General features: G+C 61.2%; 51 protein-coding genes. 35 read left to right on the forward strand and 16 right to left on the reverse strand.

Annotated features, from left to right (window positions below; translation table 11 throughout):
- Window positions 1-537: 537 nt before the first annotated feature.
- The gene (locus HX814_RS24115; protein ID WP_003211652.1) at window positions 538-840 is read right to left on the reverse strand and encodes a DUF2288 domain-containing protein; all 303 of its coding nucleotides are present in this window, start codon (window positions 838-840) and stop codon (window positions 538-540) included.
- Between the two features lie 340 nt (window positions 841-1,180).
- Here HX814_RS24115 and HX814_RS24120 point away from each other — a divergent pair, with 340 nt between their 5' ends.
- From HX814_RS24120 to HX814_RS24165, 10 genes are all read left to right on the forward strand, one after another.
- A complete protein-coding gene (locus tag HX814_RS24120) occupies window positions 1,181-2,308 on the forward strand; it encodes a branched-chain amino acid ABC transporter substrate-binding protein (protein WP_003211654.1) in 1,128 nt (375 codons plus the stop codon).
- 45 nt (window positions 2,309-2,353) lie between these two features.
- Window positions 2,354-2,536 (forward strand): hypothetical protein, encoded by a 183-nt coding sequence (locus HX814_RS24125; protein WP_177009879.1) that lies wholly within the window; start codon window positions 2,354-2,356, stop codon window positions 2,534-2,536.
- Window positions 2,536-3,459, forward strand: a complete 924-nt coding sequence (gene livH, locus HX814_RS24130; RefSeq protein WP_017137212.1) for a high-affinity branched-chain amino acid ABC transporter permease LivH — start codon at window positions 2,536-2,538, stop codon at window positions 3,457-3,459. Before HX814_RS24125 ends, livH begins: the two co-directional genes overlap by 1 nt.
- Window positions 3,456-4,709, forward strand: a complete 1,254-nt coding sequence (locus HX814_RS24135; protein ID WP_003211661.1) for a high-affinity branched-chain amino acid ABC transporter permease LivM — start codon at window positions 3,456-3,458, stop codon at window positions 4,707-4,709. Before livH ends, HX814_RS24135 begins: the two co-directional genes overlap by 4 nt.
- Window positions 4,706-5,473 carry a high-affinity branched-chain amino acid ABC transporter ATP-binding protein LivG gene (gene livG, locus HX814_RS24140; protein ID WP_003211663.1) on the forward strand — a complete coding sequence of 256 codons (768 nt, stop codon included), beginning with the start codon at window positions 4,706-4,708 and terminating at the stop codon, window positions 5,471-5,473. The genes HX814_RS24135 and livG overlap by 4 nt, the downstream gene beginning before the upstream one ends.
- Window position 5,474: 1 nt before the next feature.
- Window positions 5,475-6,176, forward strand: a complete 702-nt coding sequence (locus tag HX814_RS24145) for an ABC transporter ATP-binding protein (protein ID WP_003211664.1) — start codon at window positions 5,475-5,477, stop codon at window positions 6,174-6,176.
- 260 nt (window positions 6,177-6,436) lie between these two features.
- Window positions 6,437-6,742, forward strand: a complete 306-nt coding sequence (locus HX814_RS24150; RefSeq protein ID WP_003211666.1) for a DUF2282 domain-containing protein — start codon at window positions 6,437-6,439, stop codon at window positions 6,740-6,742.
- A gap of 26 nt (window positions 6,743-6,768) precedes the next feature.
- Window positions 6,769-7,644 (forward strand): DUF692 domain-containing protein, encoded by an 876-nt coding sequence (locus HX814_RS24155; protein WP_003211668.1) that lies wholly within the window; start codon window positions 6,769-6,771, stop codon window positions 7,642-7,644.
- Window positions 7,641-8,417, forward strand: a complete 777-nt coding sequence (locus tag HX814_RS24160) for a DUF2063 domain-containing protein (RefSeq protein WP_003211670.1) — start codon at window positions 7,641-7,643, stop codon at window positions 8,415-8,417. The genes HX814_RS24155 and HX814_RS24160 overlap by 4 nt, the downstream gene beginning before the upstream one ends.
- Window positions 8,414-8,899, forward strand: a complete 486-nt coding sequence (locus HX814_RS24165; RefSeq protein ID WP_003211673.1) for a DoxX family protein — start codon at window positions 8,414-8,416, stop codon at window positions 8,897-8,899. Before HX814_RS24160 ends, HX814_RS24165 begins: the two co-directional genes overlap by 4 nt.
- Here HX814_RS24165 and HX814_RS24170 read toward each other — a convergent pair.
- The gene (locus HX814_RS24170; RefSeq protein ID WP_003211675.1) at window positions 8,896-9,804 is read right to left on the reverse strand and encodes a LysR family transcriptional regulator; all 909 of its coding nucleotides are present in this window, start codon (window positions 9,802-9,804) and stop codon (window positions 8,896-8,898) included. The genes HX814_RS24165 and HX814_RS24170 overlap by 4 nt on opposite strands.
- A gap of 104 nt (window positions 9,805-9,908) precedes the next feature.
- Between HX814_RS24170 and HX814_RS24175 the strand changes: the two genes are divergently transcribed.
- On the forward strand, window positions 9,909-10,508 hold the full coding sequence (locus tag HX814_RS24175) for a short chain dehydrogenase (protein ID WP_177009890.1): 600 nt from the start codon (window positions 9,909-9,911) through the stop codon (window positions 10,506-10,508).
- Between the two features lie 16 nt (window positions 10,509-10,524).
- Here HX814_RS24175 and HX814_RS24180 read toward each other — a convergent pair whose 3' ends face one another.
- A complete protein-coding gene (locus HX814_RS24180) occupies window positions 10,525-10,884 on the reverse strand; it encodes a hypothetical protein (RefSeq protein ID WP_003211679.1) in 360 nt (119 codons plus the stop codon).
- Window positions 10,885-11,056: 172 nt separating this feature from the next.
- Here HX814_RS24180 and HX814_RS24185 point away from each other — a divergent pair, with 172 nt between their 5' ends.
- Window positions 11,057-11,728, forward strand: a complete 672-nt coding sequence (locus HX814_RS24185; protein ID WP_003211681.1) for a COG3650 family protein — start codon at window positions 11,057-11,059, stop codon at window positions 11,726-11,728.
- A 107-nt stretch (window positions 11,729-11,835) separates the two neighbouring features.
- Window positions 11,836-13,449 carry an NAD(P)/FAD-dependent oxidoreductase gene (locus HX814_RS24190; protein ID WP_003211683.1) on the forward strand — a complete coding sequence of 538 codons (1,614 nt, stop codon included), beginning with the start codon at window positions 11,836-11,838 and terminating at the stop codon, window positions 13,447-13,449.
- 135 nt (window positions 13,450-13,584) lie between these two features.
- Here the strand turns inward: HX814_RS24190 and HX814_RS24195 are convergent, their stop codons facing one another.
- The gene (locus tag HX814_RS24195; RefSeq protein ID WP_173406096.1) at window positions 13,585-14,682 is read right to left on the reverse strand and encodes a PLP-dependent cysteine synthase family protein; all 1,098 of its coding nucleotides are present in this window, start codon (window positions 14,680-14,682) and stop codon (window positions 13,585-13,587) included.
- 213 nt (window positions 14,683-14,895) lie between these two features.
- Here HX814_RS24195 and nhaA point away from each other — a divergent pair, with 213 nt between their 5' ends.
- From nhaA to HX814_RS24210, 3 genes are all read left to right on the forward strand, one after another.
- Entirely contained in the window at window positions 14,896-16,083 is a 1,188-nt protein-coding gene (nhaA, locus tag HX814_RS24200) for a Na+/H+ antiporter NhaA (protein ID WP_177009889.1), read from the forward strand.
- Between the two features lie 156 nt (window positions 16,084-16,239).
- Window positions 16,240-17,469 carry an S-type pyocin domain-containing protein gene (locus HX814_RS24205; RefSeq protein WP_003211689.1) on the forward strand — a complete coding sequence of 410 codons (1,230 nt, stop codon included), beginning with the start codon at window positions 16,240-16,242 and terminating at the stop codon, window positions 17,467-17,469.
- Window positions 17,466-17,801, forward strand: coding sequence for a hypothetical protein (locus tag HX814_RS24210; RefSeq protein ID WP_102368250.1), 336 nt, complete (start codon window positions 17,466-17,468; stop codon window positions 17,799-17,801). The genes HX814_RS24205 and HX814_RS24210 overlap by 4 nt, the downstream gene beginning before the upstream one ends.
- A gap of 77 nt (window positions 17,802-17,878) precedes the next feature.
- On the opposite strand, the gene HX814_RS24215 is transcribed toward HX814_RS24210, so the two are convergent.
- The 6 genes from HX814_RS24215 to dinG all read right to left on the reverse strand — a co-directional run bounded on the left by HX814_RS24215 (window position 17,879) and on the right by dinG (window position 26,405).
- The gene (locus HX814_RS24215; RefSeq protein WP_003189251.1) at window positions 17,879-18,343 is read right to left on the reverse strand and encodes a glycine zipper 2TM domain-containing protein; all 465 of its coding nucleotides are present in this window, start codon (window positions 18,341-18,343) and stop codon (window positions 17,879-17,881) included.
- A gap of 281 nt (window positions 18,344-18,624) precedes the next feature.
- Complete coding sequence (pdxH, locus tag HX814_RS24220; protein ID WP_003211693.1) at window positions 18,625-19,272, reverse strand: pyridoxamine 5'-phosphate oxidase; 648 nt, start codon at window positions 19,270-19,272, stop codon at window positions 18,625-18,627.
- Between the two features lie 27 nt (window positions 19,273-19,299).
- A complete protein-coding gene (locus HX814_RS24225; RefSeq protein ID WP_032898895.1) occupies window positions 19,300-20,457 on the reverse strand; it encodes an OmpA family protein in 1,158 nt (385 codons plus the stop codon).
- A gap of 142 nt (window positions 20,458-20,599) precedes the next feature.
- Window positions 20,600-21,745: an EstA family serine hydrolase gene (locus HX814_RS24230; RefSeq protein WP_003211696.1), complete on the reverse strand. Its 1,146-nt coding sequence runs from the start codon at window positions 21,743-21,745 to the stop codon at window positions 20,600-20,602.
- A gap of 92 nt (window positions 21,746-21,837) precedes the next feature.
- Window positions 21,838-24,165, reverse strand: coding sequence for a beta-galactosidase (locus tag HX814_RS24235; protein ID WP_008432094.1), 2,328 nt, complete (start codon window positions 24,163-24,165; stop codon window positions 21,838-21,840).
- Window positions 24,166-24,260: 95 nt separating this feature from the next.
- Window positions 24,261-26,405, reverse strand: a complete 2,145-nt coding sequence (dinG, locus tag HX814_RS24240) for an ATP-dependent DNA helicase DinG (protein ID WP_008432096.1) — start codon at window positions 26,403-26,405, stop codon at window positions 24,261-24,263.
- A 99-nt stretch (window positions 26,406-26,504) separates the two neighbouring features.
- On the opposite strand from dinG, the gene HX814_RS24245 reads away from it, so the two are divergent.
- On the forward strand, window positions 26,505-26,969 hold the full coding sequence (locus tag HX814_RS24245) for a CopD family protein (protein ID WP_003213709.1): 465 nt from the start codon (window positions 26,505-26,507) through the stop codon (window positions 26,967-26,969).
- Window positions 26,970-27,071: 102 nt separating this feature from the next.
- On the opposite strand, the gene HX814_RS24250 is transcribed toward HX814_RS24245, so the two are convergent.
- The 3 genes from HX814_RS24250 to HX814_RS24260 all read right to left on the reverse strand — a co-directional run bounded on the left by HX814_RS24250 (window position 27,072) and on the right by HX814_RS24260 (window position 28,940).
- The gene (locus HX814_RS24250) at window positions 27,072-27,830 is read right to left on the reverse strand and encodes a hypothetical protein (RefSeq protein WP_003213707.1); all 759 of its coding nucleotides are present in this window, start codon (window positions 27,828-27,830) and stop codon (window positions 27,072-27,074) included.
- Window positions 27,823-28,116, reverse strand: coding sequence for a DUF1145 domain-containing protein (locus tag HX814_RS24255; RefSeq protein WP_087694264.1), 294 nt, complete (start codon window positions 28,114-28,116; stop codon window positions 27,823-27,825). The genes HX814_RS24250 and HX814_RS24255 overlap by 8 nt, the downstream gene beginning before the upstream one ends.
- Before the next feature lie 128 nt (window positions 28,117-28,244).
- The gene (locus HX814_RS24260) at window positions 28,245-28,940 is read right to left on the reverse strand and encodes an OmpA family protein (protein ID WP_008432103.1); all 696 of its coding nucleotides are present in this window, start codon (window positions 28,938-28,940) and stop codon (window positions 28,245-28,247) included.
- A 180-nt stretch (window positions 28,941-29,120) separates the two neighbouring features.
- Here HX814_RS24260 and HX814_RS24265 point away from each other — a divergent pair, with 180 nt between their 5' ends.
- The 4 genes from HX814_RS24265 (at window position 29,121) to HX814_RS24280 (ending at window position 30,858) form a co-directional block, all read left to right on the forward strand.
- Complete coding sequence (locus HX814_RS24265) at window positions 29,121-29,618, forward strand: DUF6231 family protein (RefSeq protein WP_003213701.1); 498 nt, start codon at window positions 29,121-29,123, stop codon at window positions 29,616-29,618.
- A gap of 4 nt (window positions 29,619-29,622) precedes the next feature.
- Complete coding sequence (locus HX814_RS24270; RefSeq protein ID WP_177009888.1) at window positions 29,623-30,093, forward strand: YchJ family protein; 471 nt, start codon at window positions 29,623-29,625, stop codon at window positions 30,091-30,093.
- Between the two features lie 61 nt (window positions 30,094-30,154).
- Entirely contained in the window at window positions 30,155-30,655 is a 501-nt protein-coding gene (locus tag HX814_RS24275; protein WP_003213697.1) for an LEA type 2 family protein, read from the forward strand.
- On the forward strand, window positions 30,652-30,858 hold the full coding sequence (locus tag HX814_RS24280) for an SEC-C metal-binding domain-containing protein (protein ID WP_177009887.1): 207 nt from the start codon (window positions 30,652-30,654) through the stop codon (window positions 30,856-30,858). Before HX814_RS24275 ends, HX814_RS24280 begins: the two co-directional genes overlap by 4 nt.
- 140 nt (window positions 30,859-30,998) lie before the next feature.
- On the opposite strand, the gene HX814_RS24285 is transcribed toward HX814_RS24280, so the two are convergent.
- Window positions 30,999-32,390 (reverse strand): ATP-binding protein, encoded by a 1,392-nt coding sequence (locus tag HX814_RS24285; RefSeq protein WP_177009886.1) that lies wholly within the window; start codon window positions 32,388-32,390, stop codon window positions 30,999-31,001.
- Window positions 32,387-33,097: a response regulator gene (locus HX814_RS24290; RefSeq protein ID WP_003213692.1), complete on the reverse strand. Its 711-nt coding sequence runs from the start codon at window positions 33,095-33,097 to the stop codon at window positions 32,387-32,389. The genes HX814_RS24285 and HX814_RS24290 overlap by 4 nt, the downstream gene beginning before the upstream one ends.
- A gap of 196 nt (window positions 33,098-33,293) precedes the next feature.
- On the opposite strand from HX814_RS24290, the gene HX814_RS24295 reads away from it, so the two are divergent.
- From HX814_RS24295 to HX814_RS24315, 5 genes are all read left to right on the forward strand, one after another.
- The gene (locus tag HX814_RS24295; protein ID WP_177009885.1) at window positions 33,294-35,675 is read left to right on the forward strand and encodes a TonB-dependent siderophore receptor; all 2,382 of its coding nucleotides are present in this window, start codon (window positions 33,294-33,296) and stop codon (window positions 35,673-35,675) included.
- Window positions 35,676-35,678: 3 nt separating this feature from the next.
- A complete protein-coding gene (locus HX814_RS24300; protein WP_177009884.1) occupies window positions 35,679-36,359 on the forward strand; it encodes a Fe2+-dependent dioxygenase in 681 nt (226 codons plus the stop codon).
- 28 nt (window positions 36,360-36,387) lie between these two features.
- Window positions 36,388-37,503: an ABC transporter substrate-binding protein gene (locus tag HX814_RS24305; RefSeq protein WP_102606220.1), complete on the forward strand. Its 1,116-nt coding sequence runs from the start codon at window positions 36,388-36,390 to the stop codon at window positions 37,501-37,503.
- Between the two features lie 161 nt (window positions 37,504-37,664).
- Window positions 37,665-38,723, forward strand: coding sequence for an iron ABC transporter permease (locus HX814_RS24310; protein ID WP_087694269.1), 1,059 nt, complete (start codon window positions 37,665-37,667; stop codon window positions 38,721-38,723).
- Entirely contained in the window at window positions 38,720-39,508 is a 789-nt protein-coding gene (locus HX814_RS24315; RefSeq protein ID WP_177009883.1) for an ABC transporter ATP-binding protein, read from the forward strand. The genes HX814_RS24310 and HX814_RS24315 overlap by 4 nt, the downstream gene beginning before the upstream one ends.
- A 5-nt stretch (window positions 39,509-39,513) precedes the next feature.
- Here the strand turns inward: HX814_RS24315 and HX814_RS24320 are convergent, their stop codons facing one another.
- Entirely contained in the window at window positions 39,514-40,065 is a 552-nt protein-coding gene (locus HX814_RS24320; RefSeq protein ID WP_177009882.1) for a cysteine hydrolase family protein, read from the reverse strand.
- 96 nt (window positions 40,066-40,161) lie between these two features.
- Here HX814_RS24320 and HX814_RS24325 point away from each other — a divergent pair, with 96 nt between their 5' ends.
- The 9 genes from HX814_RS24325 to HX814_RS24365 all read left to right on the forward strand — a co-directional run bounded on the left by HX814_RS24325 (window position 40,162) and on the right by HX814_RS24365 (window position 50,857).
- Window positions 40,162-40,806, forward strand: coding sequence for a glutathione binding-like protein (locus HX814_RS24325; protein WP_003213676.1), 645 nt, complete (start codon window positions 40,162-40,164; stop codon window positions 40,804-40,806).
- A 233-nt stretch (window positions 40,807-41,039) separates the two neighbouring features.
- Window positions 41,040-43,481 (forward strand): penicillin acylase family protein, encoded by a 2,442-nt coding sequence (locus HX814_RS24330; protein WP_177009881.1) that lies wholly within the window; start codon window positions 41,040-41,042, stop codon window positions 43,479-43,481.
- A gap of 232 nt (window positions 43,482-43,713) precedes the next feature.
- Window positions 43,714-44,718, forward strand: coding sequence for a ligase-associated DNA damage response exonuclease (locus HX814_RS24335; RefSeq protein ID WP_003213671.1), 1,005 nt, complete (start codon window positions 43,714-43,716; stop codon window positions 44,716-44,718).
- Window positions 44,715-46,349, forward strand: coding sequence for an ATP-dependent DNA ligase (locus tag HX814_RS24340; protein WP_177009880.1), 1,635 nt, complete (start codon window positions 44,715-44,717; stop codon window positions 46,347-46,349). Before HX814_RS24335 ends, HX814_RS24340 begins: the two co-directional genes overlap by 4 nt.
- A gap of 329 nt (window positions 46,350-46,678) precedes the next feature.
- The gene (locus tag HX814_RS24345; protein WP_003213667.1) at window positions 46,679-47,458 is read left to right on the forward strand and encodes a transporter substrate-binding domain-containing protein; all 780 of its coding nucleotides are present in this window, start codon (window positions 46,679-46,681) and stop codon (window positions 47,456-47,458) included.
- A 57-nt stretch (window positions 47,459-47,515) separates the two neighbouring features.
- Window positions 47,516-48,244 (forward strand): ABC transporter permease, encoded by a 729-nt coding sequence (locus HX814_RS24350; protein WP_134325837.1) that lies wholly within the window; start codon window positions 47,516-47,518, stop codon window positions 48,242-48,244.
- Entirely contained in the window at window positions 48,241-48,951 is a 711-nt protein-coding gene (locus tag HX814_RS24355; RefSeq protein WP_003209532.1) for an ABC transporter permease, read from the forward strand. Before HX814_RS24350 ends, HX814_RS24355 begins: the two co-directional genes overlap by 4 nt.
- A 9-nt stretch (window positions 48,952-48,960) precedes the next feature.
- Window positions 48,961-50,079 (forward strand): succinylglutamate desuccinylase/aspartoacylase family protein, encoded by a 1,119-nt coding sequence (locus HX814_RS24360; RefSeq protein WP_003209530.1) that lies wholly within the window; start codon window positions 48,961-48,963, stop codon window positions 50,077-50,079.
- Window positions 50,080-50,092: 13 nt separating this feature from the next.
- The gene (locus tag HX814_RS24365; RefSeq protein ID WP_008432141.1) at window positions 50,093-50,857 is read left to right on the forward strand and encodes an ABC transporter ATP-binding protein; all 765 of its coding nucleotides are present in this window, start codon (window positions 50,093-50,095) and stop codon (window positions 50,855-50,857) included.
- The last annotated feature ends 31 nt before the right edge of the window (window positions 50,858-50,888 follow it).

The following is a 50,888-nucleotide window of genomic DNA, read 5'->3' on the forward strand; positions in this document are numbered from 1 at the left end:
TTTTCGCTCTGGTCTTTGCTTTTGCTTTTAACACTCAAGCCGGCCGGGAGGCCGCTGTGCTCTTGCTTTTGATTTTGATCTGCGGGCCCCGTCAACCACGATGGCCGCAAGTAGGCACGGTGGAGCGGGTAAATCGGCAAGGATGCCGATTTAGCCGCGCCGGGCCATGGATGGCCCGTCGCGGCGGCCCGCGGAACCGGGCCGGAGTGCGGGCATGCCGAGCCTAAGCGAGGCACCGAGTGGTGGGGCAAAGACCTTTTGGTTACTTTTGGCTGGGCCGGCATTCCGGGCGTTTGCCAAAAGTGACCCGCTGTAAGAGCGGAACCATAGGTGGCCGTTACCTAAATAACGGATATGTACACATACCCAGAAACAATTCCCCCCGCACTCCGCCGCTACCAAAACTGTTCCCATGACGCGCACGTAACCCTCGCCTGTGACCTTTCTCTACGGCAAGGTGCCATCACCGCAAATGCAGTTACCCGCCTACACACTTAAACTCGGAAAAATCACGCACCTTTTTCGCGCATGCATTTCCTACACTGCCCTTTCCTGGATCAGAATCCACGGCGAAACCACCACCGCCCACAAACTCGGGTCCCGCTCAACCAGGTCCAATGCCCGCGTCGCAGACACCTCGCCAAGACTCCCCGCAGCCAGCCAGGCAGCGACTTTCTCACGGTTGTCCTCAGCCATGCCCTCGGCGGCCTCGATCAAATCCAGCCCGGCGTCGACCCACAATAGGGCACCCTTGGCAAAGAACGGCTCAAGCTCCTTCCAGGAAATTTCGGCAGTTTCACCAAGCAGCTTGGCATAGAGGGTGCTAGGTTCTTGCGTCATGGGAGTTCACCTGAAGAAAAAATCGGCGCAATCATACCGTCGAGCCCCAGGCAGAAAAACCCAGTTGCAAATGAGGCACCGAACGAAAGTGTCAGGAAAGCCAAGGATTGCCCGAAACTCTGGCATCACCCCGCCGCAATTCTGTCTTTTTCTTTCATTTAAGCGACATACCCGGGTTTTGCCCCCAGCAGCCAGCTTTTCAAGCGATCAACCGGCGCTCTACACTGTACCGGTACAGTTGCCAGGCCGCTGCCGGGGGATATCCGAGATATCTGATCCGGTTCTGCAGCTCACAAGGCCGCTAGAACTATAAAAAATACAACAGTAAGAGTGGAGCACTATGAATAAGGCTACTAAGCAGATTTCCAAACTGTTTGCCGCTATGGTCCTGGCCGGGGTTGCCAGCCATTCGTTCGCAGCTGACACCATCAAGATCGGTATTGCCGGCCCTAAAACCGGCCCTGTGACCCAGTACGGCGACATGCAGTTCATGGGTGCCAAGCAGGCCATCGCCGACATCAACGCCAAGGGCGGCGTAGATGGCAAAATGCTCGAAGCCAAGGAATACGACGACGCTTGCGATCCAAAACAAGCCGTGGCCGTAGCCAACAAAGTGGTCAACGACGGCGTCAAGTTCGTGGTCGGTCACCTTTGCTCCAGCTCCACTCAGCCAGCATCCGACATCTACGAAGACGAAGGCGTGATCATGATCACCCCAGCTGCCACCAGCCCGGAAATCACGTCCCGTGGCTACAAGCTGGTCTTCCGCACCATCGGCCTGGACAGCGCCCAGGGCCCAGCCGCCGGTAACTACATCGCCGACCACGTGAAGCCGAAAGTCGTAGCCGTTATTCACGACAAACAGCAATACGGTGAAGGCATCGCCACTGCCGTTAAACAAACCCTCGAGAAGAAAGGCGTGAAAGTTGCCCTCTTCGAAGGCATCAACGCTGGCGACAAAGACTTCGGTTCGCTGATCCAGAAGCTCAAGCAAGCCAACGTCGACTTCGTCTACTACGGCGGCTACCACCCTGAGCTGGGCCTGATCCTGCGCCAAGCCAAGGAAAAAGGCGTGAACGCCAAGTTCATGGGCCCTGAAGGCGTCGGCAACGACTCCATCTCGCAAATCGCCCAGGGCGCTTCCGAAGGCCTGCTGGTTACCCTGCCGAAATCCTTCGACACCGATCCTGCCAACAAGGCAATCGTTGAAGAGTTCACCAAGAACAAGCAGGACCCAACCGGTCCGTTCGTGTTCCCGGCCTACTCGGCAGTTGAAGTGATCGCCGGCGGTATCGCTGCCGCGAAGAGCGAAGACACCGCCAAGGTGGCAGCGGCCATCCACGCCGGTACCTTCAAGACCCCGACCGGCGACCTGAGCTTCGACGCCAAGGGCGACCTGAAGGACTTCAAGTTCGTGGTCTACGAATGGCACTTCGGCAAACCAAAAACCGAAGTTTCCCCTCAGTAAGCCAGGCGTTACTGGTCAACAAGCCCACTGTGCAAGCAGTGGGCTTTGTTTTACGAGGTTTATGGGCCTGTCACCCGCGATCCGGGAGTGGGTTCACCTGAAAATCTTAAAACCGTCACCAGCGGTTCGCTGGCAAACGCTTTGTGCAACCTGATCACAGAACAGGGCACCGAGCCGGAAATTGACTCCACCAGTGAAATGCGTATCGGGTTTTTAGGAGCGCTGTAATGCCTGAGATCTATCATTTTTTCCAAACGCTGGTTAACGGCATGACCGTTGGCAGCACCTATGCCTTGATAGCCATTGGCTACACAATGGTTTACGGCATCATTGGAATGATTAACTTCGCCCATGGCGAGGTGTACATGATTGGTTCCTACGTGGCCTTCATCGCCCTTGCCGGGCTGGCCATGCTGGGTATCCATTCCCTGCCGCTGTTGATGACCGCTGCATTCCTGGCGTCCATCGTCGTAACCAGTGCCTATGGCTACAGTATCGAACGCGTTGCGTACCGCCCCTTGCGTGGCAGCAACCGCTTGATCCCGCTGATCTCTGCGATCGGCATGTCGATTTTCCTGCAGAACACCGTATTGCTGTCCCAGGATTCCAAGGACAAATCCATTCCCAACCTGATCCCGGGGAGCTTCTCCTTCGGCCCAGGTGGCGCACAAGAAGTGCTGATTTCCTACATGCAGGTCCTGGTCTTCGTCGTCACCCTGGTGGCAATGCTCGGCCTGACCCTGTTCATCTCTCGCTCCCGTCTGGGGCGCGCCTGCCGGGCCTGCGCCGAAGACATCAAGATGGCCAACCTGTTGGGCATCAACACCAACAACATCATCGCCCTGACCTTCGTCATCGGTGCCGCACTGGCGGCCATCGCCGCTGTATTGCTGAGCATGCAGTATGGCGTGATCAACCCCAACGCCGGCTTCCTGGTGGGCCTCAAGGCCTTCACCGCGGCGGTATTGGGCGGCATCGGCAGCATTCCGGGCGCGATGCTCGGCGGGCTGGTGCTGGGGGTGGCTGAAGCCTTTGGCGCCGACGTATTCGGTGACCAGTACAAGGACGTGGTGGCATTCGGTCTATTGGTTCTGGTGCTGTTGTTCCGGCCGACCGGCATTCTGGGCCGTCCGGAGGTTGAGAAAGTATGAGCAGATATCTTAAATCGGCGTTTTTCAGCGCCTTGCTGGTCTGGGCCGTGGCCTTCCCGGTACTCGGGCTCAAGCTGAGCATTGTCGGGATCAACCTCGAAGTGCATGGCACCGGTCCCGTGACGTTGACCATCATTGCCCTGTGCTCGGTGCTGATGTTCCTGCGCGTGCTGTTCACCCAACAGGTCGGTGCGCTCCTCAAGTCCAACCGTGGCCCGTTGGTATCGCCCAAGGTCAGCCAGTTCCTGACCCTGCCGCGCACCCAGCGCTACATCATCATCGGCCTGATCGTGGCCGCGTTGATCTGGCCTTTCTTCGGTTCCCGTGGTGCGGTGGATATCGCGACGCTGATCCTGATCTACGTGTTGTTGGGCCTGGGCCTGAACATTGTGGTGGGTCTGGCCGGCCTGCTCGACCTGGGCTATGTGGGCTTCTACGCGGTGGGTGCCTACACCTACGCGCTGCTCTCGCATTACCTGGGCTGGGGCTTCTGGATCTGCCTGCCACTGGCCGGCATGGCGGCTGCCACATTTGGCTTCCTGCTGGGCTTCCCGGTACTGCGCTTGCGCGGTGACTACCTGGCGATCGTGACCCTGGGCTTCGGTGAAATCATCCGTCTGTTCCTGCGTAACCTCACCGATATCACCGGCGGCCCCAACGGCATCAGCAGCATTCCCAAGCCGACGTTCTTCGGGCTGACGTTCGACCGCACCGCGGCCGAAGGCATGCAGACGTTCCACGAGTACTTCGGGATCGACTACAACCCGGTGAGCAAAGTGGTGTTCCTGTACCTGGTGGCCCTGCTGCTGGCACTGGCGGCGCTGTTCGTGATCAACCGCCTGCTGCGCATGCCGATCGGCCGTGCGTGGGAAGCGCTGCGCGAAGATGAAATCGCCTGCCGTGCACTAGGCATGAACCCGACCGTCATCAAGCTTTCGGCATTCACCCTCGGGGCCACCTTCGCCGGTTTTGCTGGCAGCTTCTTCGCCGCTCGCCAAGGTTTGGTGACGCCGGAGTCGTTCACCTTCATCGAGTCGGCAATCATCCTCGCCATCGTGGTACTGGGCGGCATGGGCTCGCAGCTGGGCGTGATCCTCGCGGCGATCGTGATGATCCTGCTGCCGGAAATGATGCGTGAATTCAGCGAATACCGCATGTTGATGTTCGGCGCCATGATGGTGCTGATGATGATCTGGCGACCTCAAGGCCTGCTGCCCATGCAACGTCCCCACATGGAGCTGCGCAAATGAGCCGCGAGATCCTGAAAGTCGAAAACTTGAGCATGCGCTTCGGCGGTTTGCTGGCGGTCAACGGCGTGGCCCTGACCGTGCAAGAGAAACAAGTCGTGGCCCTGATCGGCCCCAACGGCGCCGGCAAGACTACGGTGTTCAACTGCCTGACCGGCTTCTACAAGCCGGCTGGCGGCACCATCCTGCTGGACGGCCAGCCGATCCAGGGCCTGGCCGGCCACGAGATCGCCCGCAAGGGCGTGGTGCGGACCTTCCAGAACGTGCGGTTGTTCAAGGACATGACGGCGGTCGAGAACCTGTTGATCGCCCAGCATCGCCACCTGAACACCAACTTCTTTGCCGGCCTGTTCAAGACGCCGTCGTTCCGCAAGAGCGAGCGCGAGGCCATGGAATATGCAGCGTACTGGCTGGACAAGGTCAACCTCACCGAGTTTGCCAACCGTCCTGCCGGCACCCTGGCCTACGGTCAGCAACGGCGCCTGGAAATCGCCCGCTGCATGATGACCCGCCCGCGGATCCTCATGCTCGACGAACCGGCCGCCGGCTTGAACCCGAAGGAAACAGAAGACCTCAAGGCGCTGATCAGTGTGCTGCGTGAAGAAAACAACGCCACCGTGCTGCTGATCGAACACGACATGAAACTGGTCATGAGCATTTCCGACCATATCGTCGTGATCAACCAGGGCACGCCACTGGCCGACGGTACGCCGGAGCAGATCCGCGACAACCCGGAAGTGATCAAAGCCTATTTGGGGGAAGCGTAAAATGCTGCAATTCGAAAACGTTTCCACTTTCTACGGCAAGATCCAGGCGCTGCACAGCGTCAACGTGGAAGTGCGCCAGGGCGAAATCGTTACCCTGATCGGCGCCAACGGTGCCGGTAAATCCACGCTGCTGATGACCCTGTGCGGTTCGCCCCAGGCTCACAGCGGCAGCATCCGCTACATGGGTGAGGAGCTGGTGGGCCAGGCCTCCTCCGAGATCATGCGCAAGAGCATTGCCGTGGTTCCGGAAGGCCGCCGGGTATTTGCCCGCCTGACCGTGGAAGAGAACCTCGCCATGGGCGGGTTCTTCACCGACAAGGGCGATTACCAGGAGCAGATGGACAAGGTGCTGCACCTGTTCCCGCGGCTCAAGGAACGCTTCAGCCAGCGCGGCGGCACCATGTCCGGCGGCGAACAGCAAATGCTCGCCATCGGCCGCGCGCTGATGAGCAAGCCCAAGCTGTTGTTGCTGGACGAACCGTCTCTGGGGTTGGCGCCGATTATCATCCAGCAGATCTTCGACATCATCGAACAGCTGCGCAAGGACGGTGTGACGGTGTTCCTGGTGGAGCAGAACGCCAACCAGGCGCTGAAGATTGCCGACCGCGCCTACGTGCTGGAAAACGGCCGCGTGGTGATGCAGGGCAGCGGCGAACAACTGCTGACCGATCCGAAAGTACGTGAGGCTTATTTGGGCGGTTGATGCCCATCTGGTCAATGTATGAGCGGGCTTTTGTGGGAGCGGGCTTGCTCGCGAAGGCGGTGGATCAGCCAACTTGTTTGGTGACTGACCCACTGCCTTCGCGAGCAAGCCCGCTCCCACATTTGTTTGGTGTGAACCAAAGACTTTGGCGAAACCTGAAATTATTTTCCCCGGCTTTGTAACGAATCCCTTCCCCCTTTCTCTAGTGGTGTAAGCAGGCGAACATGCTTGCCAACTCAACCCACTGCTGGAGATACACCATGACTACCAAAACCCGCTCGCTGTCCGCCGCCACCCTCGTCCTGGCCCTGGGTTCGGCCCTGAGCCTGTCCGCCCTGACCACCACCGCCCACGCCGCCGATGACATGCAGAAATGCTTCGGTGTAGCCGAAGCCGGCAAGAACGATTGCGCCGCAGGCGCCGGCACTTCCTGCGCGGGCACCTCGAAGGTCAAGGATCAGGCCAACGCCTGGAAACTGGTCCCGGCCGGTACCTGCCTGAAAACCCCAAGCACCACCTCGCCAACCGGCTTCGGCCAGGAAGCTGCCTTCACCGCCAAGTCCTGAAACCCTGCACAGCCTGAGTACTGACGATGACGCTCTCATTCACCCACTCCATCTCCCAGGCTCAGGCGCCCGGCCTCCCCCGTCGGGCCGGGCTGGGGCTCAAGAACGAGCACTTCAGTGAAGTGCTCGAGACGTCCCCCGATATCGGTTTTTTTGAAGTCCACGCCGAAAACTACATGGTGGCCGGCGGGCCTTTCCATCACTACCTGGGCTTGATCCGCGAACAGTACCCTCTGTCGCTGCACGGTGTAGGCCTGTCCATTGGCGGCGAAGGTCCGCTGAACGACGAGCACCTGGCGCGCTTGGCCACGCTAATCGAACGCTATCAACCCCACTCCTTTTCCGAACACCTGGCCTGGTCCAGCCACGGCCCGGTGTTTCTCAATGATTTGCTGCCGCTGGCGTATGACGATGAAACCCTGAAGCGGGTGTGCGAACACATCGACCAGGTACAAACCCGCCTGCAGCGGACCATGCTGCTGGAGAACCCGTCGACCTATCTGCAATTCCAGTGCTCCACCCTGGAAGAGACCGACTTCATCAGCGAAGCGATTCGCCGCACCGGCTGCGGGCTGCTGCTGGACGTGAACAATGTGTATGTGTCGTGCATCAACCATCAGCAAGACCCGCTGAAGTACATCGAGGCCTTGCCGTTGCACGCCGTGGGCGAGATTCACCTGGCAGGGTTTGCCGAAGACACCGACAGCCTCGGCGACCGTTTGCTGATTGACGATCACGGCGCCCCCATCGACAACGCGGTATGGCAGCTCTACCAGCACGTGCTCAGCCGCACCGGGCCGGTCGCCACGCTGATCGAGCGCGACAACCAGGTGCCGGCGTTCAGCGTGCTGCACGCTGAAGCACGCGAGGCCGACCGGTTTCTGCTGGAGGTGCGTGCATGAGCCGCCAGGACGTCTTTAGCCGCGCCCTGCTGTCCCCCGAGGAAAACTGCCCGCAAGGCTTGTTCAGCCGCAACGGCGCCGATCCGGCCGGTCGTTTTGCGGTGTATCGCAACAATGTCCATAGCTCGCTGATCAACGCGCTGGCCGCCGGCTACCCGGTCACCCTGCAACTGGTGGGCGATGAGTTTTTTCGGGCGATGGCCGGTGTGTATGTCCAGGGTTTCCCGCCGACAAGCCCTCTGATCAATGAGTACGGCAGCGACCTGGCGGACTTTATCCAGGGCTTCGCGCCCGCCGCCAGCGTGCCTTACCTGGCTGATGTGGCGCGCCTGGAGCGATTGCGGGTGAGGGCCTACCACGCGGCAGACGCACAGCCACTGGATCAACAGGAGGTCATCGCCACCCTGCAACAACAGTCGGACCTGGGCGAACTGCGCCTGCAACTGCATCCATCCCTGGCCACCCTGAACTCGGCCTACGCCGTGGTGGCTTTATGGGCGGCGCATCAGACCGGCGAATCCCTCGCCACCCTCGACCCCTTCCATGCCCAAAGCGCGCTGGTACTACGCAATGGCCTGCACGTGCAGGTATTTCACATCGACAGCGGCTCAGCGACGTTTATCAACAGCCTGAACAACGGTTGGCCATTGGAAATGGCCGTGGCCTACGCCCTCGATGCGGCCGCCGAATTTGACCTGCACCAATGCCTGGCCCTGCTGATCGGTCACGGCGCCATCACCCACTTGCACACAGAACCCAAGGTATCGCCATGAACACCACCGCTCCGGGGCTGATCCAACGGATCATCCAGTGCTTCGAGAAAATCCCCTACAGCCTGATCGCCTTTGTCGCACGCTTCTCTATCGCAGCGGTGTTCTGGAAATCCGGCCAGACCAAAGTGGAAGGCCTTGCCGTGGACCTGATCGGCGGGACCTTCCAACTGGGCTGGCCGCACTTGGCGCCGTCCACCCTGCCGCTGTTTCGCAGCGAATACCACGTGCCGCTGCTGTCTGCGGAAGTGGCGGCGCACATGGCTGCGTTCGCCGAGCATTTCTTCCCGGTGCTGATCCTCGTGGGGTTTGCCACGCGATTCTCGGCGCTGGCGCTGCTGGGCATGACACTGACCATCCAGCTTTTCGTCTACCCGGACGCCTACCCGACCCACGGCACCTGGATCGCATTGCTGCTGCTGTTGATGGCCAAGGGGCCGGGCAGCTTCTCGATTGATCATCTGATCGCCCGGCGCTACCGCTAAAGGCGATCGAGGGCTTCGCCGCTGCGCTTGAACCAGCCCACCAGATAATCTGCGAGTACCTGGGTGCGGCGCGGCAGGCCGCCCTGATACGGATGGACCAGGTACATCGGCATGCTGCGGGTCTGATAATCCCGCAGGAGCCAGCGCAGGCGACCGTCAGCCAATTCCGCGTGCAGCACGTAGGACGGCAAGCGCGCGATGCCCGCCCCCACCAGTGCAGCCTTCTTCAACAAGTTGTAATGGTTGGAGGCAAAGGTCCCGGATACGCGAACCCGCAGCAGCTCATGCTGCTGGTGATACAGCCACTCTTCACGACCACTGTAGTGGCTGTTCAGCAAGCAGTTGTGGCCCACCAGTTCCGCCGGCGTCAGCGGCTCGCCGTGCTGTTCCAGGTAAGCCGGGCTGGCGCAGGTCATCTCGTGCCAGGCGAGCAACGGCTTGGCGACCAGACGCTCGTCGTTGGCGACCTCCGAACGTACCGCCAGGTCGAAGCCATCCCGCGCCAGGTCCCGGTACTGGTTGTTGAGTTCCAACTCGATCTGCACCTGTGGGTACTCCCGGGAAAACTCCAGCAACAGACCGTCGAAGAAGGTTTCGCCCAGGGACACCGGAACCGTCATACGCACCGGGCCGACGAGATCATCCTTGAGCCTGGCCAACGCCTGACGTGCCCGCTCCACCTGGACCACCAACGCCTGGGCTTGCGGCAACAGCGCCGCACCCGCCGCCGTCAGGCTCAGGCGGCGGGTGGTGCGATGCAACAACACCACCGAAAACTGCGCTTCCAACTGGCTGATGCGCTTGGACAGTTGCCCTTTGCTGCAGCCCAGTTGCTGGGCCGCCAAGGTAAAGCTGCCGGCTTCGATCAACACGGCAAACGCGGCGAGGTCATCCATTTCGCTCATGGATTGTTTCCAATTGAAAACCAAAGGTTGCCTATTAGTGCACTTATCCGCGCAAAAAATCACTCTAGACTGAAACCTCACCTACACATCTGGAGGAAGGCACGATGAAAATCCTGTTGATTGGCGCAAGCGGTACCGTGGGTTCGGCGGTGAAGGCAGAACTGTCCCAACGGCATGAAGTGATCAGCATCGGTCGCAAAAGTGGCGACTTCCAGGTCGATATCAGCGACAGCGCCTCGATCCGCAAACTGTTCGAACAGACCGGCAAATTCGACGCACTGATCTGCGCCGCCGGCAGCGTCAACTTCGTGCCCCTGGGCGACATGAGCGAAACCGATTTTGACCTGGGCCTGCAAGACAAGCTGATGGGCCAGATCAACCTGCTGCTGATTGGCCGCGAGTTCGCCAATGACGGCGCGTCGTTCACCTTCACCAGCGGCATTCTCAACCGCGATCCGATTCGCACCGGTGCTTCGGCTGCCCTGGTCAACGGCGCGCTGGATGCATTCGTGAAAGCCGCTGCGATCGAACTGCCCCGCGGCCTGCGCATCAACTCGGTCAGCCCTACCGTCCTGCTGGAAGCCATGGGCAGCTACGCGCCGTACTTCCGTGGGTACAAACCGGCTCCGGGTGCAGACGTGGCGCTGGCCTACGCGAAAAGCGTGGAAGGCTTGCAGACCGGGCAGACGTTTATCGTTGGTTGACCAGCCTGAAAAGCCGTCACCGTTGAACCCAGGGCATCCATTTACGGAGCATGTCCTGGGGGACGGAAAACTGTATTTCTCGTGTGTTCAGCACACCCATGACAGTGGCGCCATCACTCACGTTGTAGCCGTCTACGTATGTCGAAACCTGCTTGTTGTAAGCCAGTAAAGTAATTGCAGCCGTGCGGGCCCTGGCCTCCGGGCTCAGCGTGACATTGACCGAAATAAAGTCCGGGCTACTGTCAGGCGTCCTCTTCACGGTGATCGAGATCTCGGTAAAGTCAGTGGCAGAGGAGTACTCCAGCCGCGCCGGTTCACTGCCCAGTGCAGAACCCGTCACCAGTAACAGCCCCCACAGATTCCATCGAATAGTCATCGCGGCTTTCCGAATAAAAGAGAAAGACGTTCCCATGACCGTTCACATCCCTCTATAGGAAAAGTCCCAGCAGGGATGATCGCCCCCGGCACACCTTATTCAACCTGTGTCCCGGGCTTGTGATGCACCGCCAGCCTGCGTAACGTGGCGGCACTTATCAGGAGACCCGATGATGCGTGCCGCCCGTACCCTAGCCTTGTTTGCCCTGCTGCCCCTGTTCGCCGCCTGCCAGATGTTCGATAACGAGCCGGCCAAGCCCTCTCTCGCCGGGATGACCCGCATGCAGGGCGAGTTGACGGCCCAGGGTGACAAACTGCTGTTCCAGCCCTGCAACGACAAACGCAACTACGTGGTCAACGACACCGGTGGCACCAGCATCCTGCAGGAGGCCGCCTCCCTGGCCGGCCAGCAAGGCGCACTGTTTGCCGACCTGCGTGGCAAGTTCTCCGGCGTCGCCAGCGGCACCCAGGGCACGGTGGACCTGCAACAGGTGTACCGCGTCGAGCGCTCGACCTCGGCCTGTGATGACCCGGACTTCAAGCGCATGATCCTGCGGGCCAACGGCCACAAACCGGCCTGGGCGATGAACGTCACCGCCAAGGGCATGGTGCTGGAGCGTGAAGGCCAGCCACCATTGGCCGTGCCGTATGTGGAAGAGCAATCGGGCGACGGACGGTTCAACCTGATGACCGAAGCGAATAACCAGCACATCGAACTCTGGGTGGCCCCGCAACGCTGTGTCGACAGTGCCAGCGGCAGCCTGCAGCACATGTCCGCTGAGCTTCGGGTCAACGGCCAGGTGCAACGCGGTTGCGCGTCGTTCGGCGGTTCGCGAGACGACTGATTGCGCCCTGCGCTGTTTTAGCATGACGGGAAACCGCTGTTGGGGCTTATAATCGCCGGTTTGCAAAACAGCCGGCCTCTTTGCCCGCCGCCTACCGGATTCCTGTCATGTTACGAATCACCGAACTCAAGCTGCCCATCGACCATCCCGAAGAAGACCTGCGGCCTGCCATTGTGCAACGCCTGGGCATCGCCAGTGATGACCTGCTCGATTTCACCCTGTTCAAACGCAGCTACGACGCCCGCAAGAAATCGTCGGAGCTGTGCTTCATCTACACCATCGACCTGGAAGTCAAAGGCGAGGCGGCCCTGCTGCTCAAGTTCGCCGACGACCGCAACGTCAACCCGGCGCCGGACATCAGCTACAAGGTCGTGGGCCATGCGCCGGAAGGCCTGACCGAGCGGCCGATCGTCGTCGGTTTTGGCCCGTGCGGGATCTTCGCCGGGCTGTTGCTGGCACAGATGGGTTTCAAGCCGATCATCCTCGAGCGCGGCCGCGAAGTGCGCCAGCGCACCAAGGACACCTGGGGCCTTTGGCGCAAGAATGTGCTGAACCCGGAATCCAACGTGCAGTTCGGTGAAGGCGGCGCCGGGACCTTCTCCGACGGCAAGCTCTACAGCCAGATCAAGGACCCGAAATTCCACGGTCGCAAGGTGCTGCACGAGTTCGTCAAGGCCGGTGCGCCAGATGAAATCCTCTACGTCAGCAAGCCGCACATCGGTACGTTTCGCCTGACCGGCGTCGTGGAAAACATGCGCCAGCAGATCATCGCCCTGGGCGGTGAAGTGCGCTTCGAGCAGCGGGTCACCGACGTGCTGATCGAAGACGGCCAGTTGAATGGCGTGGTGGTGGATGGCGGCGAGCAGATCCTGTCCAAACACGTAATCCTGGCCCTCGGCCACAGCGCCCGCGATACCTTCCGCATGCTGCATGGCCGTGGCGTGTACATGGAAGCCAAGCCGTTCTCGGTGGGTTTCCGTATCGAACACCCGCAGTCGCTGATCGACGCTGCACGCCTGGGCAAGTACGCCGGCCACCCGAAACTTGGGGCCGCCGATTACAAACTGGTGCACCACGCCAAGAACGGCCGTTCGGTGTACAGCTTCTGCATGTGCCCGGGCGGTACCGTGGTCGCGGCGACATCAGAGCCGAACCGCGTAGTAACCAACGGCATGAGCCAGTACTCCCGTAACGAACGCAACGCCAACTCCGGGATCGTGGTGGGCATCACCCCGGAAGTGGATTACCCGGGCGGCCCGCTGGCCGGGATCGAGTTGCAGGAACGCCTGGAATCCCACGCGTTCATCCTCGGCGGCAGCAACTACGAAGCACCGGCGCAGCTGGTGGGTGATTTCATCGCCGGCAAGCCGTCCACCGCCATCGGTACCGTGGAGCCATCCTACAAGCCCGGCGTAGCCCTGGGTGACCTGGCGCTGGCGTTGCCGGAGTTTGCCATCGAAGCCATCCGCGAAGCGTTGCCGGCGTTCGAGAAGCAGATCAAGGGCTACTCGCTGCACGACGCGGTCCTGACCGGGATCGAGACCCGCACTTCATCGCCGCTGCGGATTACCCGTAATGAGTCGATGCAAAGCTTGAACGTGAAAGGCCTGTTCCCGGCGGGCGAAGGTGCCGGTTATGCCGGTGGGATTTTGTCGGCGGGTGTCGACGGGATTCGGATTGCCGAGGCGCTGGCGCGGGATATGTTGGGTATCGAGGCTTAACCACTGCGCTGAAAACGCAGCAGATCAAATGTGGGAGCGGGCTTGCTCGCGAATGCGGTGGATCAGCCGAATGATGTATTGGCTGACACACCGCATTCGCGAGCAAGCCCGCTCCCACATTGGTAATGCGGTGTTTCAAATATTGGCGCGCAGGATGCTTTCCGGCAACGGTTGCCCCCGCTCGACACTCGCCGCAACGGCCGCAATCAAACCCTCCAACTCATACCCCTGCCCTGCCAGCCAGGCCTGATCGTAATAGGTCGTGGCATAGCGCTCACCGCCGTCGCACAAGATCGCCACGATCGAGCCCGACTCCCCTGCCGCCTTCATCTGCTGCGCCGCGATCAACGCACCGATCAGGTTGGTGCCACTTGAGCCGCCTACTCGCCGCCCCAAGCGCTGCGCCAGGTAATGCATGGCCGCCAGGGACAGCGCATCCGGCACCTTGACCATCGCATCAATCACTTTCGGCAGGAACGACGCCTCAACCCGTGGCCGGCCAATGCCTTCGATGCGCGAGCCACAGTCCAGGCGCAGGCTGGCGTCGCCGCTCAGGTAGTAGTCGAAAAACACCGAACGCTCCGCGTCCGCGCACAACACTCGGGTGCAGTGCTGGCGATAACGCACATAACGCCCCAACGTCGCCGTGGTGCCACCCGTGCCGGGGCTGGAAATCAGCCAACTCGGCTCCGGATAACGCTCAAAGCGCAGTTGCTGGAAGATCGATTCAGCGATGTTGTTGTTCGCGCGCCAGTCAGTGGCACGTTCGGCATAGGTGAACTGGTCCATGAAATGGCCACCGCTTTCCTGCGCCAGGCGCTCGGATTCGGCGTAGATCTGCGTCGGATCCTGCACCAGATGGCTCTTGCCCCCGTAGAACGCGATCTGCGCAATCTTTTCCTGGGAAGTGGTGGCCGGCATCACCGCAATAAACGGCAAGCCCAGCAGCCTGGCGAAGTACGCCTCGGAAATCGCCGTGGAACCGCTGGAGGCTTCGATCACCGGTGCACCGGGCTTGAGCCAGCCGTTGCACAACGCATAGAGGAACAACGAACGCGCCAACCGATGTTTCAGGCTGCCGGTGGGATGGCTGGACTCATCCTTGAAATACAACTCGATACCTGGCAAACCCTGCATTGGCAAGGGGATCAGGTGGGTGTCGGCGCTGCGCTGGAAGTCCGCTTCAATAATGCGAATGGCTTCGCGGGCCCATTGGCGGTTGTCGCTCATGATCGGTTTCTCTAAGGATTTCAGACCTGATCTTAGGATGTTTCCTACACTCCACACAGATACAGTCATGACTCAATTGGACACACAATTTTCGGGGTCTGGCGCGCAACTGATCAGACCGATTCCTTATAACAAATAAGAATATAACTTTTGTTTTAACAACTAACGGTACGGGTTAGGGTACCCACCTATTGAACTTTGATTGGAGAGCATCCCTTGCCTCTGCGTAGCACTTTCACCCGTTTCTTCCAGCTGGAAGCCGCCAGCGGTCTGCTCCTGATCGCTGCTGCCGCTTTGGCGCTGATCATCAACAACTCACCGCTGTCGCACCTCTACGCGAGTTTTCTCGACGTGCCGGTGGTCACACAAATCGGCGCCCTGAAAATCGCCAAGCCGGCGCTGCTGTGGATCAACGACGGCCTGATGGCCCTGTTCTTCCTGCTGATCGGCCTTGAGGTCAAACGCGAGTTGCTCGACGGCCAACTGTCCAAGCCTTCGCAAGTGGTACTGCCGGGAGCGGCAGCCATCGGCGGCATGGTCGTGCCGGCGCTGATCTATTGGGCGCTGAACAAGGACAACCCGGCCGCCCTGGGTGGCTGGGCAATCCCCATGGCCACCGACATTGCCTTCGCCCTGGGCGTATTGGCCCTGCTGGGCAAGCGCGTGCCGGTTTCGCTGAAGTTGTTCCTGATGACCCTGGCCATCATCGACGACCTTGGCGCGATCATCGTCATTGCACTCTTCTACTCCGCCGACCTGTCCGGGGCGTCATTGGCCGGCGCAGCGGCGTGCCTGATCGCCTTGATTGCGATGAACCGGCTGGGTGTGGTCAAGCTGGGGCCCTACATGATTGTCGGGCTGATCCTGTGGGTCTGCGTGCTCAAGAGTGGCGTGCACGCCACCCTGGCGGGCGTGACATTGGCCTTCTGCATCCCGCTGCGCACCAAAAACGCCGAGCCATCGCCGCTGCTGACCCTGGAACACGCCCTGCATCCTTGGGTGGCTTACGCGATCCTGCCGCTGTTTGCCTTTGCGAATGCCGGCGTCTCGCTGGCTGGCGTCAACCTGGAAAGCTTCACCCACCACGTGCCAATGGGCATCGCCGCCGGCCTGCTGCTGGGCAAGACCGTTGGCGTACTGGGTTTCACCTGGGTCATGGTAAAAACCGGCCTTGCCGCACTGCCCGCCGGCGCCAACTGGGGCCAGGTGCTCGGCGTGGCGGTCCTGTGCGGCATCGGCTTCACCATGAGCCTGTTTGTCGGCTCCCTGGCGTTTGTGCCGGGCAGCAGTGAATACGCGGGTATGGACCGGATGGGCATCCTGACCGGGTCGATACTGGCGGCGCTGATCGGGTATGCAGTGACGGCGATGGCCAGTCGCAAGCAGGCGCTCGTTCAGGCGTAACCGCTTTTGGAGCCGGCTTGCCGGCTCCAACCTCCTCTAGGCCCATTCGGCGCCATCTCACAGAACCGTCCTACATCCACCCTCCGCTGCTTGCCATAACGTCATGCTCCCGGCTCCAACGCTGGATGTCGTTAGGCAACACGCCAGGAGGGCACGATGGCAAACAACAAGGATATACCCCAAGTCTGGCGATGCTACGGGACCGGCACGGGGGGTTACCGACGGCTCGAGAACATGAACGAGCGCGAGTTGGCTGAGCGTGAGGCCAGGCAGCAAGCATATGAAGCCATGCTTGCCCGCCAGGAAGCGTACGAGGCCAGGCGTAAAGTGGAGCCGCCGCCAACGCCATTGCCCATGGTCGGCTGCGTATTCGCAAAGTCCTGCAATCTGCCGGACGCCCTCATCGACTACAACAATCCGTCCGGTTACTTACCGCTTGATCGCATAGGGGACTATGGCGAACACGTGCTGCTTGGTGGCCGTGAAACCGACAGTGAGGGGCTACTGCCACTCAAGAAGATCAGCGGCAGCGCCCTCCCGGCCGGGCTCGGAACATTGGCACTGGGCGGTTCCGCGATCGGCGGGGCATCAAGCGTCGCAGCCGGTGCTGGAACAGTCGCCGCAGGCCTGATGCTTGGGATTGCAGCACTTATCTGGCCCTCCAGCTTGGGCGACAGCGCGCTCTACAGCGACCGTCAACTGCGCTCAATGCCACGAGCGCGTACACGGGTTCGCCTGCACGTCGAGCAATTAGCTAACGGCACCCTCAAGGGATACGCCTTCTACACAGGGAAAAATCGCGACTGGGAAATGATCGATGTCGTGAAGTTTGGGCTGCGAGGCACACATCAGGTCGCGGACTTGGGCGACGGGATTGAGCTGATCTGGACGCCTGCCATCGATCCCGCTGGCACCCTCGGTATTCCTGCGCTGGAAGCTGCGCCGCAGGCACCGCAAATCTGGGTGTACCCACCGACCGAGAAGGCCGCTAGCATCATCGTTGACCCGATTTACCCGCCGGAATACAGGGATTTCATTCTGGTGTTTCCGGTGGATTCGGGCATTCGGCCTCTGTATATCGTTGTAAGCCTGAAGTATGAGGACGCCCCCTATCACGGAAAAAAAGATAGCTCTGTCAAAAGCAAAAAGCCGACTAACGGCTTAGATGCTCTTAACAACTCAGTGGAGCTGAATCCGCCAAATTCACGTAGACGAATAGGTATTGACCCACACACAAACGAGTTTGTGGTGATTGATCGCACCTCAGAAGGTCTTTACCACGGTCATGTGAGGCGGTGGAGTGAGTTAAGACAAGAGATGAAAAACGCTTTAATAAAAGCGAATAAAACAGATCGAAAAGGAAAAATTCTAGGAGCTGAAAAATGAGTATGCGTTATCACGACCCGTCTTTGAGCCACGATGAAGCTATAAGCCTTCTAGCCACCAACGACCTAAACAAGATCACAGAAGCCCTGATATCCATTGGCCTCAACGAGACAGACGCTACGTGGGCACAAGAAACCTGCCTCCGGTATGTGAGCAATGATGACGAGAACATCGCGTCAGCTGCCATCATTGCGATAGGCCACATCGCGCGACGCTTCGGTGAGCTTGACATGGCGAAAATTTCGCCAGCACTGCAACAAGCAAAAACAAAATCACCGTTTCTGAGTGGTGCCGTACAAGACACCCTTGACGATATTCATATGTTCACCTGATCCCGCAAAACATACGTCCAACAAAAAACCCCAACCGGCCACCCGGTTGGGGTTTTTCTTTTCCTGCAACCTTACCCTTAGCGAGTAACGCGGCTGGTTCCGTCCACCGTCATGATGCGAACGCGGTCGCCGATGCGGAAGATTTCGTTCTCTTGAACCGCCTGGACGTAGGCGCGCATGCTGCCATCATCTTCGCGGACGGTGATTTCAACACCCTGGGTGCGGGTCAGGCCTTCCTCGGTGGCCGAGCCCAGCAGGCCGCCGGCGACTGCGCCGATAACGGCGGTCACGATGCTGCCACGGCCGCCGCCGATGGCGCTGCCGCCAACGCCGCCGATGACTGCGCCCGCAGCGCCGCCGATTGGGGTCTTGGTGCCTTCGATTTTCACCGGACGCAGGGATTCGATGGTGCCCATGCGAACAGTCTGTACACGACGAGCTTCGTCACGGGAGTACGAGTCGCCGGTCAGACTCGAGGCGCAGCCACCCAGCAGCAGCGACAGGGTGGTAAAGCAGGCAACTAGTAAAACGGACTTACGCATAGCATCAACTCCAAAGGACAGGTATCCATTAAACCGCTGTGGCTTGCCGCCTGTCACGGCATGCCGGGCAGAAAATTGTTTTCATTCAGCCTTAGTACAGAGAACCTGTACCGAAAAACTCGACGAACGGTAGCAATCCCACCTCCCTCAGGATCTTGATGGACGCTGTCATCATTGTAGCTAACGGCCGCATAACGCAGCGCAGCGCTACCCATCCAAGGCCTCTGACTAGAGACTTCGGCGTGCAGCGCTACATTCAGGCGAGGTGACGAAAGGTGGGCTCAGGGCGCCAGGCGCTCACGGGTCCAGTCGGCCCCCTGCAAGCGGAAGTTCAAGCGGTCGTGCAAACGACTCGCGCGGCCTTGCCAGAACTCGATGCGCTCCGGCAGCAGGCGGTAACCACCCCAGTGTTCGGGGCAATCAGGCTGGGTATCGCTGAAGCGTTGTTCGGTGGCCTTGAGCAGCGCCTGCAACTCTTCGCGGTCCCTGATTACCCGGCTTTGCGGTGAAGCCCAGGCACCCAGGCGGCTACCCAGGGGACGGACCTGGAAGTAAGCATCCGACTCCTCGGGCGAGACCTTGACCACCCGACCTTCGATGCGCACCTGGCGCTCCAGGGTCGGCCAGAAGAAGGTCATGGCGGCAAACGGTCGCGCCGCGAGTTGTTCGCCCTTGGCGCTCTGATAATTGGTGAAGAAGGTAAACCCCTGTGTATCCAGGCCCTTGAGCAGCAGAATCCGGCAGTGCGGGCGACCGTCCTGGTCCACCGTAGCCAGGGTCATGGCATTGGCCTCCACCGGTGGCTGTTCGGTTTTCACCGCGTCGGCGAACCACTGGTGGAACAAGGCAAACGGTTCATCCGGGGCCTGGGCCTCGCTCAAACCGTCCCGTGTGTAGTCACGGCGCATATCGGCCAGTGCCTGGGTCATGCGGCTTTATCCTTCTTGCTCAAATAATCAGTTCTTCGCCTGGTCGTTGGTAGCAGCTGGAGCGGCGGCCTTGGCAGGTGCTGGCTTTTTAGCAGCAGGCTTGGCCGGGGCCTTTTTGGCAGCCGGCTTGGCGGCAGCTTTCTTGGCGACGGTTTTTTTCGCCGGAGCGGCAGCTTTTTTGACCGGAGCAGCGGCTGGAGCAGGAACGTCCTGCACAGCGACCATTTCAGCCTTCGGCGGATTGGCCGAGTTGTACTTGCTCAACAAGGCCAGCATGGTGGTGCGCTGGGTGAACATGATTTCCATGCGACGGTTCAGGGCGCGGCCCTGGTTGCTGTCGTTGGCGGCACGCGGCATCAGGTCGCCCATGCCACGCAGCATCAGGCGGTCCTGCTTCAGGCCGCTGAGGCTGAAGATCGAAGCGATGGACTGTGCACGTTCCTTGGTCAGGGCCTGGCTCACCGGCTCGGCACCCGAGGTATCTACATGGCCCAGGACCAGTACGGCGGTCTTCGGATCGCCTTCAACGGCCTTGGCAACACGGGTGAACGGACCCAGGGTCACCGGCAGCAACATCGCCGGGCGTTTCGGGTTGTAGGAGCCATCAACCGGGGCAATCACCACCAATACGTTGTCACGGCGTTCCAGTTGCAGGTTGCTGTCCTTGATCGCGAGACGCAGGCGTGGCTCGTAGTCGTCCAGCCAGGCCTGGGTGATTTTTGGATCAGGCATCGGGATGTTGGCGACGTCGACCTTGGCCAATGGCTTTGGCTTGCTTTCGAACGGCCACCACCATTTGGTATCGGTATCCGTCTTGGCAACGGCAGGTGCAGCGGCCGGTGCATCAGCCGGGGCGCCGGAGGCAGGCGTTGCCGCCTTGAGGTCGGCCTTCAGGTCTGCCTTGGCGTCGTCGGCTTTCGACGAGAACGGCCACCAGCTGGAGCCGGTATCCGCCTTCGCAACCGGTGCAGGTGCAGCAGCCGGTGCTACCGGCGCTGGCGCCTTGGCCGCGACCGCCGGCTTGGCATCCGGTTTGGAGTCGGCCTGGCTCACTGCGTCCTTGGTAGCAGCCTTATCGGAGCCAAATGACCACCAATGCCCGCCCTCGGCATCATTTTGTGGGGTTTGTGCACAGCCAGTAATAGTGAGGCATAGCGCCAGTGCCAAGGACTTGTTCGATAACATGAGATATCCACAAAATGAGAAAAAACCAGGGGCCTGAATGACCCGTTAAACAGACGCTTTTGGAACATTAAAGTTACAACATTTTGCCTAGCGTCTTTTTGTATGTGCCTTTGTAACAAAAAAACGCAAGACAGCAAGCTATTTACAGACAACCGGCCAATATTCTTACCAACTTTTGCGCCCGCGGGTCCATAAGTACATAGGGGCCCAATGTATTGGTCACGAAACCAAAGGCTACATCATGTTCCGGATCGGCAAACCCCACCGAACCACCGGCCCCGGGATGCCCAAAGGCCCGTGGGCCAAGGCCGAACGTGGCGTTTGGCACGTGCGGTTGATCCAACATGCAACCCAGCCCGAACCGGGTTTGTGTCAATAAGGTTTTATCCGGGCCGATACTGTGTTCGCGGGTCAACTCTTCGAGCATATCGGCTTCCAGCAAACTACCGTCGAGCAGCCCACTATAAAAACCCGCCAGACTTCGCGCATTACCGTGACCATTTGCCGCTGGCTGCTGCATACGCCGCCATTCGGGTTTATTAGTGCTGGTCAGAATAGACGGTGGATTGGTAAATGCACGGGTAGTCATCGCCGTCGGCTCGCGCATCGTTACTTGAAGTAAACGTTGTGCCGCCTCATCGCCAACATTGCCCTTGCCTCGGGCTATATGGGCAACTCGATAAAACTCTTCATCTGCCAACCCCACATGAAAATCCAGGCCCAGTGGCCGTGCAACCCGGGCCACGATGGACTCGCCCGGCCCACGACCGTCGGCGCGGCGCAGCAACTCGCCCACCAGCCAACCATAGGTAATCGCCGCATAACCGTGCCCTTCCCCGAGCTTCCACCATGGCGCTTCGGCGGCGAGGGCGTCGACCATCATCTGCCAGTCGTACAGGGCTTCGGCGGGCAGCGTTTCACGCAGGGCCGGCAACCCGGCCTGGTGACAGAGCAGATGGCGCAGGGTGATGGCTTCCTTGCCCGCGGCAGCAAACTCCGGCCAGTACTTGGCGACCGGCGCATCCAGCTGCAACTTGCCTTCGGCCACCAGTTGCAGCGCCGTGACGGCCGTAAAGGTCTTGGTGCAGGAGAACAGATTGGCAATGGTGTCGCTGTGCCAGGCCTCGGCACCGTCCTTGTCGGCGGTACCGGCCCACAAGTCGACGACGGTTTCGCCGCCAATCTGGATGCACAGCGCGGCACCACGTTCCTGAGGGTCGTCGAACAGCGCGGCGAAGGCTTCACGCACCGCTTCGAATTGAAGCTCGTAATGACCCTGAATCTGCACCTAAGCCCCCTTGGAAAAGTACTACAGTAAGTGGCCGACATTGTTCCAGCCATTGAGCGATTTGTGAACCCGCTCTCGTCGATCAGCCCCCATCAATGACCTTTGCCGGAATGCCCGCCGGAATGCTCTGCACCCGGCGCGGCTGCATTGCCTTCACGCCCGGGCTTGCCGCCCTCACCGGCGTGGACCGCTGCGGCAGCCTTGGCCTTTTCGGCCTCCTTGCCCAGCTGATCGACGGCAGCCAGGTTACTTTTGCGCACACTGTCGACAAACCCCTGGAACGGCACATCGGTGATGCCGACCAGGCCGAAGTGGCCGTTTTCGCCGTCAAGCAAACGGCCGGTAACCGGCTGGTCCAGGTACTGGAACCAATGCACGCCGACGATCGACGGCTCGGCCATGGCCTGCTTCAGGAAGTTGGCGTAGGCAACCCCACGATCCTCTTCCCGGGCCAACTGCGTCACGCCGCCCCAGAACGGGCCGCGGTCCGCCGAGCCGAAGTTGAATTCGGTGATCAGCACCGGCTTGTCCAACGTCCGCAGGGCCGCGAAGTCGTAGCCGTCCTGAGGCTTGAGGGTGTACATGTTGAAGCTCAGCACATCGCAATATTGCGCGCAGGACGCCACCGCTTCCGGCGTGCTGACCGCGTATCGGCCACCCAGCAACAGCTGGTTGGGCGCATGCCATTTCAATGCATCGGAGATGGTCTTGAAGTAGGCGTCGGCAAAGGTCTTCTGGAAGTACTTGAAGTCCGCTTCGATTTCCGGGTGCTCCGGGCTTGGCATTGGCGGCACAAAGCCCGGGTCTTCCATCAGTTCCCAGGCGGGCAGCTCGATGCCCCAGGCCCTGGAAAGCCCCTCCTGATTGCGGTACTTGTCGCGCAATTGCTTGAGAAACGCGCGCTTGGCCGGCACGTCGGTGGTCATGCGCAGGGTGCCGTAGGCCAGGGCGTAGCGGGATTTCGCATCATCACCGGGACCGGCCCAGGCCAGTTCGTTGTCGGCAAAGAAGCCGATCAGCCACGGGTCGTCGCGATGGTCACGGGCGGCAATTGCCACCGCACGCTCGGTGGCCATGGCGAAGCGCGGGTCGAACGGGTCGGGCATGCCGCCCCACCAATCGGTGCCGGTGCTGATGCTCGCGTAATCACCGACGATCGACAGTGGCAAGGTGTAAGGCACGCGGTCGGCGGTCGCCAGCTGCGGCGCACTCCAGTTGCCGACAGTATTGAAACCCCAGGCCCGCAGGCGGTCGAGGGTGTGGCTGACCCAGCGTTTCTGGTCGAAACCTTCCGGAGCACAAGGTGCCGGCGGCACGCACGGCTGGCCATAGGTACGCTGCAGGTTGGCGCCATAGAAGTCGTACCAGCGGCCGACATTAAAGCTGCGCCCCTGATCGGCACCATTGCCGCTGCGGCTGTCACCGCTGCCGTAGTATTTGTCGAAAGGCTCGCCGGCCTTGGGCAGCGCGGCAAACATCCATTCGCGGCCCGCCACGTAGGTCTGGCTGTTGTCCGGGGCGACGGTATTGACGCCCAGGGAGTAGAACGGATGGCCTTCCGGTGTCACCAGGTACCAGCGCCCGTCGCGCTTCTCGGTGCGGAAGAAGCCGCTGGCGTCAAAGGCCGGGCCCTTGTTCCAGCCGCCGAATTTGTCCAGGGAGGCCTTGTCGCGCTCGGCCAGCCAGCCCTTGAGCTGTTGCTGTTCCTTGACCGCTGCGGCCCTCAACTGCTCGTCGCTGCTGACTTTCTCCGGCCACCGGGCGCGGGTGGACTGCCCATAGGCGTCCACCAGATCGCTGTAGGTAGCCTTGAGTACCGGCGCGATGTCCTGCACGCCAAAGCGTTCGAGCAAGATGCTTTGGGCAACGTTCGGCTTGATCATCGACAGGGTCACCGACACGATCTGGCTGCGGTCGATCTCCCCTTCGCTGCTGGCCAGCAGCACGCGCTGGCCATCGACGGTGATCGGCATCGGCGGGCCGGCCTTCATCCCCTGGCTCAGGGGCGAGTTGGCTTGCAGCGGAATCAACAGCGTTTGCGCGGGACCGGCTGGCAGGTCGATACGGCTGAACAGCGTCCGGCCGTCATTGCTCTGCACCTTGACGTACAGGGTCAGCGCCCAGTCCATCGCACTTTGAATCCGCAGGCTCATGGCACCGGATTGCGACCAGTCCCAGGCGCCGGTCTGCGGGCTGAGCACCAGGCTCGGTTCGGCCGCCGGGTTGAAGGTGATACGGCGCAGCACTTCGCCTTCAGCGGTTTGTTCGGCGTTGTATTGCGGCAGGCTGGCGTCCTGGGTCGCCACCTTGACCACATCGGCGGGCCGTACAAAGTTGAACAAGGTTTGTTGCCCGGCAGGCGCAGCCAGCAATGGCGCGGCAAACAACAGGGCAAAAACAGCGGGCAGCGTGCGAATCATGTGAACAAGGTTCTCCCAAACGGCCGGTGACTGGCCTGATGACGTGAAGCGATGGTGAGATAGACCACAAAGTGGGCGAATTCGCCCACTGGGCCTTAAGAAATTTCCCGCCGAAACGGCGGTAAAGCATTCAGGATAGCTTTCCCATAGCGCTGGGTAACCAGACGCCGGTCAAGCAAGGTGATGGTGCCGCGATCTTCTTCGGTACGCAGCAGGCGGCCGCAGGCCTGGACCAGTTTCAAGGAAGCGTCCGGCACCGAGATCTCCATGAACGGATTGCCGCCCCGGGCTTCGATCCATTCGGCCAACGCGGCTTCCACCGGATCATCCGGCACCGAGAACGGGATCTTGGCGATCACCACGTGTTCGCAGTAGGCACCGGGCAAATCCACACCCTCGGCGAAACTCGCGAGGCCGAACAGCACGCTGGAATCGCCGCCATCCACCCGCGCCTTGTGCTTGTTCAGGGTTTCCTGTTTCGACAGGTTGCCCTGGATAAACACCTGTTTGCGCCAGTCACGGTCGAGGCCGTCGAACACGTCCTGCATCTGTTTGCGGGACGAGAACAACACCAGCGTGCCCCGTGAGCCCTCCACCAATGATGGCAGGTCACGAATGATCGCCGCCGTATGGGCCGGCGCATCCCGTGGGTCGGCCTTGAGGTCCGGTACCCGCAGCACACCGGCGTCGGCGTGATGGAACGGGCTGGGCACCACGGCGGTGACGGCCTTCTTCGGCAGCCCGGCGCGCATGCGGAAGCGGTCGAAGGTGCCCAGGGCCGTCAGCGTAGCCGAGGTGACCAAGGCACCGTAGGCCACGTTCCACAGATTGCGTCGGAGCATTTCCGCCGCCAGGATCGGGCTGGCGTTGACCTCGATATCGAACAGCGCACCGCTTTCCGACAGGGTCAGCCAACGGGCCATGGGCGGGTTGTCTTCCGGGTCTTCGACGGTAAAGGCGGTCCACAACTCCCAGTTGCCCTGGGAACGGGACAGCAGGCTGCCAAACAGCGGGTACCATTCTTCAGCCTGATTGCTGGCGATGCCGATATTGACCTCGCCATCCATGCCTTCCTTGAGCAAATCGGTGAGACGGGTGAACAAGTCGGTCAGGCGCGAAAAGCCCTTTTTCAGCTCGACGCCCATTTCGCGCATGTGCTCGGGGATCAGCCCGCCAACGAAACGATGGCGCGGCCGTTCGCGGCCTTCCACGTCTTCGCCGGGCTTGAAGTCTGCCACCTGCTCGCAGGCGCTGAACATGAATTGCTGCTGGGTCTTGATCTCCCGCGCCAGCTCCGGCACCTGCTCGATCAACTTGCCCAGGTCGCCCGGCAGCGGGTGCTGGGCGAGCAACTTGGTGAGGTTCTTGGCCGTGGTTTCCAGCCAGTCGGCGGTGGAGCGCAGCCGCGTATAGTGAGCAAAGTGGCCGATGGCCTTGTCGGGCAGGTGATGGCCTTCGTCGAACACGTAGAGTGTGTCGCGCGGGTCGGGCAACACGGCGCCGCCCCCCAGGGCCAGGTCGGCGAGGACCATGTCATGGTTGGTGACAATAACGTCGACCTTGCCCATGCCCTCCCGGGCCTTGTAGAAGGCGCACTGGCCGAAGTTGGGGCAATGACGGTTGGTGCACTGGCTGTGATCGGTGGTCAGCCGTGCCCAGTCGGCGTCTTCCAGGGCATTGGGCCAGCTGTCGCGGTCGCCGTCCCATTTATTGCCCGCCAGTTTCTCGATCATGCTGGTAAACAGCTTCTGACTGACCTCATCGACTTCGATCTTGAAGCCTTCTTCTTCGAACAGCGAGGCAGTGGCGGTTTGCGCGTGGCCTTCCTGCAACAGCACGTCGAGCTTGGACAGGCACATATAGCGCCCACGGCCCTTGGCCAGGGCGAAGGTGAAATTCAGGCCGCTGTTGCGCATCAGGTCGGGCAGGTCTTTGTAGACAATCTGCTCTTGCAGGGCGACGGTAGCGGTGGCAATCACCAGGCGCTTGCCGGCGGCCTTGGCGGTGGGGATCGCCGCCAGGCTGTAGGCCACGGTTTTACCGGTACCGGTGCCGGCCTCGACGGCCACCACGGCGGGGTCGCCACTGCGCCGACCTTCGTCGTCGGTGTCGATATCCCCGAGGACCTTGGCGACTTCGGCGATCATCAGGCGCTGGCCGTACCGCGGCTTCAAGCTCTTGGCTTCGAGAAAACGCGAGTAGGCGCCCTGGATCGTGGTTTTGAGTTCAGTGCTGATCATGGATAGTCGGGCGCAAAAAACGCTGGATAAATTTTCAGTGGTTCGGATCGGCCGCTATCATACCCCGCTAATTAATCCCGCGCAGAACGGAGTACCCCAATGACCGTCTTTAGCTTCGCTTACACCCTGCATGTACTGGCCGCCCTGATCTGGGTCGGCGGTATGTTTTTCGCCTGGATGATCCTGCGCCCCGCCGCCATGGCCGCGCTGGACGGGCCGGCCCGGCTGAAACTCTGGGTAAATGTGTTTCAACGTTTTTTCGTGTGGGTCTGGGTGGCGGTGCTGGTGTTGCCGATCAGCGGTGTCGGCCTGCTGCAACTGCGCTTCAGCGGGTTTGAGACCGCGCCGCGTTATGTACAGGTCATGATGGGGCTATATGTGGTGATGACGGCGCTGTTTATCCGGATTCAGGCGCTGAAGTTGCCGGAGCTGCGCGTGGCGGTGGCGGCTGAGGATTGGCCGGCCGGGGCTGCGGCCTTGGGGCAGATTCGTAAATTGGTGGGGATCAACTTGATAGTGGGGTTGGTGCTGGTGGCGATTGCTTCGGCACGGCCGATGTTCTGAAGCGCCTAGTAGACCGCTTTCGCGAGCAAGCCCGCTCCCACATTTGGAATGCGTTTCAAATGTGGGAGCGGGCTTGCTCGCGAAAGCGTCAGGCCAGTCGCCTCAGAGCCTCTGAATGGTCACAGCACCCGCAGGCCCCGCTGGCCCCGGCTGCCCTTCCAACCCGGCCCGGCCCTTTTCGCCGCCATCCGCGCGGTACACCAGGCACCCCTTGGACTGCCCGCCTTTACCCGGCTTGCCCGCCGTGCCCGCCAAACCGCCGGCTCCGCCGTCCACCCAGACCTTGATCTTCTCGCCCGGGAAGTCCTGCGGCAATTCCACACGGACCTGCGCGCCCGCCGCGCCCGGCAGCCCGTCGCCGCCGTTGTCGCCATTGGCACCGCGCCCGGCCGAACCCCAGGTGCAGCCAGGGTCTTCGCCGTTGGCACCATCCAGCCCGGCATAACCCTGGGCACCCGCGCCACCGCGGGCATCCACCGACAGCTCATCGGCCGTCAGCGAGTTAATCCGCAACACCAGGTCACGCCCCGCCTTGGCCGGGCGCTCATGGGTACCGGGAGCGCCGCGTGAGGTGATCTGGCTGCCCTGCTCCAGCTGCGCCTGACGCACCTGCAGTTGCAACGTGGTGCTACCGGGCACGATGGCGATTCGCGCGTCGCGGCCCAGGTGCAGTTCATCCACGGTCACCTGGGTGATATTGGCGGGAATCAGCAAGGTGCCGTAATCCGCCACGTCCAGTCGCTCCAGTTGCAACACACCACTGCTGTTGGGCAGGCGCATCAACGAGTTGGTCTCGACGCTGACGCTCTGGGCCAGGGCAATGGGGCTGACCAGCAGGGCCAACAGAAAAACCTTACGCATGATTGGCCTCCTTGTTTACATCATTAGCCGGTGTCGGCGTCGAAAAGCTCTGCACATGGAACATACCCACCAGCAGGATCTGCAAGCGGTCACGCCAGGGATGGGCACGGGTTTTCACACTGCCGTTGAACAACAGCAGTTCCAGAACATGGGTCAGCAACAACAGGCTGCCGGCCAGGTTGACCAACAGGTGGAACGGGTTGATCAGCGGTGTGATCAGGTTGACCACCACCACGACCCAGAACAGCAACGTCAAGAATTTACCCAGCCCCCAAAACACCTTCATCCCGCACGCTCCCCTTGCACATTATTCTTTGGGCGCACAGTAACGACTTCTACAGGCGTTGTGCCAGTGAAGGATTAAAAAATTGATGAAGGGGCCCCTGGGGATTCCGCAGGGGCCTTGAGGCGGGGTCAGCGGTTGATCTGAATTTCCACGCGGCGGTTCAGCGCGCGGCCATCAGCGGTTTTGTTATCGGCTACGGGGTGGCTTTCGCCGGCGCCGGTCACGGAGACAAAACTGCTGCGCGGGATGCCGGAACTGACCAGGTAGTCGGTCACCGAATGAGCGCGTCGTTCAGAGAGTTTCTGGTTGTAGGCATCTTTACCGACACTGTCGGTATGCCCGCTGACGCGCAGCTGCGCACTCGGGGCCTCTTTTTTCAGGCGGGTGGCAATCACGTCGAGCTTGGTTTTGTCGGCAGCCGTGAGCTTCGCGGAGTCGAACTCGAAGTGCACGTCACGAATCACGATGGTTTCTTCCTTGACCACCACCACTTCCTCTTGAACCACCGCTACCGGCACCGGAGGGCAGCCATTGGCGTCCACCTGCACGCCTTTTGGCGTGCCAGGGCACTTGTCGCGACTGTCCGGTACGCCATCGCCGTCCTCGTCACCGTCGCCATGCACCCAGCAATAGGCGCCAGCCATGCCGCCAATCAGCAGTGCGCCGTAGCCTGCATAGGACGAGCTTTGGGTCGCACCAATGGCAGCACCGGTCACACCGCCGACGGCGGCACAGGTGGGCCAGTCGGTTTTTTGCAAGCCTGCGCAACCTGTCAATACTCCGGTTAGCAGAACCAAGGGTAGAGCTGTCCGCATGATGCTCATCTGACTTTCTCCTGAGGGGATCGGCGGGGGCCGACGAGTGGAGTAAAGACGGCTCTTTTCATCTGCGCCAGCGTGTCACACCCCAGTATTCATTGGGCCGAGCGGTTTATTCTCGCCGCCCGCTCTAGGCCCGCACGCTCAGGCAGGCTAGTCTCTACGGTCCTGATGTGAGGATCTTCGATGACTGCCGGTATTTCTTCCCGTACACCCCAGCAAGCGCTCGCTGCGCTGCTTGATCTTCACGCGCCCAAACGCCTGCTGTTATTGGGCGCCAGCCAGTTCCCGGCGCTGGATGCCTTTAAGGAAGCACACCCGGATACCGTGGTGTCCTTCGCCGAGCCCGGCCCCTTGCCCACCGACCTCGCGGCCCAGCGTTTTGACCTGGCACTGGCGGTCGGTTGCCTGGAACACCTGTCAAAACCTGCGGGCCTGACCTTGCTGGGGGGCATTCGCAACCTCAATGCCAGCCGCATTGCGGTGCTGGTGGACCTGGCCGCCTGCCACTGGAAAGACACCGACTTCTTCTCCCTGGCCCTGCAAGCCAGCGAACGCTTCCAGCGCGACGGTCAGGTTTTGACGCTGTTTACCTATGATCTGCTTGACTATAAACAGGTGCCGGATTGGCTGAACGCCCGCTTCTGGGCCAACCCGCAAAACTTTGGAAAGTATTGGTGGTAACCCGATGAGTACATCCATTTGCCCCTGCGGCAGCGGCAACCTGCTGGATGCCTGCTGCGGTCATTATCACGCCGGCCACCCGGCCCCCTGCGCCGAAGCGTTGATGCGTTCGCGCTACAGCGCCTATGTGCTGGGCCTGGTGGACTACCTGGTGGCAACCACCCTGCCTGCGCAGCAAGCCGGGCTGGACACCACCGCCATCGGCGCCTGGAGCGCCCAAAGCACCTGGCTGGGCCTTTCAGTGGAAAGCTCCGAGGTGTTCGGCGGCCAGCCGGAACACGCCTTCGTGACCTTTACCGCTCGCTGGCATGACAGCACCGGCGAACACAGCCACCGCGAGCGCTCATCTTTCGTACAAAACAATGAGCACTGGTACTTTATCGACCCGACGGTGGACGTGAAGGCCGGGCGTAATGACGCCTGCGTGTGTGGCAGCGGGCAGAAATTCAAGAAGTGCTGTTCCGGCTACCTCTGACATTCATTGATACCCGACAGGCTCTCGCTTGCTATGCTGACTCTTCACACGGAGTAACGGCATGGTTTCTCAGGCGCGGGTATTCAGGACTTACAGCCTTCTGCTGGCATTGATGCTGGGGCTCTCCGGCTGCGCGTCGTGGTTCGCCGACGATACGCCCGCCCCCGAGGTGCGTCTGGTCAAGGTCGACCCCGTGCGGGTCAAGTTGCTGGAGCAGAAGTTCAAGCTGTATTTCCGCGTGGATAACCGTGACGACAACGACCTGACCGTACGCGGCCTGGTTTACAAGGTCAGCCTCGGCACGATGGTGCTGACCGAAGGCGAGTCCAACGAATGGCTGACCGTGCCACCCCACAGCCACGCTTTTTTCCGGGTATCGGTGCGCACCAACCTGTGGCCGCAGATCCGCGATGTGGTCGACATGCTGAAAAATCCGCGCGATCCCGTGCCCTATCGTCTTGAAGGCGAGTTGAAAACCGGTTTATTTATCGGGAACGACGTGCAGGTGTTGCGCAATGGCGAGATAATCCCCGGCGATTTTATTCCGGAGCGACATCGATGACTCAGCAACCCCATGTCCATGGTCCCGACTGCAACCACGATCACGATCACGATCATCATGATCACGACCACGGCCATGTCCACGGCCCGAACTGCGGCCACGCTCACCAGGAGCCGGTGCGCAATACGTTGAAGGACGTGGGTCGTAACGATCCTTGCCCGTGCGGCAGCGAGAAGAAATTCAAGAAGTGCCACGGGGCTTGAGTTAAGAAACCCGATTCTCGAAACACTGCACATCCAAATGTGGGAGCGGGCTTGCTCGCGAAAGCGCAGTGTCAGTCAACCTCTCTGTTACTGATACACCGCTTTCGCGAGCAAGCCCGCTCCCACATTTAGCCTGTATTTCAAGGCCAGGATTTGCGCTGAAACTCCAACACCACTTCCAACCCCCCACCCTCCCGATTGCTCAAGCTCAACCGCCCGTTATGGGCACTGGCGATCGTATGCGCGATACTCAACCCCAGCCCGTAACCACCGGTTTCCACATTGCGTGAGCCTTCCACCCGGTAAAACGGCTCCATCACCTGTTCCAGTTGTTCCTGGGGAATCCCCGGCCCACGGTCGCTGATGAAAATCTTCAAGCTGTCCGCCTTGTCTTCTACCCGCACCACCACCTCGGAGCCATAACGCACCGCGTTCTCCAGCAGGTTCTGCACGCAACGCTTGAGACTGCGGGCATACCCCGGCAATGGCTGTTTGGCCCGCCCTTCTATCGTCACCGTCTCGCCCACGTCCTGCAGGTCCGCCTGCAAGCTTTGCAGCAAGGCGTTGATGTCGATGTTCTGGCGCTTCTCGTTGATTTCGCCGCTGCTGACGAAGTCCAGGGTGCTGGAAACCATGTGCTCCATTTCTTCCAGGTCGCTGCGAAAACGTTCCTTGGTTCGGTTGTCGTCGAGCATTTCCGTACGTAACCGCAGGCGCGTAATGGGCGAGCGCAGGTCGTGGGAAATCGCCGCCAGGAAGCGCGTCCGCTCGGCGATATTGGCGATCAGCCGCTGCTGCATGGCGTTGAACGCCTGGGCGGCACGGCGCACTTCGGTGGGCCCATCGAGGGCCAGCGGTGGCCGCTGGATGTCCCGGCCCAAGGCTTCGGCAGCCTTGGCCAGGGCGTTGAGCGGGCGAATGGCCAGGCGCACCGCCACCAGGGCAATGATCACCAGCACCAATACCCGCAGCAGATAAATGCGCATCACGTAATCGAACAGCAAGTCCATCGGCGAAGTACTGGTCCAGCCTTGTTCCTCGGTGGCCTGCACCTGCAGCCAGCGCCCGTCCGGCAAACGCAGGTCAATCAGGAATTGCCCCACCACAGGCCTGGAGCGGAGCAGAGTCGACAGCCCGGCATGCTGGCCCTCGGCATCCAGCAGCTTGAGGCTCAACAGATGCAGGTTCTGGGTGTAGCCGGTTTTCTCCGAGAGCACTTTATTCAGCAAGCGCTCGGTGGCCTGGTCGCTGTCGCTGATGCTGCTTGTCACATCACTGGCCTGGTCACTCAGGGTCAGGCGAAAGCGCGGCGTATCGAGCAGCTTGATCAGCACATCCGCCTGCGCCGGATCGCTGTGTACCAGCCGCACCACGTCCGCCAGCCGCGTGGCGATCAGCCGGCTGGGGATTTCCAGCACCTGGCCGTGGCGCATGTCGTACCAGATGCTGCTGGTCAGGGCCTGGGCCGCGAGCATGCCGCTGACCAGGATCAGCACCAGCCGGCCGAACAGCGAACGCGGCAGCAGTTTCACGATTGCAGCGCCACGTCGTCGGCGGTGAGCATGTAACCCTCGTTGCGCACGGTCTTGATCAACCCGGCCGGCAACTGCGAGCGCAGTCGGCTGACGCACACATCAATCGAGCGGTCGAACGGCGTGCTGTCTTTGTCGAACACGTGGTTGAGCAAAAAGTCGCGGCTCAGCGGCCGGTTGGGATGCTGCAACAACAGGCGCAACACCCGGTAATCGGAGTTGCCGAGGCTGACCACCACGCCTTCCGGCGAAAGCAATTGGCGGGCCCGGGTGTCCAGCTGCCAGCCGGCAAAGCTGATGCTCGGTGCTTCATCGAGCCGCGCCCGGTCCGGAAAACTCTGCACCCGGCGCAGCACCACCTTGATCCGCACCAGCAACTCCCGCGGGTCGAACGGCTTGGGCAGGTAATCGTCGGCGCCGATTTCCAGGCCGACGATCCGGTCGATCAGCGTGCCCTTGGCGGTGAGCATGATCACCGGCGTGTTGGAGCTGACGCGCAATTCGCGGCACAAACTCAGGCCGTCTTCGCCGGGCAACATCAGGTCGAGGACGATCAGGTCGATGACATTCAGCGCCAGGCGGCGGCGCATTTCCTTGCCGTCGCCGGCGGTGGACACCTGGAAGCCGGCGTCACTCAGGTAGTCGCACAGCAATTGGCGGATTTGCGGGTCGTCATCAACGATCAGCAGGTGGTCTTGCTTGGCCATGGGGCAATTCGTCCGAAACTCAAAAGGCAGGAGATAGCCGAAACTTCAGCCAGGAGTACGCGCAAATGTAATGGAATGTTGTGGGAAACGGTAATCACGCATCCACATTACAAAGCCACGGCATGGCGGCCGGTATCGGTCTTTAGACTACCGAATCTAAATGAGATTAATTGTAATTTAGCCTAGGTCACTCCGAATGCCATTGCCTACCCCGCGCGCCCTGTCGCTGCAATCTACCCTTGCGCCGATGTTCGGCCTGCTTGCCGCCGGCAGCGTTTCTCCCACCGCCTGGGCCGATGCGCCGGTGGCGGCGTCGAATGATTCGGTGCTGAGCCTGCCGGAAATCAAGATCGACGGTGAAGCCACTTCCGCCTTTAAAGTCGACCGGGTGACCTCGGCAAAAATCAGCCAGCCGCTGCTTGATGCCCCGCAAAGCGTAACCATCGTCCCGCAGCAAGTGCTCAAGGAGCAAAACGCGCAGACCTTGCAGGAAGTGTTGCGCAACGTGCCGGGCATCACCTTCATGTCCGGCGAAGGCAACCTGGGCTGGGGCGACCTGTTTTCGATTCGCGGGTTTTCCTCGGAGCAGAGCCTGACCGTCGACGGTGTGCGCGATGCCGGCCAATCGACCCGCACCGACACTTTCAACCTGCAACAGGCAGAAGTGTTCAAGGGCACCGGCTCGATCGAATCCGGCGTTTCCGCGGTAGGCGGCAGCGTCAACCTGGTGAGTAAAGAGGCGCATCTGGGGGATGCCAACAAACTCTCGGCCGGCATCGGCACCGACAGCTACCGCCGCCTCACCGGCGATTTCAACCAACAACTGAATGACACCACCGCCCTGCGCATCAACCTGATGAAGCACTACAACCAGGTGGCCGAGCGTGACGACGTGGACTACGACCGCTGGGGCATCGCGACCTCCCTCGGCTTCGGCCTGGGCACCGACACCCGCCTGTTTATCGACACCTTCTACCAGAAGGACGACAACACGCCGGACGGCGGTGTGCCGATCCAGCGCGGCACCGACGGCGACCGCATGCCGGGAGTCAAGCGCTCCAACTGGTATGGCGACTCGCACCTGTACACCCAGCAAACCAAAACCACTTCGCTGACCACCCGCTTCGAGCATGATTTCGACTGGAACGAAGCGACCCTGAAGAACCAGACCAAGTGGGAGCGCACCGACAACTTCGCGGTGCTCTCGCCCGCGCGCTTCTTCGCCGCCAACGGCAATGGCCAAAAAACCTGCACCGGCACGCGCTGTGCGACCTTGGGCTACACCGGCGTAGGACCGATCAGCCAAGTGCCCGGCAGCACGGTAAATGCCTACCCGGGATACGCCAACAGCGGTAACACCGCCTACGGTATTTTGCGAGGGAGCGACTTCGGCCAATCGACGCGCTACACCATCCTCGACAACCAGACCGACTTCGCCTTCAAGCTCAATATCGGCGGGCTGGAACACGCGGTGGTCAGCGGGCTCGAGTTCTATCACGAGACCTACGGCGGCCTGAAACGCAACGCCGAAGTGCCGGCCGGCGATCTGTTCTTCGACATGAACGACCCGAGCCACAGCTTTGCCAGCACCGAAGTGACCAAGGGTGAAGGCCAGCCACGCTCGGTGATCGACAACGCCGGCCTCTACCTGGGTGACACCATCACCCTGAATGAACAGTGGCAAGTGCTCGGCTCCCTGCGCTACGACAACTGGCAGGCCAAAACCACCCAGCGTGGCCAAGCGTCCATCGACAGCACCGACGGTGCCGTGAGCGGCCGGATCGGCGCGGTGTACAAGCCGTTGCCCAACGGCAGCATCTACGTGTCCTACAGCGAAGCGGCACAACCGTCAGCCCTGGGCGCGTCGACCAACAACCAGATCTACGGCGCCGCGAGCACCAGCAACTACACCCCGGCCAAGTCGAAGACCTACGAGATCGGCACCAAGTGGGACATTGCCCACGACCTGCTGAACGTCACCGCCGCGATCTTCCGCACCGAACTGGACAACTCCTGGGAATACCAGGACGGCGAAAGCGCTCCGGTACGCGCCCTCCCCGCCAAGCGCGTAGACGGTGTGGAACTGGGCCTGCAAGGCAATATCAGCCCGCGCTGGACGGTGTACAGCGGGTTCTCCGCGCTGAAAAGCACCCAGACCAAAGGGGCCAACAAAGGCGAGGAAGCCAAGAACGTTCCCGACCTGACCGCCAACCTGTGGACCACCTACGCCGTCACCGACGACCTGAGCCTGAGTTACGGCGCGCAATACGTAGGACGCCGCCGCTACAGCGACAACAAATACGTCGGCGGCCTGAACAACAACAGCAGCTACGCCACCGGCCCGTCCGGCGTGTACGCGATCTACACCCGCGACCACGAAAAGGCGCCCGGCTACTGGCTCAACAACGTGGCTGCGCAATACAAGGTGAGCAAGCAGACCACGGTCAACCTCAACCTGAACAACGTGTTTAACAAGTTCTACTACAGCCAGATCGGCGCGTCCCTGGACGGCTTCCAGCTCTACGGCATCCCGGGCGCCGGGCGCACGCTCACCGCCAGCGTCGACTATGAGTTTTAAGCCGTGCTGATCGAAATCCCGGCCCTGTTGAGTGCCGAAGAAGTCGAGGTGGCCGTCGCCACCCTGCTCGATCAACCGTGGGTCGACGGCAAGGTCACCGCCGGGCAACGCTCGGCCAGGGCGAAAAACAACCGGCAGCTGTCGGAAGACGCGCCGGTAGCGATTCGCCTGGGTGAGCAGATTCTGTCGCGGCTGTCGGACAACGCGCTGTTCATGTCCGCCGCCCTGCCGAAGAAAATCTACCCGCCGCTGTTCAACCGCTACAGCGGCGGCGAGGCCTTCGACTGGCATATCGACAATGCGATTCGCGGCCTCAAGGGCGTGCGCGAACGGGTGCGCACCGACATCTCCGCCACCTTGTTCCTGGCTGATCCGGCCAGCTACGACGGCGGCGAACTGGTGATCCGCGACACCTTCGGCGAACACGCGGTGAAGCTGCCCGCCGGGCACCTGCTGATTTATCCCGGCAGCAGTTTGCACAAGATCAACCCGGTCACCCGCGGCGAGCGCATCGCCAGTTTCTTCTGGATCGAAAGCCTGGTGCGCGAAGACAGCCAGCGCCAACTGCTGCTGGACATGGACGTGGCGATTCAACGCCTCACCGCGCAACACGCCGACGACCACGCGTTGCTGCAACTGAGCGGCGCCTATCACAACCTTTTGCGGCGCTGGAGCGATGTCTGATGCGCCGCCTTCACCTGGAATTCTCGCCATGCTGAAACCCCGCAACTTCCTCAAGCTGGGCGCGCTGTTTGCCGTGCTGATCCTCGGCCACGCCGAAACCGCCGCCGCCCATGAAGTCACCGACGTGCTGGGCCGCAAGGTCGAGGTGCCAGACCACGTGCAGCGCGTGGTGCTCGGCGAAGGCCGGCTGATTTCGGCCTTTGCCTTGCTGGACAAGGACGCGCCATTCCAACGGATTGTCGGCTGGCAGAATGACTTGAAACTGTTGGACGCCCACACCTATAACGCCTACGTGGCGAAATTTCCGACGGTAAAAGACATTCCGCTGATTGGCCAGGCGTCGGAGCAAAGCGTCAGCGCCGAGGAAATTCTTTCGCTGAAACCGGACCTGGCGGTGTTCAGCATTTCCGGCCATGGCCCGACTGAACACAGCCCGGTGGCGGACGTGTTGGCCAAGGCGGGCATTGCAGTGTTGTTCGTCGACTTCCGCATCAACCCGGTGCAAGGCACCCACGCCAGCATGACCGCCCTGGGTCAGGCCCTGGGCCGGGAAACCCAGGCCAAGGCGTTCCTCGACTTTTATGACCAGCACATCAAGGTGATCACTGACGCCGTCGCCACCTTGCCGGCCGGGCCGCGCCCGAGCGTGTTCCTGGAATTGCTCGCCGGCGCCTGGCAGGCACCGGGGCACACCACTGGCAAGAGCGGCATGGGTGAAGTGATCAAGCTGGTGGGCGGGCGCAACATCGCCGCCGACGTGGTGCCGGGGGCGCTGGGAGATATCAGTGTCGAGTACGCGCTGAAAGCTGACCCGGATGTGTATGTGGCCACCGGCAATCACAAGCCCGGGTTGATTCTGGGTGCTGGCGTGAGCAACGAAGACGCGCGTGCCGCGTTTGACGCCGTGCTGGCCCGCCCTGAGTTTGTGAACCTTCGGGCGATTCGTGAGGGCAATTCCCACGGTCTGTGGCATGACTTCTACAACTCGCCGTACAACCTGCTGGCGATTGAAGCGCTGGCCAAGTGGGTGCATCCGGAATTGTTCGCCAAGCTGGATCCCAAGGCGACCATGGAAGCGATGAACCAACAGTTCCTCGGCATGCCGCTGCAGGGTGCTTACTGGATTGATGGCAAGGCCAAGTAACTAAGGCTCACAACCCATTCCCTGCCTGTACACGGTTCCTGTGGGAGCTGGCTTGCCTGCGATAGCGGTGTTGGATTCACCATCGCCATCGCAGGCAAGCCAGCTCCCACACTGACCGTGTACCGGCAGGGATTTTCGTCGTTTTCAAGGCTGCGAATCCAATGACCACTCAAACCCTCGACCTCGCCACCGCCAGCCAAGGCTATCGCCGCCTGCTCGCGCGTCGTTGCTGGCTGCTGGCCCTGCTGGGTGGCGCGCTGATGTGCGCGATCCTCGTGGACCTGGCCAGCGGCCCGTCGGGCATGGGCCTTGGCGCCCTGCTCGATGGCTTGCTGCACCCGGCCCACCTGAGCGCCACCGACCAGGTGATCATCTGGAACGTGCGCCTGCCCTACGCCTTGATGGCGGTGTTGGTCGGTTGCGCGCTGTCGCTGGCGGGCGCCGAGATGCAGGCGATCCTTAACAACCCGCTCGCCAGTCCATTCACCCTGGGGGTTTCCTCGGCGGCGGCGTTGGGCGCGTCCCTGGTGATTGTGTTTCCGGTGACGACGCTGTGGGTGTCGGTCAATACGGCGATTTCCATTTCAGCCTTTGTGTTTGCCGCCGCCTCGGTCTTTTTGCTGCAGGCCATGTCGCGCCTGCGCGGAGCCGGGGTGGAAAGCCTGGTGCTGTTCGGGATTGCCCTGGTGTTCAGTTGCAACGCGGTGGTCGCCCTGTTGCAACTGGTCGCCACCGAAGATGTGCTGCAACAACTGGTGTTCTGGACCCTGGGCAGCGTGACCCGGGCCAACTGGGACAAGCTCGGCATCCTCGCGTTGGTGGTCGCCGTGGTCATGCCCTTTTCCTTCGCGGCCGCGCCACGCCTGACCCTGTTGCGCATGGGCGAAGACCGCGCGCAAAGCTTCGGTGTCGATGTGAAGCGCCTGCGGTTTTTCTCGTTGTTGCGCATCAGCCTGCTGTCGGCCACCGCCGTGGCGTTTGTGGGAACCATCGGATTTATCGGCCTGGTGGGTCCGCACATCGCGCGGATTCTGGTGGGTGAAGACCAGCGCTTCCTGCTGCCGGCCAGCGCGCTTGTCGGCGCGTTACTGTTGTCGCTGTCATCCATCGCCAGCAAGCTGATCATGCCCGGGGTGATCGTACCCGTGGGTATCGTCACCGCGCTGGTGGGCGTGCCGATTTTCGTGTTGCTGGTGTTCAAGCGCGGGAGGCAGTTATGAGCAGCGGGCTGTCGATTCAGAACGCCCAGGTCAGCTATGGCCGGCGCCAGATTGTGCATGACCTGAGTTTGCCAACCTTGGCCCACGGCAGCCTGACCGCGTTGATCGGGCCGAACGGTGCGGGCAAGTCGACGTTGCTGAGGGCGGTGGCGGGGCTGGAAAAGATGCAGGGCGTTGTCAGATTGGGTGACCTGGACCTGACGAAAATGTCCGTCGGTGACCGCGCCCGGCGTGTGACCTATATGCCGCAAAACCTTCCGCCGGGCTTGAGCCTGAGTGTGATGGAAAGCGTGATCGCGGCGCTGCGGGTGGCGAACGTCGAGGGCATTGCGCTTTCAAGCGACGCGTGCATGCGCGAGGCCTTTGATGCGTTGCAAAGGATTGGCATCGCTCATCTGGCGGATCAGCTATTGAGCACGTTATCCGGCGGCCAGCGGCAACTGGTCAGCCTGGCGCAACTGATTGCGCGCCGGCCACAGGTGATGCTGCTGGATGAACCCACCAGTGCGCTGGACTTGAACTACCAGTTGAAGGTCATGGATTGCGTGCGCGACCTGGTGCGGGAACACAACCTGATCGCCGTGGTGGTGCTGCACGACATCAACCTCGCGGCGCGCTATGCCGACCATATCGCGGTGCTGCGCCAGGGCCGGCTGTACGCCAGTGGCGCGGCGGATGACGTGCTGGATACGGCGCTGTTTGCCGAAGTCTATGGTGTGCGGGTACGCATCGAACGATGCTCACAACAAACGTTGCAGGTGTTGGTGGACGGCGCCGTAACCTGACCTCCCTACGGGAGGAGGGTTTCTGAAGAGATGACGGTGGCGTACTCGCCGTGCAGGTTGCCCAACGACATGGCATGTACCGCCTGCGCCGAATGCATCTGCCCGAAAAAGTCCGCCTTGTCGAAGGTGTAGCAGGCATCTTCGATAACCCACGTCTCAAACCCCAGGTTGCCGGCACTGCGGGCCGTGGCCTCCACCGAGTTATGGGTGGCCACGCCCACCAGCACCACTTGCCGAAGCCCGGCCTCATGCAACCTCGCTTCCAGCCCCGTCCCACAAAATGCGTCCGGCACCCGTTTCTGGATCAACTGCTCACCCGCCTGCGGAATAAATGCATCCTGAAACTCCACCCCCGACTGCTGCGGCCAGAACACCGATTCCGGTGAATGGGACAGATGCTGCACATGAATCACCGGCCAGCCTTCGCGCCGCCAATGCGCCAGCAACGCCTGCATGCGCTCCTCGGCGTGCGGATTATTGCGCCGTCCCAGCCTGGGATGGTGAATGCCTTTTTGCTGGTCAATCAGAATCAACGCTGCGCCCGCACGAATTTCCATATCGATAGACCCAAATGTTTCATTGAATTTTCGTCACCCTAACATCACCTATACCTACAGGCATTCGCTCAAGCGTCACCACCCTTGGAGAGCTTCATGATCGACCTGTATTACTGGACCACCCCCAACGGTCACAAAGTGTCGTTGTTCCTGGAAGAAGCCGGCCTGCCTTACGAGGTACACCCGATCAACATCGGCCAGGGCGATCAGTTCAAGCCCGACTTCCTGAAGATCGCCCCCAATAACCGCATCCCGGCCATCGTCGATCAGAACCCGACCGACGGCGGCGCGCCGATTTCCCTGTTCGAATCCGGTGCGATCCTGCTGTACCTCGCGGAAAAAACCGGCAAGTTCATTCCCCAGGACCTGCGTGGTCGTCAGGAAGCGCTGCAATGGCTGTTCTGGCAAATGGGTGGCCTGGGCCCGATGGCCGGCCAGAATCATCACTTCAGCCAGTTCGCCCCGGAAAAAATCCCCTACGCGATCAAACGCTATGTGGATGAGACCGCCCGCCTGTATGGCGTGCTGGACCGGCGCCTGGCCGACCGCACGTTCGTGGCCGGCGAGGAGTACAGCATTGCCGACATGGCGATCTACCCGTGGATCGTTTCCCACAAGTGGCAGAGCCAGAAGCTGGAAGACTTCCCACATGTAGAACGCTGGTTCAACCACATCAAGCAACGCCCGGCGACGGTGCGTGCCTATGAGCTGGTGCAGAAGGTCAATCCGCCAAAATCCTGAAGGTCAACGGGATCAAAATGTGGGAGCGGGCTTGCTCGCGAATGCGGTGGATCAGCCACAACTCTTTTAGCTGATACACCGCATTCGCGAGCAAGCCCGCTCCCACACTGATTTGTGCCCGACTGGAAACCTTACGCAAATCCTGAAATAAGCATCGCCTCCCGCTTGCGTCGTTTCGCCGCGCTCACTAACGTAGCGCCTTTACTGACGCTACCCCCCGCAGGAGCTTTGCCATGGCCTCGCCAGCCCTCTCACACTTTCTTCCCCGGTTCGGCGTTGCCGCGGCAATTGCCAGTGCCTTGGGCCTGGCCGGTTGCCAGTTACAGAGCACCCAAGACACCCTGCCTCCGGTTTCCGGCGTACAGCCGATCAAGGGCCTGGCGCAGAACGTTTCGGTGCGCCGCAACAGCCAGGGCATCCCGCTGATTGAAAGCAGCACCTTCCACGATGCGCTGTTCACCCTGGGCTATGTGCACGCCAGCGACCGCATCACCCAGATGGTCACCCTGCGCCTGCTGGCCCAGGGCCGCCTGGCGGAAATGTCCGGGCCGGATGTGCTGGATGTCGACCGTTTCATGCGGGCGGTCAACCTGCGCAAAAGCGCCGGCGAGCTTTATAACGCCTCGTCGCCGCGCCTCAAGCGCTTCTTTGAGGTGTATGCGCGCGGGGTCAACGCCTACCTGTTCCGCTACCGCGACAAGCTGCCGCCAGACCTGGCCCAGACTGGCTACAAGCCTGAATACTGGAAGCCGGAAGATTCGGCGCTGCTGTTCTGCCTGCTGAATTTCAGCGAGTCGACCAACTTGCAGGAAGAGCTGTCGTCATTGGTGCTCGCGCAAAAAGTCGGTGCCGACAAACTCGCCTGGCTGACCCCGAGCTACCCGGATGAACCGCTGCCAGTGGCCGAGTCCGACAAGCTCAAGGGCATCAACCTGGGCCAGATCCCGGGCCTCGCTGCGCTGACCAGCCTCAGCGAGCACCTCGACACCCTCAACACCCTGGGCACGTCCAGCTCCAGCAACTGGGCGATCGGCCCGCAGCGCAGCCGCAGTAACAAGAGCCTGCTGGCCAATGACCTGTCGACCTCGATGCAGGCCCCGTCGCTGTGGAACTACGTGCAGATCCGCTCGCCGAAATACCAGGCCGCCGGTGTGTCCATCGCCGGTTTGCCAACCCTGCTTTCCGGCTTCAACGGCAAGGTGGCCTGGAGCATGAGCCAGGTCTCGGGTGACACCCAGGACGTATTCCTGGAGAAGGTCAAGCGCCAGGGCAACGCGCTGTACTACGAAAACAACGGCAAATGGCTGCCCGCCATCGTGCGCAATGAAACCTACTTCGCCAAGGGCCAGCGGCCGATTCGCGAAGCGGTGTACGAAACCCGCCACGGGCCGCTGCTCAACAGTGCCCAGTCGCTGACCAGCGGCTACGGCCTGGCGTTGCAAACCGCCGATTTCAAGGACGACAAGAGCCTGGACGCGTTCTTCGACCTGTCCCGTGCGCAAACCGCCGGTAAAGCGTCTGACGCCACCCGGGAAATTCGCGCAATTGCCTTGAACATGGTCTTCGCCGACGCCAGCAGCATTGGCTGGCAAGTGACCGGGCGGTTCCCCAACCGCCGTGAAGGCGAAGGCCTGGTGCCATCGCCGGGCTGGGACGGGCGTTTCGACTGGGATGGCTACGCCGACGCGATGCTGCACCCCTACGATCAGGACCCGGCCCAGGGTTGGATCGGCACGGCCAACCAGCGCACCATTCCCCGTGGCTACGGCATGCAACTGTCCAACTCGTGGGCCGCGCCGGAACGCGCCGAACGTATCGCGCAACTGGCCGGCAGCGGCAAGCATGACAGCCGCAGCATGATTGCCATGCAGTACGACCAGACCACCACGTTTGCCGCCAAGCTCAAGAGCATGTTCCAGGCGCCGGGCATGGCCCAGCCGCTGAAACAGGCAATCGATGGATTGCCGGTGGCAGACCAGGCCAAGGCGCGGGAAGCACTGGGCCGCCTGATGGCCTTCGACGGTCGGCTGGCATCCACCTCCGCCGACGCGGCGATTTATGAGTTGTTCCTGCAGGAAAGCGCCAAGCAGATTTTCCTCGACGAACTCGGTCCGGAAAACAGCGCCACCTGGAAAGCCTTTATCGGTAACGCCAACCTGTCGTACTCGGCGGTGGCCGACCACTTGCTGGGGCGCGAAGACAGCCCGTTCTGGAATGACGCCCGCACCGGGCAGAAAACCGACAAGCCGGCGATCCTCGCCCGCAGCCTGGCCGCCGCGATCACCGCAGGCGACAGCGCGCTGGGCGCCGATCACAGGGCCTGGCAGTGGGGCAAACTGCACAGCTACACCTGGAAGAACACCAGCGGCCAGGCCATTCGCGGCCCACTGGCCGCGGGCGGCGATCACAACACGCTGAACAGTGCACCGTATAGCTGGGGCCAGAGTTTCGACACGACCCAGGTGCCGGCGCTGCGGATGATTGTCGACTTCGGCCTGGCGGAACCGATGATGGGCCAAAGCGGCATCGGCCAATCCGGCAACCCAGCCAGCCCGAACTATGCCAATGGCATCGACCCGTGGCTGAAGGCGCAATACCTGAGCTTCCCGATGCAGCCACAGAACTTTGACGGGGTGTATGGGAAGACGCGGTTGACGTTGGTGCCGGGTAAATAACCCGGTTTCCCTGACTCAACCGGATCAAAATGTGGGAGCGGGCTTGCTGTGGTGAGCGGGCTTGCCCCGCGTTGGGCTGCGAAGCAGCCCCATCAATCTGTGGTGAACCCGACGGGGGACAAGCCCCCTCACCACAGCAAGCCCGCTCCCACATTTGATTGCATGCATTCCGATAGAACTTCTCCACCCGCCCTCGCCTCATAATTAACAAGCCCACCTCCACGGCACGCCCATGGATCTTGTTATCGCCCGGCCCGAAGGCCTCTACTGCCCCGCCGGGGATTTCTACATCGACCCCTGGCGCCCGGTGGAACGTTCGGTCATCACCCACGCCCACGGCGACCACGCCCGCACCGGCAACCAACACTACCTGGCCGCCGCCCCCGGCGAAGGTATCCTGCGCTCGCGCCTCGGCCAGGACATCAACCTGCAAACCCTGGCCTATGGCGAAAGCCTGCGCCACCACGGCGTCACCTTGAGTTTCCACCCCGCCGGCCATGTCCTCGGCTCCGCCCAGGTGCGCCTGGAATACCAGGGTGAAGTCTGGGTCGCCTCCGGCGACTATAAAGTCGAGCCCGACGGCACCTGCGCGCCGTTCGAACCGGTGCGCTGCCATACGTTTATCACCGAATCGACCTTCGGCCTGCCGATCTACCGCTGGCAGCCCCAGGCGCAGATTTTTGCCGGGATCAACGACTGGTGGCAGGCCAATATCGCCGCCGGCAAGGCCAGCGTGTTGTTCTGTTATTCCTTCGGCAAAGCCCAGCGGATTCTCCACGGCATCGACGCCAGCATCGGCCCGATCCTCAGCCATGGCGCGGTCGAACCCTTGAACCGGGTGTACCGCGAAGCTGGCATCTATATCCCTGAAACCCTCTACGCCGGCGACTTCAAAAAGACCGACCCTTTGTTGCGCCAGGCCCTGATCATCGCCCCGCCCTCCGCCGGTGGCAGCACCTGGATGCGCCGCTTCGGCGACTACAGCGACGCCTTCGCCAGCGGCTGGATGCGCCTGCGCGGCACCCGGCGGCGGCGCGGCGTGGATCGCGGCTTTGTGCTCTCGGACCACGCCGATTGGCCCGGACTGTTATGGGCCATTGAGCAAACCGGTGCCGAGCGGGTAATGGTCACCCACGGTTCTGTGGGCGTATTGGTCAGGCACCTGCGGGAAAAGGGCCTGGATGCCCAGGGATTCACCACCGAATACGGCGATGACGAAGAGGAGGCCACGTCATGAAAGCCTTCGCCGAGCTGTACGCCAACCTCGACGCCACCACCTCCAGCAACGCCAAGCTCGCCGCCTTGCAGGCTTATTTCCTACAGGCGCCCGCGGAAGATGCTGCGTGGGCGGTGTACTTTTTATCCGGCGGCCGGCCCCGACAACTGGTGCCCACCCGGTTGCTGCGGGACATGGCCACCGAAGCCGCGAGCATTGAGCCGTGGCTGTTCGAAGAGAGTTATCAGTCGGTAGGCGACCTGGCGGAAACCATTTCCCTGCTGTTACCGGAATCGCCCCACACCTCGGACGATGGTCTGGCCGTGTGGCTGGAAGAAAAACTCCTGCCCTTGCGTGGCCTGCCGCCAGAAGAACTGGCAGGACGCCTGCCCGCGTTGTGGGCACAGCTGGATCAGCCGAGCCTGATGCTCTGCATCAAGCTGATCACCGGCAGCTTCCGGGTCGGTGTGTCGAAGTTGCTGGTCACCCGCGCCCTGGCCGCCATGGCCGGGCTGGACAGCAAACGCGTGGCCCAGCGGCTGGTGGGCTACACCGACCTGTCGAACCGTCCGACGGCCGAAGGCTACTTGAAGCTGATTGCCGCCGAATCGTCCGACGAACACGCCCAGCGTGGCGGGCAGCCTTATCCGTTTTTCCTGGCCCATGGCCTGGCCCAGCCGGTGGAGCAGTTCGATGCCTTGCTCGGCTCCCCTGCTGACTGGCAAGTGGAATGGAAGTGGGACGGTATCCGCGCACAACTGGTCAAGCGCGAAGGCCGCTTGTGGGTCTGGTCTCGGGGCGAAGAACTGGTCACCGAGCGCTTTCCGGAGCTTCATGACCTGGAAAACAGCCTGCCCGATGGCACGGTGATCGACGGCGAAATCGTGGTGTGGAAAGACTCGGTGCAACCCTTCGCCCTGCTGCAACAGCGTATCGGCCGCAAGACCCTGGGCAAGAAAATCCTCGAAGACGCGCCGGTCGCCGTGCTCGCTTATGACCTGCTGGAACACCACGGCGAAGACTGGCGCAACCACACCCAGGCCGAACGCCGGGCGCAACTGGAGCTGGTGGTCAGCGACTGCGACCAGCCAACGTTGCGCACGTCGCCAGTGCTGATCGGCGATAGCTGGCAAGACTTGGCAGAGCAGCGTGAGGCGTCCCGCAGCCTGGGCGTGGAAGGCATGATGCTCAAGGCCCGGGACGGGCTCTACGGCGTGGGCCGGACCAAGGACATGGGCGTGTGGTGGAAGTGGAAAGTCGACCCGTTCAGCGTCGATGCGGTGTTGATCTACGCCCAGCGCGGCCATGGCCGGCGCGCCAGCCTGTACAGCGACTACACCTTTGCGGTGTGGGACGGCCCGCCCGGTACTGAGCGTACGTTGGTGCCGTTCGCCAAGGCGTATTCGGGGCTGACCGATGAGGAAATGCGTAAGGTCGACGCCATCGTGCGCAAGACCACCGTGGAGAAATTCGGCCCGGTGAGCAGCGTCACGCCGAGCATGGTGTTTGAACTGGGTTTTGAAGGGATTGCCCTGTCCAAGCGGCACAAGAGCGGAATTGCGGTGCGTTTCCCGAGGATGTTGCGCTGGCGCCAGGACAAGGCCGTCGAGGAAGCCGACAACCTGGCGACCCTGCAGGATTTACTGGCCTGACACGTCTCTCACCAACGCCACCGATCAATGTGGGAGCGGGCTTGCTCGCGAAGGCGGTGTGTCAGTCAATACATGTACCGACTGATCCACCGCCTTCGCGAGCAAGCCCGCTCCCACATTTGAAAACCTCACACGCCCCAAAATAATGCATAGATTTATCAATGCCCATTTTCGGGCATTTCCTACTGGCACAACTCCTTAATCTCACCTTTTAAAACGACCATTCGGAACTATGGTGCAGAAATTGCTACTTGAGTCCGGTCTGACACCGTTCAGTAACAGTCCTAACCGCGCCACAAGCGCTTATCTTGGTTTCCAGGGATTACATAATGAAAAAAGCATTGCTGACCCTTTCTGCACTGGCTCTGTGCATGGCCGCCGGTTCCGCGCTGGCCAAGGAATACAAGGAATTGCGTTTTGGTGTCGATCCGTCCTACGCGCCGTTTGAGTCGAAAGCCGCTGACGGCAGCCTGGTGGGCTTCGATATCGACCTGGGCAATGCCATCTGTGCCGAGCTGAAGGTCAAGTGCAAGTGGGTCGAAAGTGATTTCGACGGCATGATTCCAGGCCTCAACGCCAACAAGTTTGACGGCGTGATTTCCTCGATGACCGTGACCGAAGCCCGTGAAAAGGCGATCGACTTCTCCAACGAGCTGTTCTCCGGCCCAACTTCCCTGGTGTTCAAAAAGGGCGCGAACTACTCCACGCCTGAGTCCCTCAAGGGCAAAAGCGTTGGCTACGAGCAAGGCACCATCCAGGAAGCCTACGCCAAGGCCGTACTGGACAAGGCCGGTGTCACCACCAAGGCCTACGCCAACCAGGACCAGGTGTACGCCGACCTGACTTCCGGCCGCCTGGACGCTTCCGTGCAGGACATGCTGCAAGCCGAACTGGGCTTTTTGAAGTCGCCAGCCGGTGCTGACTACGAAGTCAGCAAGGCCATCGACGATCCACTGCTGCCGTCCAAAACTGCGGTCGGTATCAAAAAAGGTAACAAAGACCTCAAGGCCTTGTTGGATAAAGGTATCAAAGCGTTACACGATGATGGCACCTACGCCACCATCCAGAAGAAACACTTTGGCGATCTGAACCTGTACAGCGGCAAATAATGCCTGGGGCGCCCTTCCTCTGGAGGGGCGCTTTTTTATCGCCATAGGTCCTGATTTATGTTCGAAGATCTTTTGCAAACCCTGGGGCTCAGTGCCTTCAGCTTGAAGGGTTTCGGCCCGCTGTTGCTGCAAGGCACCTGGATGACCGTCAAGTTGTCGGTGTTCTCCCTGGCCGTCAGCGTGTTGCTGGGCCTGCTCGGGGCTACTGCCAAACTGTCCAGCCTGCCGTTCCTGCGGATTCCCGCGCAGATCTACACCACCCTGATTCGCGGCGTGCCCGACCTGGTGCTGATGCTGCTGATTTTCTACAGCCTGCAAATCTGGCTGACCAGCTTTACCGACTTTATGGAATGGGACTACATCGAGATCGACCCATTCAGCGCCGGGGTGATCACCCTGGGCTTTATCTACGGTGCGTATTTCACCGAGACCTTTCGCGGCGCGATCCTCGCCGTGCCCCGTGGCCAGTTGGAGGCCGCCACGGCCTACGGGCTCACGCGTGGCCAGCGGTTTCGCTTCGTGACCTTCCCGCAGATGATGCGCTTCGCCCTGCCGGGCATTAACAACAACTGGTGCGTGATGCTCAAGGCCACCGCCCTGGTGTCGATCATCGGCCTGGCCGACCTGGTCAAGGCCGCGCAGGATGCCGGCAAGAGTACTTATCAGCTGTTCTATTTCCTGGTGATCGCCGCGTTTATCTACCTGTTGATCACCAGCGCGTCCAACTTCGTCCTGCGCCGCCTCGAACGGCGCTACTCCGCAGGCTCCCGGGAGGCAGTGCGATGATCGAACTTATCCAGCAATACTGGCGCCCCTTCCTTTATAGCGACGGCCAGCACATCACCGGGCTGGCCATGACGATGTGGCTGCTCAGCGCGTCGATCTTCATCGGCTTCCTGGTATCGATCCCGCTGTCCATTGCGCGGGTGTCGCGCAATCGCTGGGTGCGCTGGCCGGTGCAGTTCTACACCTACCTGTTTCGCGGCACGCCGCTGTATATCCAGTTGCTGATTTGCTACACCGGGATCTACAGCATCGCGGCGGTTCGCGCGCAGCCGGTGCTGGACGCGTTCTTTCGTGATGCGATGAACTGCACGATTCTCGCCTTCGCCCTCAACACCTGCGCCTACACCACGGAGATTTTTGCCGGGGCGATCCGCAGCATGGCCCACGGCGAAGTCGAAGCGGCGAAAGCCTACGGCCTCAGCGGCTGGAAGCTGTATGCCTACGTGATCATGCCGTCGGCCCTGCGCCGCTCGCTGCCGTACTACAGTAATGAAGTGATCCTGATGCTGCACTCGACGACGGTGGCCTTCACCGCGACCATCCCGGATATCCTGAAAGTCGCCCGGGACGCCAACTCGGCCACCTACATGACCTTTCAATCATTCGGTATCGCTGCGCTGATCTACCTGACCGTGACCTTTGCCCTGGTCGGTCTGTTTCGTCTGGCGGAGCGTCGCTGGCTGGCCTTTCTCGGCCCCAGCCACTAAGGAGCCTTCATGCGTCATCAGATTCATCCACTTGTGGCGCCGGTGCCGGGCACGGAGCGACAAATCCACAGTTTCCACTTCGGGCCGGAGCAGGCCGAAGGCAAGGTCTACATCCAGTCGTCGCTGCACGCCGACGAATTGCCGGGCATGCTGGTGGCCTGGCACTTGAAGGCGCGCCTGGCGGAGCTGGCTGCGGCCGGCCGCCTGCGCAGCGAGATCGTGCTGGTGCCGATCGCCAACCCGACCGGCCTGGAACAGGTGTTGATGGACATCCCCCTGGGCCGCTACGAGCTGGAAAGCGGGCAGAACTTCAACCGCCTGTTTGTCGACCTGTCCGACGAGGTTGGCAACCAGGTCGAAGGCCTGCTGGGAGATGATCCTGCGCACAACGTCGAACTGATCCGCGATGCGCTGACCATGGCCCTGGCGGCGCAAACGCCCGTCACACAACTGGAATCCCAACGCCTGGTGCTGCAACGCCTGGCGTGTGATGCCGACATGGTGCTGGACCTGCACTGCGACTTCGAAGCCGTTGCACACCTGTACACCACCCCCGAGGCGTGGCCGCAGGTGGAGCCGCTGGCGCGCTATATCGGTTCGGAAGCCAGCCTGTTGGCTACCGATTCCGGTGGGCAGTCGTTCGATGAGTGTTTCACGCTGGTGTGGTGGCAATTGCAACAACGGTTTGGCGAGCGCTTCCCGATTCCGATGGGCAGCTTTTCGGTGACCGTCGAGTTGCGCGGCCAAGGCGACGTCAACCACGGCCTGGCCAGCCTCGACTGCCAGGCGATCATCGATTACCTGATTCACTTCGGCGCAATCAGCGGCGAGCCGGCACCGCTACCGGAATTGCCCTACCCCGCCACACCGCTGGCGGGCGTCGAGCCGGTGGCCACACCCGTGGGCGGCTTGCTGGTATTCAGCGCGCTGCCTGGGGAATACGTGGACGCCGGGCAACTGATCGCCGAAATCATCGACCCCATTTCCGACCGCGTAACGCCAGTGCATTGCCGCAATGCCGGGCTGCTTTACGCTCGTTCGCTGCGGCGCATGGCCACTGCCGGGATGGTCATTGCCCATGTCGCCGGCACTGAAGCCTATCGCAGCGGCTACCTACTTTCGCCTTGAGGATGCACGCCCCATGTACAAATTGACCGTTGAAGGCCTGCATAAAAGCTATGGCGACAATGAGGTGCTCAAAGGTGTCTCGCTCAAGGCCAGGACCGGTGATGTGATCAGCTTGATCGGCGCCAGTGGCTCGGGCAAGAGTACCTTTTTGCGGTGTATCAATTTTCTTGAACAGCCGAATGACGGCGCCATGACGCTGGATGGGCAGCAGATTCGCATGGTCAGTGACCGCCATGGGATGCGCGTGGCGGATGATGCTGAGTTGCAGCGCCTGCGTACGCGGTTGGCGATGGTGTTTCAGCATTTCAATCTGTGGAGCCACATGAGTGTGCTGGAGAACATCACCATGGCGCCGCGCCGGGTGCTGGGTTGCAGCAAGAAGGACGCCGAGGATCGCGCTCGCCGGTATCTGGACAAGGTGGGGTTGCCGGCGCGGGTGGCCGGTCAATATCCGGCGTTTTTGTCGGGTGGCCAGCAACAGCGGGTGGCGATTGCCCGGGCGCTGGCGATGGAGCCGGAGGTGATGCTGTTTGACGAGCCGACTTCGGCGCTGGACCCGGAGTTGGTGGGTGAGGTGTTGAAGGTGATCCAGGGTTTGGCTGAGGAAGGCCGGACGATGATCATGGTGACCCATGAGATGAGCTTTGCGCGCAAGGTGTCGAGCCAGGTGCTGTTTTTGCACAAGGGGTTGGTGGAGGAACAGGGTGCGCCGGAGGATGTGCTGGGTAATCCGAAGAGCGAGCGGTTGCAGCAGTTTTTGAGTGGGAATTTGAAGTAGCCCGCAGGGGTTGGGTGTATATCCGTTATTT

This window comes from Pseudomonas sp. C8002, from assembly GCF_013385765.1.
Lineage (GTDB): Bacteria > Pseudomonadota > Gammaproteobacteria > Pseudomonadales > Pseudomonadaceae > Aquipseudomonas.

Bases quoted from the DNA above. Each gene is read 5' to 3' on its own strand.
- HX814_RS24115 (WP_003211652.1), bottom strand. From the start codon at position 840: ATGACGCAAGAACCTAGCACCCTCTATGCCAAGCTGCTTGGTGAAACT.
- HX814_RS24120 (WP_003211654.1), top strand. From the start codon at position 1,181: ATGAATAAGGCTACTAAGCAGATTTCCAAACTGTTTGCCGCTATGGTC.
- livH (WP_017137212.1), top strand. From the start codon at position 2,536: ATGCCTGAGATCTATCATTTTTTCCAAACGCTGGTTAACGGCATGACC.
- HX814_RS24135 (WP_003211661.1), top strand. From the start codon at position 3,456: ATGAGCAGATATCTTAAATCGGCGTTTTTCAGCGCCTTGCTGGTCTGG.
- livG (WP_003211663.1), top strand. From the start codon at position 4,706: ATGAGCCGCGAGATCCTGAAAGTCGAAAACTTGAGCATGCGCTTCGGC.
- HX814_RS24145 (WP_003211664.1), top strand. From the start codon at position 5,475: ATGCTGCAATTCGAAAACGTTTCCACTTTCTACGGCAAGATCCAGGCG.
- HX814_RS24150 (WP_003211666.1), top strand. From the start codon at position 6,437: ATGACTACCAAAACCCGCTCGCTGTCCGCCGCCACCCTCGTCCTGGCC.
- HX814_RS24155 (WP_003211668.1), top strand. From the start codon at position 6,769: ATGACGCTCTCATTCACCCACTCCATCTCCCAGGCTCAGGCGCCCGGC.
- HX814_RS24160 (WP_003211670.1), top strand. From the start codon at position 7,641: ATGAGCCGCCAGGACGTCTTTAGCCGCGCCCTGCTGTCCCCCGAGGAA.
- HX814_RS24165 (WP_003211673.1), top strand. From the start codon at position 8,414: ATGAACACCACCGCTCCGGGGCTGATCCAACGGATCATCCAGTGCTTC.
- HX814_RS24170 (WP_003211675.1), bottom strand. From the start codon at position 9,804: ATGAGCGAAATGGATGACCTCGCCGCGTTTGCCGTGTTGATCGAAGCC.
- HX814_RS24175 (WP_177009890.1), top strand. From the start codon at position 9,909: ATGAAAATCCTGTTGATTGGCGCAAGCGGTACCGTGGGTTCGGCGGTG.
- HX814_RS24180 (WP_003211679.1), bottom strand. From the start codon at position 10,884: ATGACTATTCGATGGAATCTGTGGGGGCTGTTACTGGTGACGGGTTCT.
- HX814_RS24185 (WP_003211681.1), top strand. From the start codon at position 11,057: ATGCGTGCCGCCCGTACCCTAGCCTTGTTTGCCCTGCTGCCCCTGTTC.
- HX814_RS24190 (WP_003211683.1), top strand. From the start codon at position 11,836: ATGTTACGAATCACCGAACTCAAGCTGCCCATCGACCATCCCGAAGAA.
- HX814_RS24205 (WP_003211689.1), top strand. From the start codon at position 16,240: ATGGCAAACAACAAGGATATACCCCAAGTCTGGCGATGCTACGGGACC.
- HX814_RS24210 (WP_102368250.1), top strand. From the start codon at position 17,466: ATGAGTATGCGTTATCACGACCCGTCTTTGAGCCACGATGAAGCTATA.
- HX814_RS24215 (WP_003189251.1), bottom strand. From the start codon at position 18,343: ATGCGTAAGTCCGTTTTACTAGTTGCCTGCTTTACCACCCTGTCGCTG.
- pdxH (WP_003211693.1), bottom strand. From the start codon at position 19,272: ATGACCCAGGCACTGGCCGATATGCGCCGTGACTACACACGGGACGGT.
- HX814_RS24225 (WP_032898895.1), bottom strand. From the start codon at position 20,457: ATGTTATCGAACAAGTCCTTGGCACTGGCGCTATGCCTCACTATTACT.
- HX814_RS24235 (WP_008432094.1), bottom strand. From the start codon at position 24,165: ATGATTCGCACGCTGCCCGCTGTTTTTGCCCTGTTGTTTGCCGCGCCA.
- dinG (WP_008432096.1), bottom strand. From the start codon at position 26,405: ATGATCAGCACTGAACTCAAAACCACGATCCAGGGCGCCTACTCGCGT.
- HX814_RS24245 (WP_003213709.1), top strand. From the start codon at position 26,505: ATGACCGTCTTTAGCTTCGCTTACACCCTGCATGTACTGGCCGCCCTG.
- HX814_RS24250 (WP_003213707.1), bottom strand. From the start codon at position 27,830: ATGCGTAAGGTTTTTCTGTTGGCCCTGCTGGTCAGCCCCATTGCCCTG.
- HX814_RS24255 (WP_087694264.1), bottom strand. From the start codon at position 28,116: ATGAAGGTGTTTTGGGGGCTGGGTAAATTCTTGACGTTGCTGTTCTGG.
- HX814_RS24260 (WP_008432103.1), bottom strand. From the start codon at position 28,940: ATGAGCATCATGCGGACAGCTCTACCCTTGGTTCTGCTAACCGGAGTA.
- HX814_RS24265 (WP_003213701.1), top strand. From the start codon at position 29,121: ATGACTGCCGGTATTTCTTCCCGTACACCCCAGCAAGCGCTCGCTGCG.
- HX814_RS24270 (WP_177009888.1), top strand. From the start codon at position 29,623: ATGAGTACATCCATTTGCCCCTGCGGCAGCGGCAACCTGCTGGATGCC.
- HX814_RS24275 (WP_003213697.1), top strand. From the start codon at position 30,155: ATGGTTTCTCAGGCGCGGGTATTCAGGACTTACAGCCTTCTGCTGGCA.
- HX814_RS24280 (WP_177009887.1), top strand. From the start codon at position 30,652: ATGACTCAGCAACCCCATGTCCATGGTCCCGACTGCAACCACGATCAC.
- HX814_RS24290 (WP_003213692.1), bottom strand. From the start codon at position 33,097: ATGGCCAAGCAAGACCACCTGCTGATCGTTGATGACGACCCGCAAATC.
- HX814_RS24295 (WP_177009885.1), top strand. From the start codon at position 33,294: ATGCCATTGCCTACCCCGCGCGCCCTGTCGCTGCAATCTACCCTTGCG.
- HX814_RS24305 (WP_102606220.1), top strand. From the start codon at position 36,388: ATGCTGAAACCCCGCAACTTCCTCAAGCTGGGCGCGCTGTTTGCCGTG.
- HX814_RS24310 (WP_087694269.1), top strand. From the start codon at position 37,665: ATGACCACTCAAACCCTCGACCTCGCCACCGCCAGCCAAGGCTATCGC.
- HX814_RS24315 (WP_177009883.1), top strand. From the start codon at position 38,720: ATGAGCAGCGGGCTGTCGATTCAGAACGCCCAGGTCAGCTATGGCCGG.
- HX814_RS24320 (WP_177009882.1), bottom strand. From the start codon at position 40,065: ATGGAAATTCGTGCGGGCGCAGCGTTGATTCTGATTGACCAGCAAAAA.
- HX814_RS24325 (WP_003213676.1), top strand. From the start codon at position 40,162: ATGATCGACCTGTATTACTGGACCACCCCCAACGGTCACAAAGTGTCG.
- HX814_RS24330 (WP_177009881.1), top strand. From the start codon at position 41,040: ATGGCCTCGCCAGCCCTCTCACACTTTCTTCCCCGGTTCGGCGTTGCC.
- HX814_RS24335 (WP_003213671.1), top strand. From the start codon at position 43,714: ATGGATCTTGTTATCGCCCGGCCCGAAGGCCTCTACTGCCCCGCCGGG.
- HX814_RS24340 (WP_177009880.1), top strand. From the start codon at position 44,715: ATGAAAGCCTTCGCCGAGCTGTACGCCAACCTCGACGCCACCACCTCC.
- HX814_RS24345 (WP_003213667.1), top strand. From the start codon at position 46,679: ATGAAAAAAGCATTGCTGACCCTTTCTGCACTGGCTCTGTGCATGGCC.
- HX814_RS24350 (WP_134325837.1), top strand. From the start codon at position 47,516: ATGTTCGAAGATCTTTTGCAAACCCTGGGGCTCAGTGCCTTCAGCTTG.
- HX814_RS24355 (WP_003209532.1), top strand. From the start codon at position 48,241: ATGATCGAACTTATCCAGCAATACTGGCGCCCCTTCCTTTATAGCGAC.
- HX814_RS24360 (WP_003209530.1), top strand. From the start codon at position 48,961: ATGCGTCATCAGATTCATCCACTTGTGGCGCCGGTGCCGGGCACGGAG.
- HX814_RS24365 (WP_008432141.1), top strand. From the start codon at position 50,093: ATGTACAAATTGACCGTTGAAGGCCTGCATAAAAGCTATGGCGACAAT.